General features: G+C 40.0%; 59 protein-coding genes and 1 tRNA gene (1 of these 60 running past the window's edge). 26 read left to right on the forward strand and 34 right to left on the reverse strand.

Going from position 1 to position 57,671, the window contains the following annotated elements; translation table 11 throughout:
- Positions 1-351 precede the first annotated feature (351 nt).
- A complete protein-coding gene (locus C9I86_RS09030; RefSeq protein ID WP_080157051.1) occupies positions 352-888 on the forward strand; it encodes a hypothetical protein in 537 nt (178 codons plus the stop codon).
- Positions 889-939: 51 nt separating this feature from the next.
- On the opposite strand, the gene C9I86_RS09035 is transcribed toward C9I86_RS09030, so the two are convergent.
- Both C9I86_RS09035 and gltX read right to left on the reverse strand, forming a co-directional pair.
- Positions 940-1,015 (reverse strand) — tRNA-Ala (locus C9I86_RS09035).
- A 136-nt stretch (positions 1,016-1,151) separates the two neighbouring features.
- A complete protein-coding gene (gene gltX / locus C9I86_RS09040; RefSeq protein WP_080157053.1) occupies positions 1,152-2,576 on the reverse strand; it encodes a glutamate--tRNA ligase in 1,425 nt (474 codons plus the stop codon).
- 403 nt (positions 2,577-2,979) lie between these two features.
- Here gltX and C9I86_RS20160 point away from each other — a divergent pair, with 403 nt between their 5' ends.
- Positions 2,980-3,126, forward strand: a complete 147-nt coding sequence (locus C9I86_RS20160; RefSeq protein ID WP_199190767.1) for a hypothetical protein — start codon at positions 2,980-2,982, stop codon at positions 3,124-3,126.
- 58 nt (positions 3,127-3,184) lie between these two features.
- Here the strand turns inward: C9I86_RS20160 and C9I86_RS09050 are convergent, their stop codons facing one another.
- From C9I86_RS09050 to zipA, 4 genes are all read right to left on the reverse strand, one after another.
- Positions 3,185-3,832: a DUF2057 domain-containing protein gene (locus tag C9I86_RS09050; RefSeq protein ID WP_107276188.1), complete on the reverse strand. Its 648-nt coding sequence runs from the start codon at positions 3,830-3,832 to the stop codon at positions 3,185-3,187.
- 80 nt (positions 3,833-3,912) lie between these two features.
- Positions 3,913-4,995, reverse strand: coding sequence for a porin (locus C9I86_RS09055; protein WP_107276189.1), 1,083 nt, complete (start codon positions 4,993-4,995; stop codon positions 3,913-3,915).
- A gap of 525 nt (positions 4,996-5,520) precedes the next feature.
- On the reverse strand, positions 5,521-7,539 hold the full coding sequence (gene ligA / locus C9I86_RS09060; protein WP_107276190.1) for an NAD-dependent DNA ligase LigA: 2,019 nt from the start codon (positions 7,537-7,539) through the stop codon (positions 5,521-5,523).
- Positions 7,540-7,679: 140 nt separating this feature from the next.
- Positions 7,680-9,059 carry a cell division protein ZipA gene (zipA, locus tag C9I86_RS09065; RefSeq protein ID WP_107276191.1) on the reverse strand — a complete coding sequence of 460 codons (1,380 nt, stop codon included), beginning with the start codon at positions 9,057-9,059 and terminating at the stop codon, positions 7,680-7,682.
- Between the two features lie 352 nt (positions 9,060-9,411).
- Between zipA and cysZ the strand changes: the two genes are divergently transcribed.
- The 5 genes from cysZ (at position 9,412) to crr (ending at position 14,333) form a co-directional block, all read left to right on the forward strand.
- Positions 9,412-10,173, forward strand: coding sequence for a sulfate transporter CysZ (gene cysZ / locus C9I86_RS09070; RefSeq protein ID WP_080157064.1), 762 nt, complete (start codon positions 9,412-9,414; stop codon positions 10,171-10,173).
- A 249-nt stretch (positions 10,174-10,422) separates the two neighbouring features.
- On the forward strand, positions 10,423-11,391 hold the full coding sequence (gene cysK / locus C9I86_RS09075; RefSeq protein ID WP_080157065.1) for a cysteine synthase A: 969 nt from the start codon (positions 10,423-10,425) through the stop codon (positions 11,389-11,391).
- A gap of 319 nt (positions 11,392-11,710) precedes the next feature.
- Positions 11,711-11,998 (forward strand): HPr family phosphocarrier protein, encoded by a 288-nt coding sequence (locus tag C9I86_RS09080; RefSeq protein WP_045037604.1) that lies wholly within the window; start codon positions 11,711-11,713, stop codon positions 11,996-11,998.
- 55 nt (positions 11,999-12,053) lie between these two features.
- Positions 12,054-13,778, forward strand: a complete 1,725-nt coding sequence (gene ptsI, locus C9I86_RS09085; protein WP_080157067.1) for a phosphoenolpyruvate-protein phosphotransferase PtsI — start codon at positions 12,054-12,056, stop codon at positions 13,776-13,778.
- Positions 13,779-13,823: 45 nt separating this feature from the next.
- A complete protein-coding gene (gene crr, locus C9I86_RS09090) occupies positions 13,824-14,333 on the forward strand; it encodes a PTS glucose transporter subunit IIA (RefSeq protein WP_080157069.1) in 510 nt (169 codons plus the stop codon).
- Positions 14,334-14,672: 339 nt separating this feature from the next.
- Here crr and C9I86_RS09095 read toward each other — a convergent pair whose 3' ends face one another.
- Entirely contained in the window at positions 14,673-15,089 is a 417-nt protein-coding gene (locus C9I86_RS09095; RefSeq protein WP_235865868.1) for a hypothetical protein, read from the reverse strand.
- 20 nt (positions 15,090-15,109) lie between these two features.
- On the reverse strand, positions 15,110-15,556 hold the full coding sequence (locus C9I86_RS09100; protein WP_107276192.1) for a DUF2919 domain-containing protein: 447 nt from the start codon (positions 15,554-15,556) through the stop codon (positions 15,110-15,112).
- Positions 15,557-16,008: 452 nt separating this feature from the next.
- On the opposite strand from C9I86_RS09100, the gene C9I86_RS09105 reads away from it, so the two are divergent.
- Positions 16,009-16,353 (forward strand): DUF2956 domain-containing protein, encoded by a 345-nt coding sequence (locus C9I86_RS09105; RefSeq protein ID WP_107276239.1) that lies wholly within the window; start codon positions 16,009-16,011, stop codon positions 16,351-16,353.
- Between the two features lie 11 nt (positions 16,354-16,364).
- Entirely contained in the window at positions 16,365-16,823 is a 459-nt protein-coding gene (locus C9I86_RS09110; RefSeq protein ID WP_107276193.1) for a DUF1499 domain-containing protein, read from the forward strand.
- Between the two features lie 107 nt (positions 16,824-16,930).
- On the opposite strand, the gene C9I86_RS09115 is transcribed toward C9I86_RS09110, so the two are convergent.
- From C9I86_RS09115 to napF, 6 genes are all read right to left on the reverse strand, one after another.
- Positions 16,931-17,068, reverse strand: coding sequence for a TIGR02808 family protein (locus C9I86_RS09115; RefSeq protein ID WP_080157073.1), 138 nt, complete (start codon positions 17,066-17,068; stop codon positions 16,931-16,933).
- Between the two features lie 15 nt (positions 17,069-17,083).
- Entirely contained in the window at positions 17,084-17,659 is a 576-nt protein-coding gene (locus tag C9I86_RS09120) for a NapC/NirT family cytochrome c (RefSeq protein ID WP_060999543.1), read from the reverse strand.
- A 29-nt stretch (positions 17,660-17,688) separates the two neighbouring features.
- Positions 17,689-18,216, reverse strand: a complete 528-nt coding sequence (locus C9I86_RS09125; RefSeq protein ID WP_080157075.1) for a nitrate reductase cytochrome c-type subunit — start codon at positions 18,214-18,216, stop codon at positions 17,689-17,691.
- 68 nt (positions 18,217-18,284) lie between these two features.
- Positions 18,285-20,771, reverse strand: coding sequence for a periplasmic nitrate reductase subunit alpha (napA, locus tag C9I86_RS09130; protein ID WP_080157077.1), 2,487 nt, complete (start codon positions 20,769-20,771; stop codon positions 18,285-18,287).
- A complete protein-coding gene (locus tag C9I86_RS09135) occupies positions 20,768-21,040 on the reverse strand; it encodes a chaperone NapD (RefSeq protein ID WP_080157079.1) in 273 nt (90 codons plus the stop codon). The genes napA and C9I86_RS09135 overlap by 4 nt, the downstream gene beginning before the upstream one ends.
- 25 nt (positions 21,041-21,065) lie before the next feature.
- The gene (napF, locus tag C9I86_RS09140) at positions 21,066-21,548 is read right to left on the reverse strand and encodes a ferredoxin-type protein NapF (protein ID WP_107276194.1); all 483 of its coding nucleotides are present in this window, start codon (positions 21,546-21,548) and stop codon (positions 21,066-21,068) included.
- 310 nt (positions 21,549-21,858) lie between these two features.
- Between napF and narQ the strand changes: the two genes are divergently transcribed.
- Together narQ and C9I86_RS09150 are read left to right on the forward strand one after the other, a co-directional pair.
- Positions 21,859-23,550: a nitrate/nitrite two-component system sensor histidine kinase NarQ gene (gene narQ / locus C9I86_RS09145; RefSeq protein WP_080157083.1), complete on the forward strand. Its 1,692-nt coding sequence runs from the start codon at positions 21,859-21,861 to the stop codon at positions 23,548-23,550.
- Between the two features lie 4 nt (positions 23,551-23,554).
- Positions 23,555-24,181 carry a response regulator gene (locus C9I86_RS09150; RefSeq protein ID WP_199190768.1) on the forward strand — a complete coding sequence of 209 codons (627 nt, stop codon included), beginning with the start codon at positions 23,555-23,557 and terminating at the stop codon, positions 24,179-24,181.
- A gap of 61 nt (positions 24,182-24,242) precedes the next feature.
- Here C9I86_RS09150 and C9I86_RS09155 read toward each other — a convergent pair whose 3' ends face one another.
- The gene (locus C9I86_RS09155) at positions 24,243-24,524 is read right to left on the reverse strand and encodes a helix-turn-helix domain-containing protein (RefSeq protein WP_036795756.1); all 282 of its coding nucleotides are present in this window, start codon (positions 24,522-24,524) and stop codon (positions 24,243-24,245) included.
- A 245-nt stretch (positions 24,525-24,769) separates the two neighbouring features.
- On the opposite strand from C9I86_RS09155, the gene C9I86_RS09160 reads away from it, so the two are divergent.
- From C9I86_RS09160 to C9I86_RS09175, 4 genes are all read left to right on the forward strand, one after another.
- Entirely contained in the window at positions 24,770-25,123 is a 354-nt protein-coding gene (locus C9I86_RS09160) for an ArsC family reductase (protein WP_080157084.1), read from the forward strand.
- Positions 25,124-25,136: 13 nt separating this feature from the next.
- The gene (dapE, locus tag C9I86_RS09165; protein WP_107276195.1) at positions 25,137-26,267 is read left to right on the forward strand and encodes a succinyl-diaminopimelate desuccinylase; all 1,131 of its coding nucleotides are present in this window, start codon (positions 25,137-25,139) and stop codon (positions 26,265-26,267) included.
- A gap of 220 nt (positions 26,268-26,487) precedes the next feature.
- The gene (locus C9I86_RS09170; RefSeq protein ID WP_107276196.1) at positions 26,488-26,700 is read left to right on the forward strand and encodes a DUF2897 family protein; all 213 of its coding nucleotides are present in this window, start codon (positions 26,488-26,490) and stop codon (positions 26,698-26,700) included.
- On the forward strand, positions 26,693-27,235 hold the full coding sequence (locus C9I86_RS09175) for an NUDIX hydrolase (RefSeq protein WP_107276197.1): 543 nt from the start codon (positions 26,693-26,695) through the stop codon (positions 27,233-27,235). The genes C9I86_RS09170 and C9I86_RS09175 overlap by 8 nt, the downstream gene beginning before the upstream one ends.
- 64 nt (positions 27,236-27,299) lie before the next feature.
- On the opposite strand, the gene C9I86_RS09180 is transcribed toward C9I86_RS09175, so the two are convergent.
- The 6 genes from C9I86_RS09180 to C9I86_RS09205 form a co-directional block, all read right to left on the reverse strand.
- Complete coding sequence (locus C9I86_RS09180) at positions 27,300-28,541, reverse strand: glutamate-5-semialdehyde dehydrogenase (RefSeq protein ID WP_199190771.1); 1,242 nt, start codon at positions 28,539-28,541, stop codon at positions 27,300-27,302.
- Positions 28,542-28,620: 79 nt separating this feature from the next.
- Entirely contained in the window at positions 28,621-29,775 is a 1,155-nt protein-coding gene (gene proB, locus C9I86_RS09185) for a glutamate 5-kinase (RefSeq protein WP_080157091.1), read from the reverse strand.
- Between the two features lie 245 nt (positions 29,776-30,020).
- Positions 30,021-30,431, reverse strand: coding sequence for a sigma factor-binding protein Crl (crl, locus tag C9I86_RS09190; RefSeq protein ID WP_080157093.1), 411 nt, complete (start codon positions 30,429-30,431; stop codon positions 30,021-30,023).
- A gap of 256 nt (positions 30,432-30,687) precedes the next feature.
- Positions 30,688-31,947 (reverse strand): esterase FrsA, encoded by a 1,260-nt coding sequence (gene frsA / locus C9I86_RS09195; protein ID WP_107276199.1) that lies wholly within the window; start codon positions 31,945-31,947, stop codon positions 30,688-30,690.
- A gap of 185 nt (positions 31,948-32,132) precedes the next feature.
- Positions 32,133-32,591, reverse strand: coding sequence for a xanthine phosphoribosyltransferase (gene gpt / locus C9I86_RS09200; RefSeq protein WP_080157097.1), 459 nt, complete (start codon positions 32,589-32,591; stop codon positions 32,133-32,135).
- Positions 32,592-32,659: 68 nt separating this feature from the next.
- Positions 32,660-33,949, reverse strand: a complete 1,290-nt coding sequence (locus tag C9I86_RS09205; protein WP_107276200.1) for an NCS2 family permease — start codon at positions 33,947-33,949, stop codon at positions 32,660-32,662.
- A 1,081-nt stretch (positions 33,950-35,030) separates the two neighbouring features.
- On the opposite strand from C9I86_RS09205, the gene C9I86_RS09210 reads away from it, so the two are divergent.
- Positions 35,031-36,491 (forward strand): aminoacyl-histidine dipeptidase, encoded by a 1,461-nt coding sequence (locus tag C9I86_RS09210; RefSeq protein ID WP_107276201.1) that lies wholly within the window; start codon positions 35,031-35,033, stop codon positions 36,489-36,491.
- A gap of 60 nt (positions 36,492-36,551) precedes the next feature.
- On the opposite strand, the gene dinB is transcribed toward C9I86_RS09210, so the two are convergent.
- From dinB to bolA, 10 genes are all read right to left on the reverse strand, one after another.
- Positions 36,552-37,640: a DNA polymerase IV gene (dinB, locus tag C9I86_RS09215; protein ID WP_107276202.1), complete on the reverse strand. Its 1,089-nt coding sequence runs from the start codon at positions 37,638-37,640 to the stop codon at positions 36,552-36,554.
- Between the two features lie 265 nt (positions 37,641-37,905).
- Positions 37,906-38,127 (reverse strand): (Na+)-NQR maturation NqrM, encoded by a 222-nt coding sequence (nqrM, locus tag C9I86_RS09220; protein WP_036795773.1) that lies wholly within the window; start codon positions 38,125-38,127, stop codon positions 37,906-37,908.
- A gap of 11 nt (positions 38,128-38,138) precedes the next feature.
- The gene (locus C9I86_RS09225; protein ID WP_107276203.1) at positions 38,139-39,164 is read right to left on the reverse strand and encodes an FAD:protein FMN transferase; all 1,026 of its coding nucleotides are present in this window, start codon (positions 39,162-39,164) and stop codon (positions 38,139-38,141) included.
- A 160-nt stretch (positions 39,165-39,324) separates the two neighbouring features.
- Entirely contained in the window at positions 39,325-40,548 is a 1,224-nt protein-coding gene (gene nqrF, locus C9I86_RS09230) for an NADH:ubiquinone reductase (Na(+)-transporting) subunit F (protein WP_080157106.1), read from the reverse strand.
- Positions 40,549-40,571: 23 nt separating this feature from the next.
- On the reverse strand, positions 40,572-41,168 hold the full coding sequence (gene nqrE / locus C9I86_RS09235; protein ID WP_060999503.1) for an NADH:ubiquinone reductase (Na(+)-transporting) subunit E: 597 nt from the start codon (positions 41,166-41,168) through the stop codon (positions 40,572-40,574).
- A gap of 7 nt (positions 41,169-41,175) precedes the next feature.
- Positions 41,176-41,808: an NADH:ubiquinone reductase (Na(+)-transporting) subunit D gene (locus C9I86_RS09240; RefSeq protein WP_065166531.1), complete on the reverse strand. Its 633-nt coding sequence runs from the start codon at positions 41,806-41,808 to the stop codon at positions 41,176-41,178.
- On the reverse strand, positions 41,801-42,592 hold the full coding sequence (locus tag C9I86_RS09245; protein ID WP_080157108.1) for a Na(+)-translocating NADH-quinone reductase subunit C: 792 nt from the start codon (positions 42,590-42,592) through the stop codon (positions 41,801-41,803). Before C9I86_RS09245 ends, C9I86_RS09240 begins: the two co-directional genes overlap by 8 nt.
- The gene (locus C9I86_RS20165) at positions 42,582-43,826 is read right to left on the reverse strand and encodes an NADH:ubiquinone reductase (Na(+)-transporting) subunit B (protein WP_199190769.1); all 1,245 of its coding nucleotides are present in this window, start codon (positions 43,824-43,826) and stop codon (positions 42,582-42,584) included. Before C9I86_RS20165 ends, C9I86_RS09245 begins: the two co-directional genes overlap by 11 nt.
- Before the next feature lie 3 nt (positions 43,827-43,829).
- Positions 43,830-45,170 (reverse strand): Na(+)-translocating NADH-quinone reductase subunit A, encoded by a 1,341-nt coding sequence (locus C9I86_RS20170; protein ID WP_199190770.1) that lies wholly within the window; start codon positions 45,168-45,170, stop codon positions 43,830-43,832.
- A 560-nt stretch (positions 45,171-45,730) separates the two neighbouring features.
- Complete coding sequence (gene bolA, locus C9I86_RS09255) at positions 45,731-46,045, reverse strand: transcriptional regulator BolA (RefSeq protein ID WP_080157111.1); 315 nt, start codon at positions 46,043-46,045, stop codon at positions 45,731-45,733.
- A gap of 153 nt (positions 46,046-46,198) precedes the next feature.
- Between bolA and C9I86_RS09260 the strand changes: the two genes are divergently transcribed.
- The 8 genes from C9I86_RS09260 (at position 46,199) to C9I86_RS09295 (ending at position 53,256) form a co-directional block, all read left to right on the forward strand.
- Positions 46,199-47,323 (forward strand): methyltransferase, encoded by a 1,125-nt coding sequence (locus C9I86_RS09260; protein ID WP_080157114.1) that lies wholly within the window; start codon positions 46,199-46,201, stop codon positions 47,321-47,323.
- 80 nt (positions 47,324-47,403) lie between these two features.
- Positions 47,404-47,979: a YajG family lipoprotein gene (locus tag C9I86_RS09265; protein ID WP_080157116.1), complete on the forward strand. Its 576-nt coding sequence runs from the start codon at positions 47,404-47,406 to the stop codon at positions 47,977-47,979.
- Entirely contained in the window at positions 47,979-48,530 is a 552-nt protein-coding gene (locus C9I86_RS09270; RefSeq protein ID WP_080157118.1) for a peptidylprolyl isomerase, read from the forward strand. The genes C9I86_RS09265 and C9I86_RS09270 overlap by 1 nt, the downstream gene beginning before the upstream one ends.
- A gap of 48 nt (positions 48,531-48,578) precedes the next feature.
- The gene (locus C9I86_RS09275) at positions 48,579-48,947 is read left to right on the forward strand and encodes a hypothetical protein (RefSeq protein WP_080157120.1); all 369 of its coding nucleotides are present in this window, start codon (positions 48,579-48,581) and stop codon (positions 48,945-48,947) included.
- A 178-nt stretch (positions 48,948-49,125) separates the two neighbouring features.
- On the forward strand, positions 49,126-50,514 hold the full coding sequence (locus C9I86_RS09280; RefSeq protein ID WP_107276204.1) for an MFS transporter: 1,389 nt from the start codon (positions 49,126-49,128) through the stop codon (positions 50,512-50,514).
- Between the two features lie 319 nt (positions 50,515-50,833).
- On the forward strand, positions 50,834-51,640 hold the full coding sequence (locus tag C9I86_RS09285) for an outer membrane protein OmpK (protein ID WP_107276205.1): 807 nt from the start codon (positions 50,834-50,836) through the stop codon (positions 51,638-51,640).
- A gap of 109 nt (positions 51,641-51,749) precedes the next feature.
- On the forward strand, positions 51,750-52,655 hold the full coding sequence (gene panE / locus C9I86_RS09290; RefSeq protein ID WP_107276206.1) for a 2-dehydropantoate 2-reductase: 906 nt from the start codon (positions 51,750-51,752) through the stop codon (positions 52,653-52,655).
- Entirely contained in the window at positions 52,648-53,256 is a 609-nt protein-coding gene (locus tag C9I86_RS09295) for a DJ-1 family glyoxalase III (protein WP_080157129.1), read from the forward strand. The genes panE and C9I86_RS09295 overlap by 8 nt, the downstream gene beginning before the upstream one ends.
- A gap of 96 nt (positions 53,257-53,352) precedes the next feature.
- Here the strand turns inward: C9I86_RS09295 and thiI are convergent, their stop codons facing one another.
- The 3 genes from thiI to pomA form a co-directional block, all read right to left on the reverse strand.
- A complete protein-coding gene (thiI, locus tag C9I86_RS09300; protein WP_080157132.1) occupies positions 53,353-54,804 on the reverse strand; it encodes a tRNA uracil 4-sulfurtransferase ThiI in 1,452 nt (483 codons plus the stop codon).
- A gap of 223 nt (positions 54,805-55,027) precedes the next feature.
- Positions 55,028-55,927: a flagellar motor protein MotB gene (locus C9I86_RS09305; RefSeq protein ID WP_369925322.1), complete on the reverse strand. Its 900-nt coding sequence runs from the start codon at positions 55,925-55,927 to the stop codon at positions 55,028-55,030.
- Between the two features lie 6 nt (positions 55,928-55,933).
- Complete coding sequence (gene pomA / locus C9I86_RS09310) at positions 55,934-56,695, reverse strand: flagellar motor protein PomA (protein WP_080157137.1); 762 nt, start codon at positions 56,693-56,695, stop codon at positions 55,934-55,936.
- A gap of 357 nt (positions 56,696-57,052) precedes the next feature.
- On the opposite strand from pomA, the gene xseB reads away from it, so the two are divergent.
- Together xseB and ispA are read left to right on the forward strand one after the other, a co-directional pair.
- Positions 57,053-57,298: an exodeoxyribonuclease VII small subunit gene (xseB, locus tag C9I86_RS09315; protein ID WP_045037567.1), complete on the forward strand. Its 246-nt coding sequence runs from the start codon at positions 57,053-57,055 to the stop codon at positions 57,296-57,298.
- A protein-coding gene (ispA, locus tag C9I86_RS09320) for a (2E,6E)-farnesyl diphosphate synthase (protein WP_107276208.1) crosses the window boundary here: on the forward strand, positions 57,288-57,671 show its 5' portion. The gene runs 519 nt beyond the window's last position; 384 of the gene's 903 nt are visible here — the first part of the coding sequence; the start codon lies at positions 57,288-57,290; its stop codon lies beyond the right edge, outside the window. Before xseB ends, ispA begins: the two co-directional genes overlap by 11 nt.

The following is a 57,671-nucleotide window of genomic DNA, read 5'->3' on the forward strand; positions in this document are numbered from 1 at the left end:
AAATTTAAGGACTAAACCTACGCACACAAATAATTAGTTAAATGTCTGGAATGTCAGTTATTTGCGCAGTGAATGCATTAACGACAATTATTAACTATAATTAAATACGACATAAAAGAAATAAATATATATTTAATAAAAAACACTTATACAACATCAAATAAAACTCATTATTTAATAAAACTTTTACTTATATCATCTAATAAATTAAAAAAACCTATAATTTAAATAACGAATTTTGCTAATTTCAAAAGCTTATTTTCATTTGTTTTTTGGACTTTACTATATATGTCTTATTATATTTGATATAAGATTTTCTAAATATCAGTCATCTATATTTAGGGTATTCATATGAAAATAACTTCTGTAATGATCGCTTTAACAACCGCTATTTTATCACCAATAGCAATGGCTAACACACCCGTACAACTTTCTGTACCTGGTGTAAATTTACCTGCTGGTAATGTCTCTGGAGCGCGTTTAAACATACTTTACGGCCAAACAAACCAAGTAAAAGGTGTTAACTTTTCATTGCTAGGCTTATCGACTATCAATGATTTTACCGGACTTAACTTTGGTTTAGCCTTTGGTGTTAACCATACTACATCCAGTATGAAAGGTTTAGAATTTGGTTTAGCTAACTGGAACGAAGGCAAAGCTACAGGTGCTGACTTTGGTTTAGTAAACTACACAGCCAATAATTTTACTGGCGCTCAATTTGGTACCTTCAACTACGCTGGATCACTTAATGGACTTCAGTTCGGTTTAGTTAATGCGACAGACCACATTAATAAAGGAGTGCAGATAGGTTTAATTAACTATGATAAATCAGGCACTTTTGTAAGTAAAAACCTTCCAATTTTCCCAATTATTAATGCGCGTTTTTAAATATAACTAAACGCAAAAAACCTCGTCAGATAACTGACGAGGTTTTAAATTTGGTGGAGCTAAACGGGATCGAACCGATGACCTCTTCGCTGCCAGCGAAGCGCTCTCCCAGCTGAGCTATAGCCCCAATATGATGCTTATAGTATTGATGTTTTTAATAAATGTCACGACGATAAAACAAAAAATGTGATCTACTTTACGCTAGTTATAAAAAAAGCGGAAACATCAGCGATGCTTCCGCTTGTCTTTATAAAAACAAATACTTAAGCGTTAGCTTCACGCTCTGCGATATAATCTAATGCCATCTTAATACGTGTAATGACACGCTCTTTACCAATCAATTGCATTACCGCATCAACTGATGGCGATTGGCCTTGACCAGTTACTGCAACACGCAGAGGCATACCTACTTTACCCATGCCTAACTCAAGCTCTTCACAAACTTGTGTTGTTACCGCATGTAGATTTTCAGTTGTCCATTCATCTAATGCTTCAACTTTAGCAAGTGCTAGTGCCAATGCATCTTTAGCAACTGGACGTAAGTGCTTCTTAGCTGCACCCGCTTCAAACTCACTGAAGTCTTGGTAGAAGTAGCGTGATTGCTCTGCTAGTTCGATCAGTGTATGACAACGCTCACCCACTAACGTGATAACGTCAGTAATAGCAGGACCATTTTCAATGGAAATTTGTTTTTGGTCTAAATGCCATTGTAGGTATTTAGCAACATATTCAGGTGCTGCTGTTTTAATGTAATGGTTGTTTAACCATAACAATTTATCAGTATTGAATGCTGATGCTGACTTGCTTACAGACTCAAGCGTAAAGCAATCAATCATCTCTTGTAGTGAGAAGATTTCTTGGTCACCATGCGACCAACCTAAACGAACTAAGTAGTTTAGTAGAGCATGCGGTAGGAAACCGTCATCACGGTATTGCATTACACCAACAGCGCCATGACGCTTAGATAATTTAGCGCCATCATCACCTAAGATCATTGCACAGTGTGCAAACTCAGGCACTGGTGCACCTAATGCTTCATAGATGTTGATTTGACGTGGAGTGTTGTTGATGTGATCTTCACCACGAACAACTTGCGTAATACCCATATCCCAGTCATCAATAACAACACAGAAGTTGTATGTTGGGCTACCGTCTGTACGACGAATAATTAAATCATCTAGCTCGCTGTTAGCAATCTCAATATGGCCACGGATCTTATCATCAAAGATCACTGTGCCTTCTTTTGGATTACGGAAACGAATACAGAAAGGAGAATCAGCTGTTGCTGCTGCATTTGCTGCAACAATTTTTGGGTGATTAGCATCATAGCGCGGTTTTACACCGTCAGCCATTTGCTGCTCACGAATTTCATCAAGCAATTCTTTTGGGCAGTAACATTTATATGCTTTATCTTCTGCAAGTAGTTGATCAACCACTTCGTTATAACGATCAAAACGCTTAGTCTGGTAGTAAGGACCTTCATCCCAATTTAATTCTAACCACTCCATGCCTTCCATGATCGCATCAATCGCTTCTTGCGTTGAACGCTCAAGATCTGTGTCTTCGATACGTAATACGAATTCACCGCCCATGTGCTTAGCAAATAGCCATGAATACAATGCTGTACGCGCACCACCAACGTGCAAAAAGCCTGTTGGGCTTGGTGCAAAGCGAGTTTTAACCGTCATTGAGATTACCTTATGAATGATGGATGACACAGTAAAAGCTACTGTGCTGAATCTATTGGTAGGTATTTTAGCACTGTAACCAAGATCTACAATCTTTGATCTGTTTCACAAGACAAAATTCAATTTGATAATTATGACGTTATTACTACTGAACTCTGCAAATTTAAAAAGTAAGACAGCTAAAAATAAAAAAGCATGATCATTGCAACGATGAAGTACTTATTGACGTCATTACGAATGAAAACATGACTAATACTTTATTCAATATAAAAATTAATTACTTTAACTTGCGAAATTACAATACCTAAACCAGACTGGAAGTGTAAATTTGCTAGCAACCTCTCAAAAAAAGGAACTAAATATGAAAAAACTTTTAGGACTTTGCGCTGGAGCACTTTTGATTATGCCATTTACTTTGCAGGCAGAAGGTTACTCAAACAGTGGGAATAGTGCGACAGGACCAAGTGTTGAATGCCACTTACCTGATGGGACTAAAGATTATATGCCCGTTGTATTCTGTCAGCATAATAATGGCACATATCACCTTTGATATGATTGAGGTAAAGCGTCAAATTATACTCAAAGACGCTTTATCTCATTAATATAAATTATAAATGTTTTAATCCCCAAGACATGAACTGTTGCTTCTCTTCAGGGCTTAAAGATGTAAAGGCATTTTTCAAAAATACCATTTTCGCTTCTGGTGATGGTTTCACATCTGAAGGCGTGAACACTGCTTTAGTCTGCAACTGCGGTTCAGGTGACACTTGAGTTAACGCAGCAATACCACCTAATTTATTATAATTAGCAACTTCTCTTTCATAGTCACGGAAGTTCTGTAATCCATTATTATCTAATTGCTTTAATTCAAACGCGACATCCTCACCATTACTATTTTTTAATTTTATCTGTGGTGATTTATCAAATGATTTAGCTTGATCTAATGTTCTAATATTAGGGTAACTTAGCGTAAGAACTGAATCTTGACTTTCAAATTTAATTAATAGTGGTATTGAGTTAAATTTTTTCTTAGCGGCATCTTCTAAAACAATTTTACCCATCTGGAATAAAATCTGATTTTCACCGTTTGGTAAAATAATATTATTAGTACCTTGAATAAAAGACCAACCTTCCGCTTTCCCATTAACAACAACGGCATTCATTTCTTTCGCCGATTGTAATTTAACATCAGCATAAATATTGCTAGAAAACATCGATACTAGCGGTAACAAGCAACAAATTATCTTTTTTTTCATACAAAGTACCCTGCTTATATTTAAATAAAAGAACGAGCATTTGCTCGTTCTTTATAAGACTAATAATTAATAATTGATTATTAGAAGTAGTATTCAACACCTACAGAGTATTCCATGAACTCTGGATTTGCATTATCTACACGATTACTTTCGCCGTCACCACGTTCAACGTGACGAACACGAGTGTAAACAACTGCTGATGGATCAATGAAGTACATTACTTGACCAGAAATTACAGAGTCATCAGTATGTGCGATTTTTTGACCGCCATCTTCTAACTTATCATTCGCTGCGTAACCGATTTTGAATTGGTAATCAGATACATTGTACATAACACCAACGGTGTATGAATTTTGGCTTTGATCATCAACACCAGCGACTTGAGCTTCAGCTTCCATCATCTTATATTGAGCAAAGAAACCAAGACCGTTCTCAAAGTTACCTTGAGCACCCACTAAGTAAGTGTCGTTTTTCCAGTCGCCAGTATTATTATGCTCGTAAGCACCTTGTAAAGTAAGGCCACCAAAAGTGTAATGTGCTGCAGCGCCAGCCCAGTTACTATCTGATGCTGCAACATTATCACCACGGCCGAATGCTAAATCAACGCTAAAACCACCCCAAGTAGGAGAATCCCAACGAACTGTATCAGATTGACGATCTTGGTATGGTGCACCAGCGATACCGTAACCCCAGTCGTAAACATCACCTAGGCCAGGGTTTGATCCAGGCCAGTCAATGATTTCATAAATTGGTGTTAGTACACGACCTACGCGGATTTTACCCCAAGAATCGCCTTCAAAACCAACGAAAGTATCACGAACACCTAATTTACCATCTGCGCCAGGTGCAGCACTGCTACCACCAACATAACCAGATTCAATCTGCCAAATAAATGTTGGTCCTTTAGCTAAATCTTTACTACCACGGAAACCAATACGTGATTCGTTATTTAATTTCCAGTTGCTATCTTCCTGCCAAAGCTTTTTACCCGCTTCATTGTAATCACGAGTTAAGACTTGCATCGCAATAACACCGTATACTTCATACGAAAATGATTCTTTTAATTTTTCGATAGATACAGCATCAGCATCTGCAGCAAAAGCAGAACCAGACATAACTAATGATGATACTGCTAGTGCAAGTAAAGATTTTTTAATTTCCATGGAATAACTCCTAAAAGATATTAGCTGTTTACTTGCCCCTGAAAGGTTGGCCGCCGAAGGTGGCAAGTAAATCTCCTATATGTCAGCCGAATCAATTCGACCAATGCATATTATTTCGTTTTAAATTGAACTTTTAACTTACTTCGGCATTAAGACTACTTTCGCGGCGCAAAACATCAATAAGAACTTACTTTTTAATATTGAAAATATGATTGAGTGCAAACTTTTGACGCTATCGTGATCAATGTCATATGTTTGATACGTCACTTCACACCAAATAAATAATTAAATAAAAACAAAAACTTAATACGATAACGAGATATTATTGTGAACAGCGTCGTATTTTATAAATGCAATGATTAACAAGGGGTATATTTACAAAATTACCGCCATCAAGTTAATGTCGAGTGTCTCACCACCATTAAATAAACGCTAAAAATTAAGTCTTTCATCAATAATAATTACTGATTTTTACCCAAAAAAAAGCCCCACAAGGTGGGGCTTCAGTCTCAAATATTGGTCTTTTTAGGCGTTATTGATTAAATCGACGAGCTGTTGTTCATCCCAAATTTCAATATTTAACTCTTGAGCTTTGGTTAATTTAGAACCAGCGGCTTCACCTGCAACTAATAAATCAGTCTTTTTAGAAACACTGCCCGTCACTTTCGCCCCTAATGCTTGTAATGCCGCTTTAGCATCACCACGGGTTAATTGTGACAATGATCCTGTTAGCACAACAACTTTGCCATCTAGCGGTAATTCAACTCCTGCTTGCGGCTTTTCAATCACAGGCCAATGAATACCTTGTGCCAATAAATCATCAATAACGGCTGTATTGTGAGGTTCACGGAAGAAATTGAACAAATGAGCGGCAACCACTTCACCGACATCAGGTACTTTTATTAACTGATCTTTAGAGGCCAGACTGATCGCCTCTAATGTTTCAAAATAATTAGCAACATTAGCAGCGGTCGCTTCACCCACCTCACGAATCCCTAATGAATAAATAAACCGTGCAAGGGTTGTTTGCTTCGACGCAGATAAAGCATCAACTAATTTTTGCGCAGATTTAGGCCCCATGCGCTCAAGTACCGTTACTTCACCTGCACTGAACTTAAACAAGTCAGCAGGCGTCATCACCATCTCGCGATCAACCAATTGCTCAATCACTTTTTCACCACAGCCATCAACATCTAATGCTTTACGTGAAACAAAATGCTTTAGTGCTTCTTTACGTTGCGCTTGGCAAAATAAGCCACCAGAACAACGCGCTACAGCCTCTCCTTCAACACGTTCAACTTTAGATTGGCACACAGGGCATTGTGTTGGAAAGACTATCGCAACAGCATCAGCAGGGCGACGAGATTCAACCACCGCAGCAATTTGAGGAATAACATCACCAGCACGACGAATGATCACCGTATCACCAATCATGACCCCTAAACGTGACACTTCATCAGCATTATGCAACGTCGCATTACTGACGGTGACTCCGCCAACAAATACTGGTTCAAGTTTTGCTACTGGTGTTATTGCACCTGTGCGGCCAACTTGAAATTCAACATTGTTTAAAATGGTCATTTCTTCTTGGGCTGGAAACTTATAAGCAATCGCCCAACGAGGTGCACGCGCAACAAAACCTAATTGTAACTGTAGATCTAACTGATCAACCTTGATCACAACCCCATCAATTTCATACCCTAATGATTGGCGTTTATCACCGATCATTTGATGATATTCAATCACCGCCTCAATGCTATCAACCATTCTAATTTCTGGGCACATGGGTAGACCCCATGCTTTAAGCTGGCATAGACGTTGATATTGCGTGTCCTCTAATTCTCGCCCTTCTACAACACCTACCGCATAAGCATAAAAACTAAGTGGACGCGTTGCGGTAATTTTAGGATCAAGCTGCCGTAAACTTCCGGCTGCAGCATTACGTGGGTTAGCAAAAGTTTTAAGGCCTTTTTTAAGTGCTTTGGCATTTAGCTCGTCAAAGCCTTTCTTTGGCATAAAGACTTCACCACGCACTTCCAAACGCTGCGGCCAATCATCACCGCGTAAACGTAGTGGGATTGCACCAATCGTACGTACGTTATGAGTGATATTTTCACCCGTTGTACCATCACCTCGTGTTGCTGCTTGCACCAGAATGCCATTCTCATACAATAAACTTACCGCTAAGCCATCTAACTTAGGTTCGCAGCAGTAATGAATACTGCTGTTATCTCGTAATCGATCTTGAAGACGTTTTTGAAAATCACGTAAATCATCATCATTAAATGCATTACCTAATGATAACATTGGAATTTCATGGGTTACTTGAGTGAAACCGTCTAGGGCACTGCCACCAACACGTTGGCTTGGTGAGTCAGGTGTTACCCATTGTGGATATTCAGCTTCTATCGCCAATAACTGTTGCATCAGACGATCATATTCAGCATCCGGTATCTCAGGGTTATCTTCAACGTAATAACGATGGCCATGATAATCTAATTGTTGTTTTAAGCTGGCAAGTTGTTGCTGAAGGTCGGTGCTCATTTCAATTCCTACCTGAAGAAAATGTCGATTAATGACTCTGATTACAAAACAGTAAATCATTATAGTTATATCAGTAGATACAATAAAATTCAGGCCCCCGAAGGAGCCTGAATTTTTATCAATAATAATAGTTTATCAACTTAGCATTGATTATATTTTACTGATTTTTCTCGATATGCTGCAATACGATTTGGCGTGATCATGACACGATCTTGATCCATCACATCCGCATTAAGTTGATCAGCAATTTGCTGCGCTGTTTGCAACATCATATTGAAGTTACTTGATGCTTTACCATGACATGGCAACATTAAGAAAAAGCCAATACCAGGGGTTTCAAAATGCTGGTAGTTTGTTTCTGGAAATGTGCCCGGGTTAAGCAAATTAGTCACAGAGAAAATAACAGGCTCAGTACCCGCTAAATCAGCATGACGGTGAAAAACTGAATTTTCGCCAAAAATTAATCCATTACGCTCTAAACAAGCAAATAATGATGGCCCACGCAGCACCTTCCCCTTACGAGCATGTACACAAACAGATAAATAACTTGGCGGTAGAGGTTCTGGCTCTGGTAATACTTCAGGTTCGATGATCATTTCTGGCTCAGAAATAACCTCAGGCTCAGGTGTCACTACTGCAACAGCCTCCGCTTTGATCTCTTCTTCAACTGCTGGTGTAAAAATAGGAGTTGGAGCAGTCGTTACATCTTCTGCAATTGCTGGCTTAACATCCGCAACGCTTGGTTGAGGCGCAACAGTAGGCTGAGGCGCAACACTTGGTTGAGGCGCAACACTTGGTTGAGGCGCAACACTTGGCTGAGGCGCAACACTTGGCTGAGGCGCAACACTTGGTTGAGGCGCAACACTTGGCTGAGGCGCAACACTTGGTTGAGGTGCAACACTTGGTTGAGGCGCAACACTTGGTTGAGGCGCAACACTTGGTTGGGGCGCAACACTTGGTTGGGGCGCAACACTTGGTTGAGGCGCAACACTTGGTTGGGGCGCAACAGTAGGCTGAGGCGCAACACTTGGTTGAGGTGCAACACTTGGTTGAACTGCAACAGTGGGCTGAGGCGCAACACTTGGTTGAACTGCAACAGTAGGCTTAAGTGTTGAGCCAATGTGCATTTGTGGTTCAATACGCTCATTTGCAACCACTTTTACAGGAGCGGTTGTACTTTGAGGCGCAGTTTCACCGAGTAATGGGTCATGTTGGGGACGTTCACCAAAACTAAAACCAGGCTCTTTACGTTTTGACACTGGTTTTGTTGTCGTTGTAATAGTGTCTGCTTGGTTTGACTTAGTCTCAGTTACTTCCGGCGCAGTATTCACAACACGGACGTCACTAACACTCTCTTGGGCAATATCTTGACTCTCAAGATTTGCTTCATCTATTTTACTTAGTGGCTTCTCACCAAATTTAGCTGGTTTTTCTTTTCTACTTGTCCATAGACCATGAAAAAGAAGCGCTGCAATTGCTAACGCACCAACAATAATAAGAACCAGACGCAATTCCTGCATATGAATACTCTAAATTAACTCGTTGTCCCTTTACGGGGTTAATAATAGAAAAAAATCTACTAGGAAACTTAATATCTAGTTAGAATTTCTCACCGAATGACTTACTGTACCAAAACTCACTTGGCAATGAGAAGATGAATATCGAGATTCCATCAAGGATAGTGCCAGCTTGACGTTTTTTGTACAAATTTACATCATTTTTGTATTATGACTCATCCTTTTTATTTTGTTGTTAAAGTAGTGACAACAATTTTGTGGTTTAATTCCATCCTACCGCTACCGTTAACATTGATAAAGAAACCTAAACAAATGAACAGTAAAACACTAAAAAATGCTTGTTCAGGAGAAAGAAATGCCACAACAGCATAATGTACAACCAACAACCAGCGGTGCTGGTTATTTTTTTCAAGGCCTAAAACTCGCATCACAACCAGGAACGCGACGTTTTGTTCTTATTCCTTTATTGATCAATATTGTATTACTTGGTAGTGCTTTTGCCACCTTATTAGATCATCTTGGTGGTTGGATTAACCATTGGCTAAGCTACTTACCAAGTTGGCTTGATTGGCTGTCTTATATTTTATGGCCATTACTGGCAATTGCCGCTCTGGTGTCCTTCTCATACTTCTTTAGTACGATAGCTAACTGGATTGCTGCACCATTTAATGGATTGCTAGCTGAATACCTTGAGGCCAAACTCACAGGAAAAACACCGCCTGATGATAGTTTAAAAGCATTAATAAAAGATCTTCCTCGTACCATGGGTCGAGAATGGACCAAGCTTAAGTATTATCTACCTAAAGCGATTGGATTACTCATTTTAATGTGGATTCCAGCCATAGGCCAAACAGTAGCGCCAGTATTATGGTTCTTATTCAATGCTTGGATGATGACCATTCAATATGTAGATTACCCATTTGATAACCATAAAGTATCCTTCCCTGAAATGCGCGATGCTCTTAAACAAAAAAGAGGCCAAGCATTAAGTTTTGGCGCCGTTGTGATGTTATTAACCATGGTACCTATTATTAATTTATTTGTAATGCCAATTGCCGTGTGTGGCGCGACGGCAATGTGGGTTGATCATTACCGAAATCAATTCAAACGCTATTAATCTAAATTTATTACTCAAATAAGGTCAATCACGATTACTGTATTGACCTTTTTTGCTTTTATTTCTAATAAAAAAAATGCCACTTAAACAACAAAACACCACCAGATCTTACAACCTAAACACCCTTAATAGTATTAACTGTCACATAATAACAATAAGATATAACCATTAATTACTTTGCAAATATTGAGACAGGTATATGCTTAATCTATTCAACATTGAGTCTAATTTGTCACGAAGGAACGAAGTATGAGCAAAATATACGAAGATAACTCTCTCACTATTGGTAACACTCCGCTGGTACGTCTTAATCGTGTCAGTAACGGTAAGGTGCTCGCAAAAATCGAAGCACGTAACCCAAGCTTTAGTGTTAAATGCCGCATTGGTGCCAATATGGTATGGGAAGCAGAGAAAAATGGCTTATTAAAAGAAGGTGTTGAACTTGTAGAACCGACCAGTGGTAATACAGGCATCGCGCTGGCTTTTGTGGCTGCAGCTCGTGGCTATAAACTTACTCTCACCATGCCAGAAAGCATGAGTCTTGAGCGCCGCAAATTATTAAAAGCACTTGGTGCAACATTGATTCTCACTGAAGCGGCTAAAGGTATGAAAGGCGCAATTGATAAAGCAGAAGAAATTGTCAATTCAAATCCAAGTAAATATCTATTGCTACAACAATTTAATAACCCGGCTAACCCCGCTATTCATGAAAAAACCACAGGGCCTGAGATCTGGGATGCTACCGATGGCGAAATTGATGTCTTTGTCTCAGGTGTCGGTACAGGCGGCACAATTACAGGTGTAAGTCGCTATATTAAACAACAGCAAGGCAAAGCTATTACAGTGGTTGCAGTAGAACCATCAGAATCCCCAGTGATGACTCAAACCGTTAATGGTGAAACCGTTCAACCAGCACCGCATAAGATTCAAGGTATTGGTGCCGGCTTTATTCCTGGCAATCTTGATTTAGCACTGATCGATGAAATTGAGCAAGTTAGCTCGGAAGATGCGATTGATATGGCGCGTCGATTAATGGATGAAGAAGGTATATTGGCGGGAATTTCATCAGGAGCCGCCGTTGTTGCTGCAAATAATATTGCTGCTCGACCAGAATTTGCTGATAAAAACATTGTTGTTATTTTACCCAGTTCTGGCGAACGCTACTTATCTACAGCACTTTTTGCGGGTATCTTTACAGAAAAAGAAACCCAACAGTGATCACACTTTGTGATGTTATCTAGGTATATCTACCCTCAAAAAGGCCCTTTGCGGGCTTTTTTGTTGCATTTTATTCTTAGCTTTACTATAAAGCTGATGCGCTTTATTTTTAGCATCAAAATAAAAGGACAATTATTAGTCAATTTTGATTAATACTAAAAAAAGTTTTTCATAAAACTTTGACTTGGATTAAAGCTAAGACAGTATGTTATTAGGTAGTTTATACTGCTTACACAACATGCTGAGACTATAATCACAGCGGTTATAGCTTGTAAGGCAAACTATTAATATAACAAATATATCTAAATCGGGGTGAAATATGTATCAGAAGCAAGTTGAAATTACTGCACCAAACGGCCTACACACTCGTCCAGCGGCACAGTTCGTTAAAGATGCAAAATCATTTGAAGCTGACATCACAGTAACTTCAAACGGTAAAAGCGCAAGCGCTAAGAGCTTATTTAAGCTTCAAACTCTTGGCCTAGTTAAAGGTGCAGTAATTACTATTGCAGCTGAAGGTGCACAAGCTCAAGAAGCAGTAGATAAGCTAGTAACTCTTACAGAGCTACACGACGGCGCTGAAATCGCAATGTTCCGCGAAATCTAAGCTAAGTTTGTATACAAACGAGTTTCCAGTTTTTAGTTAATTTAAAGGTAAGGCTATGATTTCAGGTATCCTGGCGTCTCCTGGTATTGCTTTCGGTAAAGCATTGCTATTGCAAGAAGAAGAGATTGTTCTAAACAAAACTCCAATCGCTGCAGACCAGATCGATAACGAAATTCAACGTTTCTTCGACGCTCGAAAAAAATCTTCTGAGCAACTTGAAGTTATCAAAGAAAAAGCACGTGTCACCTTTGGTGAAGAGAAAGAAGCCATCTTTGAAGGTCACATCATGTTGCTTGAAGATGAGGAGCTAGAAGAAGAGATCATAGCCCTTATTAAAGATAAGCATTCAGCGGATTACGCGATTTATTCTATCATTGAAGAACAAGCGCAAACCCTTGAATCACTTGATGACGAGTATTTAAAAGAACGTGCAAGTGATATCCGTGATATCGGTAGCCGTTTTATTAAAAACGCATTAGGTATTAATGTTATTAATTTAAGTGCTATTGATGAGCAAGTGATTTTGGTTGCTAACGACCTAACACCATCAGAAACAGCACAAATTAATCTAGAGTTCGTTCTTGGCTTTATTACTGATATCGGTGGTCGTACTTCACACACCTCTATCATGGCTCGTTCACTAGAAATTCCTGCAATTGTAGGTACAAATAACATTACATCTTTAGTTAAGAACGGCGATATGTTAGTTCTTGATGCAATCAATAATCAGGTTGTTATCAATCCAACTGATGATGAATTAAACAAATTTAAAGCTATCCGTGATGCTAATAAAGCAGAGCAAGAAGAACTAGCTAAGCTAAAAGATCTTCCTGCAATTACACTTGATGGCAAGCAAGTTGAAGTATGCGGCAACATTGGTACAGTTAAAGACTGTGCTGGCGTTAATCGTAATGGCGGTGAAGGCGTTGGTCTATACCGTACTGAATTCTTGTTCATGGACCGTGATTCTCTACCTACAGAAGAAGAACAGTACCAAGCATACAAAGAAGTTGCAGAAGCAATGCATGGCGAGCCAGTGATTATCCGTACTATGGATATCGGTGGTGATAAAGATCTACCTTATTTAGATCTTCCTAAGGAAATGAACCCATTCTTGGGTTGGCGTGCAATTCGTATCAGCCTAGATCGTCGTGAAATCCTTCGTGACCAATTCCGTGCTATTCTGCGTGCGTCAGCACACGGTAAAGTACGTATCATGTTCCCGATGATTATTTCGGTTGAAGAAGTACGTACACTAAAAGCTGCTATTGAAGAATTTAAGGTTGAATTAACCGCTGAAGGTTTAGCGTTTGACACTAACATCGAGATCGGTGTTATGGTTGAAACACCAGCAGCCGCAGCGATTGCACACCACTTAGCGAAAGAAGTTTCTTTCTTTAGTATTGGTACCAACGATTTAACCCAGTATACTCTAGCAGTTGACCGTGGTAATGAGCTTATCTCTCATCTCTACAATCCACTATCGCCTGCTGTACTTACTGTGATCAAGCAAGTTATTGATGCTTCTCACGTTGAAGGTAAGTGGACAGGTATGTGTGGTGAACTTGCTGGCGACGAACGTGCAACCCTACTTCTATTAGGTATGGGTCTGGACGAGTTCAGCATGAGTGCTATTTCTATCCCTCGCGTTAAGAAAGTTATCCGTAATGCTAACTTTGCTGACGTTAAAGCAATGGCAGAGTATGCTTTAACTCTTCCAACAGCGGCTGAGATTGAAGAGCACGTAGAAAAATTCATCGCAGAAAAGACCATCTGCTAATAAAATATAGCTGCAGATAAAATAACAACGCTTAGGAGCAACGATATGGGCCTGTTTGACAAATTAAAGAAAATGGTTTCTGACGACAGCAGTGAAGCTAGTGTAATTGAAATTATCGCACCACTTTCTGGCGAAATCGTTAACATCGAAGATGTGCCTGATGTAGTATTTGCTGAAAAAATTGTTGGTGATGGTATTGCTATCAAACCAACTGGCAACAAAATGGTTGCACCAGTAAACGGTACTATCGGTAAGATTTTTGAAACTAACCACGCTTTCTCTATTGAGTCTGACGATGGCATCGAGCTTTTTGTTCACTTCGGTATTGATACTGTTGAACTTAAAGGCGAAGGTTTTACTCGCATCGCTGAAGAAGGCCAATCTGTTAAAGTTGGCGACACTATCATCGAATTCGATCTTGCACTTCTAGAAGAGAAAGCTAAGTCAACATTGACGCCAGTAGTTATCTCTAACATGGACGAGATCAAAGAGCTAATCAAGCTATCTGGTGCTGTAAACGTTGGTGAAACACCAGTACTACGCATCAAGAAATAAGATAGTTACTATCTTAATAAAAAACGCAGCTTTCTAGCTGCGTTTTTTTATGTCTATTATAAATCCATCTTTGCTTATAAAAACACACTAAATCGCCTCTGTGCCACTTTCTCTATTCATCTTGATATATTACATCTCAATTTATTAAACCGCTCATAGGTAATACTAGCCCCATTAATTAAGTGATTATCCTTTAAAAACATTAGGTCAAAAACTTATTGTGAACGGCATAATACTATAGACATTATTACTGACTATTTATGAGCAGCCATAAAAAAACGCCACTATAAAATAGTCGCGCTTCTTATATATCATCATAATTCATATTTAATTGATGGCTTATGCTGTCATCACCTCAACTTGTAATTTAACATGTTCACAATTGGGTTCGCCAGATTCAAACAGCATTGGCATATTTAATCCTGTCGATAATGTTTGTGCCAAAATAGTTCGCCAGCCACCATCATCTAGTCGTTCTTGTACTTGTAACGCAATGCTAACACTTTCAGCTGAAACATCGAGTAATTGCGCACTGCCTACCACTTCACGGTATGAATGATGATTATTTTCACTTAAGCCTTCAAAAAAAATGGTTTCTTCGCCTGGCAATAAAGACAATGACGTATTAACCATTTGTCGTAATCGACAAGCACTGTGTATTTCAAAACTGACATCCAACAGCCAATCAGCCATCGCCAGTGGGCTCAATAATGAACTAAGAAATAATTGCCCTTTACCCATTGTTAACTTTTCCATTGCGATTACCTCTCTACAAGCTAATACGCAAACACATCTTTGACTCGTGAGCTTCGAACTAGATATAACCCTAGCCAAACCGTTAATAACAAGGTTAATGCACCAACCCAAGAGAATGCACCTTCACGCAACACGAGATGATATATTTGCAAAGCAAAATCGATACTGTAAGCAGCTATTAATAATTTTTTTCCATGCTGCCACAGATAATGTACAACTTTATTATTGCTATTACGCTGACCCGATAACCACATTAATAATAAGGCAGGACTTCCCAATACCATGCCTATATAAAGTGTCTCTCGAAGAGGATAAATCAACTCAAGCAATTGTTCGCCTTGGGTTCGACTCACCCCTGCCATGATAAAAATCACCAATGCTTTCGCATTAAAAATCAGCGCTAGCCATAGCATCTTATTTAGTTTTAACTGCCCATGATCATCATAAGCATTGATAGGATAAAGCAAACAACTTCCCTCTTACCTGTTTAACTCAATACGCATCAATTAAGATAACATCAATACACTATGGCTTAATTTCGACTCTAATCGATCACTGCATATTAAGTACTATTTAAGCGCTATTTTTGTGGAATACCGCACTTTTCATTTATGCATATTGCCGTATAAGTCACGTTTTTTGATCTAAAACCAACAAAAACAGGTTATTTCTCAACCAACACCTATGGCCCAAATAGGTTGGTTAATTCTTTTTAATCATAAAGTTACAATATGAATATAGTATTAACACTATGTTCATCTAAAACTGGAATTTTCATACAAAAAACCGTAAATATATAAATTTCAACATATATACCAACAACCATACATACAGCAACACTGCTGCTAAAATAAAGTAATCAGATATAATCACTCTTAATAACCATTTATCAATAAGGTCACTAGTGCGTATGACGACCATGAAAAAAAATACAGTACCTTCTGCAGAAACACAGATAGAAGCATTACGTGTTGCTAAAGCCACGCAAAAAGAAGGTCAAACAAAAGAGCAAACAAAACTTATCGCACAAGGAATTCAAAAAGGGATTGAACAATATAAAAAACAACAGAAAGCCAAAGCCAGAGAACGTGATAAATTAAAGAAGAAAACTCAGCAAGTCAAAAATACTCAACTTGAAACCACCGCTAATACGTCATCATCAGCCCCACAAATTATCTATAAGCAACATTGGCTACCGTGGGGACTTATTATTGTTTCTTGGGTTGGCTTTGGGGCTTATTTAGCCTATACCAGTGCACTATGATGAGAGCAAATATGAAAATTATTGGTTTTATAACAGCGATTGGTGGCTTAATCAGTGGTTGTGCCGATCCTCAAGCGACACCATGGCAACGTCAAATAGACATGCCTTGTGATAATAAATCCCATTGTGTATCAACACTTGAACAACGTGAAAAGTTTAAGCTTGCTCCCTTCAGGCTAACCGCCAAAGGTATTCAACGTTGGTCTGATATTATTGCTGTCGCCCAAACGTTACCAGGAGCAAAGCTAATCGAACATGATGATACTTACTTTCATATTGAAGTCACCAGTGCTGTATTTGGCTTTGTGGATGACTTTGAAGTCAAACAACACGCACAACAACTGCATGTAAGATCTATCTCTCGCAGTGGTTATTCTGATTTTGGCGTCAACCGTAAACGAGCACACCAATTTAGAACCCAATTAGTCGAACAACAATTAATTCATGACACATCGACCACCAGCGATTAATACGATACCGCAAATTCACACATCGTAACTCGACTCAAAAAAAAACCATGATAATCCAAATGTTTATTTGAATTGTCATGGCTTCATTATGGTGTTGTTAACGCTATTTAATTTACTTTTTTATCTTTACCTAGCGACAATAGCCACACACTCACAGCTGCGACGGCCACAAAACCAGATAAAATAATCACAGGCATTGCTGCATAACCCAACACATGCCAAATTACTGATTCTAGCGTACTCATCATTTCTCCTTTGGTTTATTGCCACCCAGCCACATCTTTCATGTCTGGTAACTTATGGGCAATCCCCTTATGGCAATCAACACAGGTTTTATCGCCAGATGCTAATGCGGTCGAATGCTGTTTTGCACTACGTGGCGCTTGCTCAGAAAAGTCCATATAATTGAACTGATGACAATTACGGCATTCTTGAGAATCGTTATTTTTCATACGTTGCCATTCTCGTTCAGCTAAATGACCACGACGAGCATTAAACTTTTCAGGGGTATCAATTGTACCCATCATATGAGCAACAATTTCTTTTGAAGCCTGTACCTTACGCACAATTTTATCCGTCCAATTATGAGGTACATGACAATCAGAACAAATTGCCCTTACCCCTGATCGGTTAGAAAAGTGTATCGTTTCTTGAATCTCTTTTACGATTGGCGCATGACAACCAGCACAGAATTCTTCTGAGTTAGTTTTTTCCATTACGGTATTAAACCCGCCCCAGAATAATAGTCCGCCCATAAATCCCATAAAGAGAACAAGCCCGACAGCGACTTTGCTGGGTGTTTTTAGTCGTAACCAAAATGTTTTTAACAACTTCATAGATCAACCTTTTTACTATTCAGTCACGATTAACGTAATGCACTTACACGTTTAAAGTCATTTTCAACTAATGGCTTAGCGTCTGCTTGAGGCACATGGCACTGCAAACAAAAATAACGGCTTGGTGATACATCAGACAACACTTGGCCTTGCTGTGGTGACACATAATGGGTCACACTGATCTTGGTTGCCCCCATCTCTTTGGCATTTTTCCAACTATGACAAGCAAGACACTTATTGGCATTAAGTGACACTTCGTAGTGACGAATGGTATGTGGGATCAGCGGTGGCTGATAAATATAATCACTGTCTATTACCCCTTGATCCTTTGGGTAATGCTTCATTAGATCCGCTGGGCGTGTTGCTTCAATTTCAGCCAAACCACGTAATGACTCAAGTCCACCAATGCCACCGGGATTATCTAATTTAGCTGCAGCGGCAATATTTGCCGTTGTCTTCGCGGTTTCAGTTGCTGTCGTAACATTGTTATCATCACTATGTGCAATGCCGGTGAGCATCAGTCCTGCAACTAATACTGCAAAAATTAATTTCTTCATGCTGTTCTCCGTTTCTGTACATATTCTAGTTACAGCGAACGACAACCCTCGTCCGCTGAATTAATTGATTAGATCTTGGTGATCTTGATAGGACATTTCTTAAAATCTGTCTGTTTCGACAATGGATCAGTTGCATCCAAGATCAATTTATTAACTAAAATATTGGCATCAAAGAACGGTACAAAGACCAATCCAACCGGTGGACGATTACGACCACGCGTTTCCACTCGACAGCGTACTTCACCACGGCGCGATGACAATAACACTTCATCACCACGACGAAGGTTACGGGCTTTTGCATCTTGTGGATTGATGTAGCACGATGCATCTGGCACCGCTTTATATAGTTCTGGTACACGACGCGTCATGGTACCTGTGTGCCAATGCTCTAACACACGTCCAGTACACAACCACATATCATAATCTTGATCAGGCACTTCCGGTGGCGCTTCATAGGGTGCTGAAATGATTAACGCCTTACCATCAGGTTTGCCATAAAAGTCCCAGCCAGTGCCTTTTTTAGCGTAGGGATCAGTGCCTTCTTTAAAGCGCCATTGGGTTTCTTTACCATCCACAACAGGCCAACGTAAACCACGAACTTTATGGTAAGTATCATAAGGTGCTAAATCATGCCCATGACCACGACCAAAACTTGCGTACTCTTCAAAGAGCCCTTTTTGAACGTAATAACCTTGCGCTTGAGCATCATCATTCAATGGTTGCGCTTCGGTTAATGGGAATTTATCAACGTGACCATTAAGGAATAAAATATCGTACATCGTTTTACCGCGGTACTGAGGCATCTTATTAAGTAATGCTTCATCCCACACTTCTTCAACCTTAAACCGCTTTGAAAACTCCATGATCTGCCATAAATCAGACTTAGCATCACCAGGCGCTTTAACTTGTTGATACCAAGCTTGAGTACGACGCTCAGCATTACCATAAGCGCCTTCTTTTTCAACCCACATAGCCGTTGGTAGAATCAGATCAGACGCTTGAGCGGTAACCGTTGGGTAAGGGTCAGAACAGACAATAAAGTTATCTGGATTACGGTAACCCGGTAAACGCTCTTCATTAATATTAGGACCCGCTTGCATGTTGTTATTACACATCACCCAATACGCGTTTAATTTACCGTCATTCAGCATTCGATCTTGCTGCACGGCGTGGTAACCCGGTTTAGGTGGAATCGTACCTTCAGGCAACTTCCAAATATTTTCAGCAATAGCACGGTGCTTAGGATTAGCAACCAGTAAATCAGCCGGTAAACGGTGAGCAAACGTACCTACTTCACGTGCAGTACCACATGCTGAAGGCTGACCGGTTAATGAAAATGGACTATTACCCGGCGTTGAAATTTTACCGGTTAATAAATGCAAGTTATAAACCAAACTTTGCATCCATACACCACGAGTATGTTGGTTCATTCCCATGGTCCATAAAGACATTACTTTGAGTTTAGGATCGGCATAATATTTAGCTAACTCAACCAGTTTTTCAGGTTCAACACCTGACATTTGTGATGCTTTTTCAAGGGTATATTCCGCAACTGACGCTTTATATTCGTCAAATGTCATTGGGAATAGTTCGCCTGAATTAGGGTTTTCAGCTTGCTTTTGTAATGGATTATCATCACGTAAACCGTAGCCAATATCCGTTTGAGCACGTTTGAAATGAGTATGTTTATTAACAAAATCCCAATTCACAGCATCGTTTTCAATGATGTAATTAGCGATATAGTTAGCAATAGCTAAATCAGTTTGCGGATGGAAAATCATGCCATTATCAGCTAATTCAAACGAACGGTGCTCATAAGTCGACAACACATTTACTTTTACATGGGGATGACTTAAACGACGATCAGTCATTCGTGTCCATAATACAGGGTGCATTTCAGCCATGTTTGAACCCCAAAGTACAAACACATCTGCATGCTCTAAATCATCATAACACCCCATCGGCTCATCAATACCAAAGGTACGAATAAAGCCAACTACCGCAGACGCCATACAGTGACGGGCATTGGGATCGATATTGTTTGAACGAAAGCCTGCTTTCATCATTTTAGAAGCCGCATAGCCTTCCATGACAGTCCATTGGCCTGAGCCAAACATACCAACACCTGTAGGGCCTTGCTTTTTCAATGCTGCTTTCCATTTCTCAGCCATCACATCAAACGCGTGATCCCATGAAATAGGCGTGAACTCGCCTTCTTTATGGTACTCACCATCTTTCATGCGTAATAATGGCGTTTGTAAACGATCTTTACCGTACATTATTTTCGATAAAAAATAGCCTTTAATACAGTTAAGGCCTTTGTTTACAGGTGCTTTGGGATCACCTTGCGTCGCAACCACTCGTCCATTTTGAGTCCCGACTAACACTGAACAACCCGTACCACAAAAACGACAAGGCGCTTTATCCCATTTAATCTTCGTTTCATCAGAACTCACAATTAAATTCGTCGCTGATGCTGGTAACGAAATACCCGCTACCGCAGCAGCTGATGCTGCAGCATTTGCTTTCACAAATGCTCTTCTTGTCATTTTCATAGCTTACCCTCAGCTTGTGTATCGTAGTGCTCAATATGGTGATAGACCAAAAAAGTAATTAATACATGATCTAAATTATTAATTTTATCAATTGCATCTGTTACGTAGCCTTGGTTCTCTGTCTCAAGTACTACGATAATTTTCCCTTCTTCACTTGTCGCAGGAATTTCGGTGTTCGGTATTGCTAAAATCTGTTGGCTAATCGTTGCTAAATATTGTGGCTTAACGTGAACGATAAGGCTTGAGGTATGCACTTCATTTAATGTCATGTTTACTCTCTATAATTCTTTAAATTTAAGGCGTTATCATTTCAATCGCAGCCACAGGGCAACCGCTTATACATGCACCACATCCACTGCAATCAGCCTGATTGATAACAGGTTGAGCAACCTTTGCCACTTGTAAAGAAAAAGTGATTGCTTGTGTTTCACATTGGTCGCCACAACTACGGCATTCAATGTTATTGAGTGCGAGACACGATGAATTAATCGTAGCCACTTGTGTCCATGGAGGTTGGGATTGGAGCTCAAATAAAGGTTCAGGGCACACATCTGCACATTGATAGCAAAAACTACATTCACCTTCCCCATGATGAAAATCCACCACTGGAAAACCACCATCACCTTTTATAATCACCTTTGTTTGGCAAGCATCAATACAAGCATTACAACGTAGACAATGATCAGTGAAGGTATTTTCGTCCTTTATCCAAGGCAAGCGTGGCTGTGGAGATAGCTGCTTACGAGTAAAAAAACCTCGACGAGAACGATTAATCACAGCGCTCTCCTTTATATATGTAAACATTATATGATGACCAATTAATCTCTCTTGCTGTCATTCACTTTCTATTAATGTTCTTTTACGTTATTTTTAAATATCGTCATAACTGCGAACATACCCCCTAAGGGGTAATTGACCCTATACTTTGATCTAGATCAATAAAACATAGTGGATAATATCTAATATTTGCAAATTTATCGTTTAATCAGTCAGTGCAAAATTAGCAGACTCAATATAATCCTAATAAATAATACCTAGCATCCCTTTCCATTAACAATCATTCATATTTATAGGTTGGCGGCAATTCATGCAACAGCAAAAAGTTAATTCCGTTACCACCACAATTGGTCGTTCAATGGTAACTATTCTATTTTTAGTTGCGACAACGACGAGCTTAGCGCTATGTATGTTAGTTTCGAGTCTTAACGATGCGGCAGCAATCAACACAGCAGGCTCACTAAGAATGCAAAGTTATCGCTTGGCATTTGATATCGAAACTCAATCTCCATTGCTTAACTCCCATACTATTGAGTTTGATCAATCACTGACATCGCCAACAATGCAGGAATTACATCGTTGGTACACTCCACAAACAATACAGCACCATTACACAGAATTACTCTTAACATGGCAGGCTGTACGTTCAGAATTAGATCAAATAGATAAGGATGGCTATTTAATTCAAGTCGCCCCTTTTGTAGAGCGCATCGATCAATTTGTCTTTGAATTACAACAATCATCCGAAAACAAGTTACATCTTTTAGCACTTATTAGTGCGGTAGGTTTATTACTCATTTTGATGGTGGTGTTATTTACAATCCAATTTACACAGCGCCAAATTGTAGCCCCGCTCAATCAATTAATGGCGGGATGTAAACAAATTAAGCAACATCAATTTTCATTAACCATCAATAATAAGAGTAAAAACGAATTAGGAATTTTAGCGCGCACATTTACCCAAATGGCTGCAGATTTAAATAATTTTTATTACGATTTAGAACAAAGCGTCAATGAAAAAACTCACCGTCTGCGCCATGCTAATGAATCGTTGAAAGTGTTATATAACTGCTCGCAACAACTATCAGTTAGCCGTTTAACTCATCACCATTTTCAACAGATGTTGGAAACATTAATTGCGATTGATGGTTTAACTGCAGCTAAGTTAATTATTGAAGAATCAAATGGCACCACCACTGAAATTACCGTCGGTGAAGAACAATCAACCACTTGGCACCGACAGCAATTATTAATTGATGGTGAAACAATGGGGCAACTATGGTGGCAATATCAATTGCCTTGTCCTGATCTGGCATTGATTGAAAATATCGCTAATATTTTAAGCCGTGGAATTTATTACAACCGAACTCAAAAACAGACCGAGCAGTTATTATTAATGGAAGAGCGAGCGACAATTGCTCGTGAGCTGCATGACTCATTAGCACAGTCATTATCGTATCTTAAAATTCAATTAACACTATTAAAACGACAACTTACTAATACCGACAATCGCCAGCAACAAACCATACAAACTATTGATGAAGAGCTATCAAATGCTTACACCCAATTACGCGAGTTATTGAGTACCTTTAGATTAACCATCAAAGAAGCCAATTTCAGTGAAGCATTAACACAATTATTAATACCATTACGGGAACAAACGCCAGCGCAATTTAACATTGAAAATCACTTACCATCAATGGCATTAATTGCACATAATCAGGTCCATTTATTACAGATTATTCGTGAAGCAGTATTAAATGCAATCAAGCATGCTGATGCCAAGCAAATCAAAATTTCATGTCATCAACAACACGGCATTATTAATGTTGAAATTGCTGATGATGGGGTTGGGTTTGATCCCTCAAACTCAAAACTTAATCACTATGGCTTAAACATCATGCAAGAGCGTGCTTCTCGCTTAAAGGGCGAATTAACCCTTTACTCTCAAATCGGCGTTGGCAGTCAAGTTAAGTTGCAATTCGCATTATCAGAAGGATAAAAAGATGACACCTTGGAAAGTAATGATCGTCGATGATCATCCATTAATGCGTAGAGGTATTGGCCAGTTATTGAGTTTCGATACTAAATTTGATGTTATTGGTGAAGCCAGTAATGGTAATGAAGCCATTGCCCTCGCCCATAAACTGCCCGTAGATCTAATTTTGTTAGATCTAAACATGAAAGGTATTTCAGGTTTAGATACTCTGATTACGCTTCGTAATGAAGGCATAGATGCTTGTATTGTGATCCTTACAGTGTCGGATAACCATGCTGATATTAAAACACTTATCGATGCAGGTGCTGATGGCTATTTACTCAAAGATACCGAGCCTGATGAATTAGTCGCTTTACTAAAAACCGCACTAACGGGGGGTAAAGCATACAGTGAAGTTGTAACGGCATTTCTTAATAACAATGGCACTGAAAATACATTATTTTCAAGCTTAACGGAAAGAGAAAATCAAATATTACAAGAAGTAGCCAAAGGCCATAGTAATAAGGTTATTGCAAATTCACTGTTTATTTCAGAAGCCACTGTAAAAGTGCATATGAAAAGTTTATTACGCAAACTGCAAGTCAAATCTCGTACGGCAGCAACAGTACTTTATCTACAAACCTTAGGTTATTAGATACATAAAAAACCGCAGTGATAAACACACTGCGGTCATTAATCATTATGATAGTACTAGCTTACAACGCTAAAGAGGTAATTAAATCCTGTTCTCGCGATTCAACCCATTGCAGGTCAAAAGGTCCCCAGTCACTTAATTTATAATACCCATCATTATGACGTCGCCCATCCTGAATAAAAGTCAATTCAATACCAAGCCCAGGTAAGGCTTTTAATACATCTTGAATCGTCCGTCGGGGCCAACCTGTTTGTTCAATTAAACGAGGAACATTAGGACGTTCCGTGTGTTCAACAAGTAAAGCCAGATAAAGTCTACGGGCAAAAACCGGATTCAGTTCCATTGGGGCCTCCATAATATACTGTATCTATTATTGCCCGTTCTCAAACAAGGATGTTGCGTTTGATCAACGAGACATTCGGTTTCATCATTATGGATACAAATAAAGGTGAACTTGCTCGCATTATTCTGATTATCATCATTCAAGTAAGTTACCGTAAATACTCCCAATAAAAGTACAACGGTTGCGATAACCTAATAATCTCGCTATAAAAGATAATCTACTTATTATAAAAAAGTCAGTCAAATATGAACACTATCGCTTATGGCATTAAAAACTGCGACACCATCAAAAAAATGAAGCAATGGTTTACTGCTGAAAATATCGCTTATCAATTTCATGACTACCGTACTGATGGGCTTGATCTTGCACAACTTGAAATCTTTGAAGCAGCACTTGGCTGGGAAGCCATGGTCAATAAACGCGGTACAACTTTCCGTCAATTAACCGCAGAACAAAAAGCCAACCTTGATCGAGAGACAGCATTACAATTAATGCTAGAACAACCCGCCATGATTAAGCGCCCGTTATTACAGCATAATAATCATTACTACTTAGGTTTTAAACCTGACCAATATAACGCTATTTTTCTTACTAAATAACAAGGATACAAGGATGTCTGACAGTCCCGTTATTACACTAGCAAAAGATTTAATGTCTCGTCCTTCAGTCACACCTGAAGACGCAGGTTGCCAACAAGTTATGATCGCGCGCTTACAAACATTAGGGTTTAATATTGAAACCATGGTATTTGAAGATACGGTAAATTTATGGGCTCGTCGTGGCACTCAAGCACCACTGTTTGTGTTTGCAGGTCATACCGATGTTGTGCCTTCAGGACCTATAGAACAATGGCATACACCACCTTTTGAACCCACGATTATTGATGGCTACTTACATGGACGTGGTGCCGCAGATATGAAAGGTTCGCTGGCGTGTATGGTTGTTGCGATTGAACGTTTTATTGCCCAAAATCCCAATCATAATGGTTCAATTGCACTTCTGATCACTTCTGATGAAGAAGGCCCATTTATTAATGGTACCACTCGCGTAATTGACACCCTTGAAGCACGTAATGAAAAAATAGACATGTGCATTGTAGGTGAGCCATCAAGTACTGATACTGTTGGTGATATTGTCAAAAATGGTCGTCGTGGTTCTATTACCGGTGATCTGCTCGTTAAGGGTATTCAAGGCCATGTTGCCTACCCACATTTGGCCAATAATCCGATTCATAAAGCCCTACCCGCATTAGCTGAATTAGCCGCAACCCATTGGGACAATGGTAATGACTTCTTTCCGCCAACCAGCTTTCAGATCCCCAATATTGCCGCTGGCACTGGCGCATCAAATGTTATTCCCGGCCAATGTGATATACAGTTTAATTTCCGTTTCAGCACAGAATTAACCGATGTTGATATTAAACGTCGTGTACATTCAATCCTTGACGCACATGGCTTAGACTACGATTTAAAATGGACCTTAAGTGGTCATCCCTTCTTAACTGACAGTGGTACATTAGTTGATGCCGTTGTTGCTGCCATCACAGGCATTAACCATACTCCGCCACAGTTGCTGACAACAGGCGGTACTTCAGATGGCCGTTTTATTGCACGCACAGGTGCACAAGTGGTGGAACTAGGACCCGTTAATACCACTATTCATAAAGTGAATGAATGCGTTAAAGTCACCGATCTTGAACGGCTAACTGACATGTACCAACAGATTCTAAACAATATTTTATAATTCCCCCCCACCGACGTTCCTCATCATTAATGCTGTTCAGATAACACTATTGAACAGCTAATAATGCGATATTTGATAGATAATTATGCATTGTTATTATCATGAAACCATCGAAGCTAACCGGCATTCTTGATACTCTATAACAATGATTTAGACTCATGATCAATCACGCATATAAGATGCAGTGAATTGATATAGACATTATCGTTGTGAGGTGAATATGGAATGGTTTTTTAATCCTTGGGTTATCTGTGTGATTATTATTGCGGTGATCGCCAGCAATATTGCCGCTTTAAAATACACCGCTTATATGCGTACAGGACTCAAAAAAAGACACCCGCCGCAAACACCATTTGACGACTCTCAGTCATCACACTCCACAAATACTCATAACACTCACGACAACAACCATTCACAGGATAAAAATGACTGATATAAAAACATTAGATAGCCGTATTGTGTACCAAAATAAATGGATGACAGTACGCGAAGATAAAATCCAGCGTCAAAGCGGTGCCGAAGGCATTTATGGTGTGGTTGAAAAGCCCGATTGTGCCGCTATTTTAGCGATTGATAATGGCCGCATTCATCTAGTACAGCAATTTCGCTATAGTATTCAACAACGGTGTTGGGAAATTCCACAAGGGGCATGGGAAGCAAACCCGGATGCGGATCATCTTGATCTTGCAAAAGGTGAACTGCAAGAAGAAACTGGATTAATTGCAGATAACATGGTCTACCTTGGCAGCCAATTTATTGCTTATGGTTTTTTAAATCAAACCTGTCACATTTATCTCGCGACCCAACTCCACTCAGCACCAGAGCAACACCGAGATGCTGAAGAAGAAGATCTCATCAGCCAATCTTTTTCTATTACTGAATTTGAAACAATGATCATTAACGGTGAATTAAAAGATAGCGTCACCATTGCCGCATATGGGCTTGCGAAGCTTAAACAAGCAATTTAACACCAATAAAAAAGCTGCCATTTTATCGGCAGCTTTTTTGATATGTATTATATTATGTTATTAGTTACGGACGACTCAGGTAATCAGCAATACCAACCCATTTATAACTGGTCAATTCTTCTAAGCCCATCGGACCTCGTGCATGCAGTTTTTGTGTAGATACCGCAACTTCTGCACCTAAACCAAATTGCGCACCATCAGTAAAACGGGTTGATGCATTCACATATACCGCCGCAGAACCTGCTGCATTAACAAACCGCTCAGCCGCTTGAATGTTATTGGTCAAGATTGAATCTGAATGGCTAGCATTATGTTTACGCATATGCGCAATAGCTTCATCAACATCAGCAACAACCTTAACGCCTAACGTATAACTTAACCATTCAGTATCAAAGTCACCCGCTTCTGCTTTACGCAGTAAGCTTGCTTTACCTTCAAGTAGATTAAACGCAGCATCATCAGCCACTAAGGTTACTTGGGCTTTATTCATGCGCTCAACTAAACGAGGTAAAAAGGTCGCCGCAATCTGTTCGTTAACTAATAACGTATCCAATGAGTTACATGCAGAAGGCCGTTGTACTTTCGCATTTTCAACCACATCTAATGAGCGGGATAAATCTGCACTGTCATCAACATACATATGGCTAATACCAAAGCCGCCAATGATAACGGGAATAGTGCTATTTTCTTTACACATCTTATGTAAACCAGCACCACCACGAGGAATGATCATATCAACATATTGATCAAGCTTAAGTAATTGCGAAACATATTCACGATCAGGCTGTTCGATATATTGCACAGACGCTGCAGGTAAACCCGCTTTAGCTAATGCAGATTGAATGACTTTTACCAATGCCATATTCGAATGGAACGTCTCACGGCCACCACGCAAAATACTCGCATTACCCGTTTTAAGGCACAGAGCTGCAATATCAATGGTTACATTAGGACGTGCTTCATAAATAACACCAACAACACCTAACGGTACTCGACGGCGGCTTAAACGCATACCATTTTCAAGTACACGACTATCAAGTTCTGCACCAACAGGATCATTTAAGTTAATAACATTGCGCACATCGTTGGCAATAGCACAAATACGCTCATCGTTAAGTAATAAACGATCGATTAACGCATCAGACATACCACTCGCTATAGCAGCGTCCGTATCTTGCTTATTAGCCGCAAGAATAGCCGCTTGGTTTGCTTCTAATTCATCTGCAATAATCGCTAGTGCAGTATTTTTTATCGAGGTTGCAGTGGTCGCTAATTCAAACGCAGCCTGCTGCGCCGCTTGTCCCATTATTTCAAGATTCACAATAATTCCTTACTTAAATTCAAATTCAATGCCTGATAAGTTATCGGGTGAATTATCACGACGACTAAATAACGACCATATCATCACGGTGAATAGCAGCATGACCGTATTCATAACCTAAAACCTGATGAATATCATGGCTGTGCTTACCCGCAATTTTAGTCATATCATCACTTGAATAACGACTAATACCCCGTGCTAGTAAGACGTTTTTGCTATCAAAAATACGGACTACTTCACCACGTTCAAAGGTGCCTTTTACCTGAGTGATCCCTTTAGCAAGTAAACTACTGCCTTTTTGCTGCACTGCGGTTACAGCACCATCATCAATCACAATATCACCCGCTGGCGGTGGACCGGCAAGGATCCATTGTTTACGACCTTCAAGTGGTGATTCTAAAGGTAGAAAACGTGTTCCCACCGCTTTACCAGCGGCAAGATCAACGATCACATCAACGCGACGTCCCGCAGCAATAATAACTTCAATACCTGCACGGCAAGCCACTTCTGCGGCTTGTAACTTAGTCGCCATACCACCAGTGCCTAATCCACCAACAGTACCACCGGCTAATTTACGTAATTTATCATCAATGGTATGTACTTCATGGATCAATTCAGCATCAGGATTACTACGTGGATCGGCAGTAAATAAACCTGCTTGGTCTGTCATTAATAATAGTTTATCTGCACCGCCTAAAATGCCCACCAGCGCAGAGAGATTATCGTTATCGCCGACTTTGATCTCAGTGGTTGCAACAGCGTCATTTTCATTAACAACCGGTACAATGCCATTATCTAATAACGCCACCAACATATCGCGCGCATTTAAATAGCGTTCGCGATCATTTAAATCAGCGCGCGTTAGTAACATTTGACCAATATTGATCCCATAAATACCAAACAAGGTTTCCCACTCTTGAATTAAGCGGCCTTGTCCAACTGCGGCAAGTAATTGTTTACTCGCCATCGTTTTGGGTAGTTCGGGGTAACCTAAATGCTCACGACCAGCCGCGATCGCACCAGAAGTAACAATAATAATTTTATGGCCTTGACTACGTAACATCGCGCATTGACGCACTAACTCAACCATGTGGGCACGATCAAGTTTTAGTGTGCCACCTGTTAGCACGCTAGTTCCTAGTTTGACGACAATTGTATGTGTTGCGGCACCTGCGGCAACGTCTTGCTGTTGTGCTTGAGATTTTTTTGAATCAGCCATGAGATCAAATAGATTGAAATAATAAATGTTCTTTGTTGTATCAATCCCTACCGAAAAGCACAAGAAAAAAACAATGACAAAATCAATATTAATCGGCTTTAGAAGGATGTTTAAGCATAAACATCCTTAATGAATAACCCCTATACCACGTAGCGACAATATCAGTGCATCGTTATGAGAATTTCACAGCGGCAGTATTTCATGTCGCCAGTGGTCATTTGAGTCAACTTAAACCATCAATTAGCTTAGTTAGCTGATAACTCAATTAGCGGGGTTTGAGTTAATTTTGCAGCGGGAGACAATGTTAATTGACACTCATCAATAATAAAGGGCGTTAATTTTGAGTAAAAATCCGTTAATGTTTTTAATACAGCGTCTTTATGTTTTGCAGGTAATTTACCATCAACCCACTCACCTGCGGCATTAAAGCGACCAAAATCATACTCATATTCATAGCCAGTATCGGTTGCCGTCATCACTAACCACCAGCCCCAAAACTCACGTAGTTCAGGTTCTTTTTCAGCATTGACACAACTGGCTAAACAGTCAAAAAAGAACCGTTGAGGTTGTGATTTTTTCTCACGAAGATAAGGACCTATTGCTGTCAATTTAGACATCAAACGGCCATGCGGCGGAAAGCTTGTTGCTATTGTCATTGTTTTGTCCATCCATAGTCAGCGGTATTGAATTCGCAAGTAATACTTACTACCTTTGGTATTATCCCTAACGTATTAAAACATACGCTTAGCACAATAATAATTGATTATAGTATGGATAATATTTAACAAAATAACAAACCATAGCTATCAATTTTGCTAACAATATCATGACAATATATTTGGTTATAAAAAAACGGAATCGCACAATAGTACGATTCCGTTACTGTTAAATCTCATATTGTCGCTGTGATAATTATTTCATTTTATCATCAAGCCATTTAACCACTTCAGTCATTACGCGATGGTAACCATCATAAATAGGTTTTGCAGGTAAAGTGATCGCTTTACCACCATAGCTTGATAACGCAATCAATTGGTTATCCATCTCTGGGCAAACAGGATCGTTTTTTAAACCAATACCAAGCATAGGAATGTCAACGCGGCGACGACCAAGTATTCCTTGGTTTTTTAATGACCACGCAGGTAAATGAGATTTAATACTTGCTTCAGCTTGGCCATTCTTACCCATGCGTGATGCCAATACATCCAAATACATCCGTGGAATTTTATCTAATAACTTCGGCTGTGTAAGAAAGCTATTGATAGCTCCCCCGATGCTAACGCAGGTTTTTAGTCGTGTTGGCTCCATAAACCCAAGTCGAATTGCAGCATTACCGCCCATACGCAGCCCTAACATTGCTACATTGCGGTTATCGACCCAAGGCACATCACGGATTTGTTGCAGTAACGCTTGGTGCAAACGGCTGGTATCTTCGGTTAAATTCCAGCGATCACTGTGGCCCACAGATGGCATATCAAGCGTGACCATTGCATATCCAGCAGGGCCTAAATAATCTTCATATAAACGCCACAAATCACTTTGTAATGTTGCTAAACCACCACTGACAATAACTGTCGGTAATAATTTGTCAGTGCGCGGAAGATGAATGAATGCCTCAAAAGTCTTATTTTCATATTTAACATCAATCTTACGCATATCATGCGGCCGTAGTTCAATTGCCTCTCGGTAACTTTGATTGGCCTGTAACTCAGCTTGATCAGCCAGCTGATCACCTTTGATATAAGGATAAGCAGCAATGCTATAATGGGTACTGGCTTTAAATAATAGCTCTGATGCTGCTAGCTTCTCGCCATTATTAGCCGCCGTACGGGCTAATTGCTGATAATTTGAAGCTAACTGTGACCATTCGTAGATCCAGTTACCCGGACGATAACCAATAACGGTATCAAGTAAATGATCACTGGTACGAGGGGCATTAGAACCCGCTATACGCGCTAAAACAGCTTCTTGCTCAACAGGATCAACACCTTGCCATATCCATTGTGGGCGACGTAAGACACGATACCATTCAAGCTGACTTTCACCATCAAGAGCATTGTTTACATCCCCACTACGGACATGCGCAATCTTAACAATATTCGATGTCTCTTTGCTGGTTTGACGTGGAGCAAATAGCTTCTCTGATAAATTTTGTTTTGATGGTTCCGACACGGCATCCTCCAACGTATATATCACTTCTCTTAATAGACCTAGATAATATACCTAAACGGCTGCCAATAACTAAAATCCATAAAAAAAGACGTCAACAACGTGACGTCTTTGATAAAACTTAGTTTTCAAGCTCGATGATTACCGCAACACAACTTGATTGCTGAATCAGTGCTGAAATAAACGAATTACTTTTTCGCAATAGGATCGACGAAAGTAACCGCCATATCCCAAGGTTGTTCAATCCAAGTATCTTGTGGAATACTAACAACAAAATCATCAACTAAATGCTGACCCGCAGGCTTAGCACATACTGTTACAAACTTAGCGCGTGGGTACATTTCACGAATTTTTTCAGCAGTACCACCAGTATCAACCAAGTCATCAACCACGATAAAGCCTTCACCGTCACCATCAGCTTGCTTGATCACTTTCATATCTCGCTGGTGATCATGATCGTAGCTTGCGATACATACGGTATCAACATGACGAATGCCTAATTCGCGCGCCAAAATAGCAGCTGGCACTAAACCGCCACGACTAACTGCAATAATACCTGTCCACTGCTCTGCTGGTAGCAATTTTTCTGCTAGCTGGCGCGTGTACATTTGCATGTTATCCCAAGTGATGACGAATTTATTACTCATAGTAAAACAACCTCTGAAACAGCGATTTAAAACCGCATAAATTTATGTAAACGTATATAACATTACGCTTATAAGAAAATAATCTTCGCAAGAAATAGCGCTGAAATAACCCATACACTAATGTTTACTTCACGTCCCTTGCCACTCAATGCTTTTACGACCGCAAATGTGATAAAACCAAGACCAATACCTTCCGCAATTGAATAAGTTAAAGGCATTAGTAAACACACAACCACCACCGGCGCCGCTTCTGTTAAATCTCGCCAATCAATCGATACCAAACCTGACATCATTAAAATCGCGACATAAAACAGCGCACCCGCCGTTGCATAGGCTGGAACCATTCCAGCCAATGGGGCAAAAAATAAGGCTAATAAGAATAACACGCCAACTGTTACGGCTGTTAGACCTGTACGACCGCCAACTGCGACACCCGACACACTCTCAACAAAAGATGTGGTATTTGACGTCCCCAATAGTGCACCAATCGAGGTTGCAGTACTGTCGGCTAATAGTGCTCGGTTTAAACGCGGTAATTTGCCGTCTTCACCAATTAAGTTTGCTTTAGTTGCAACACCGACCAATGTGCCTGCGGTATCAAACAAATCAACAAACAAAAAGGCAAACACAATTGAAATTAACCCCACTTCCATCGCGCCTGAAAAATCAAGCTGCATAAAGGTTGGAGCAATGCTTGGTGGCATTGACATAATGCCGTTGTAATCCACTTCACCAACAATAATGCTGATTGCAGTTACAATTAAAATCGCAATTAATACCGCCGCTTTAAAACCACGTTGTACTAAAGAAATCGTCAGGAAAAAACCGAGTGCAGCCATTATTGCTGGAAAACTGGTTAAATCACCGGCGGTGACTAATGTTGCAGGACTCGCCACAACAATGCCTGATGTTTGCAAAGCAATGAACGCTAAAAACAGACCAATACCGGCTGAAATACCGATACGTAATGAATGAGGAATCGCGTTGATAATCCATTCACGGACGCGCATAACACTCAATGCAATAAAGCATAAGCCAGATAAAAATACTGCTGCTAATGCCACTTGCCATGTATGACCCATACCTAAAACAACGGTATAAGTAAAAAAGGCGTTAAGTCCCATGCCCGGTGCTTGTGCGACAGGATAGTTAGCATAAAAACCCATCACAAAGCAGCCAATCATTGCCGCTAAACAAGTAGCAACAAACACTGAACCTTGATCCATTCCTGTACTGGCTAGCATAGTGGGGTTTACAAAAATAATATAAGCCATTGTCAGGAAGGTAGTAACACCTGCCATAATTTCAGTGCGCACAGTTGTGCCATTTTCAGTGAGTTTAAATAACTTTTCTAGCATGCTTCTCGGTTCCTTAGAGATACGCAATAAAGTAACAAACAACGCCAAGAAATAGAAAACGATTGCGCAATCCATTTCGGGGCTGATTATAATCATGCGATCACGCAATTTCCAGATTTTATCGTTGAAAAGCGTAAAACAATAACTATCAGTCTTGATATAACTTAAGTAACGTCTATTTAAAGTATATTTATCAGTTAATTAAAAACAAAACATCCATGGCTATTTTTTGAACATTTACTTTTTAAATAACTAAACAAGTGTTAATAAAGGTCGATAACCAGAATAAAAATGAGGGTATAACATAAAAAGCAGCTAAAAAAACGCCACTTCAAAGGGAAGTGGCGGCAGAATGTTGCAGATAACTGGATAGTGTTATCGAGATATTCTTAATTTAAGGGGATGAACAAACTTGCATTTGTTTCGTTGAAAGCAACAAAACAATAAAATCTAATTAGTAACGGTACGGCGTTGGGTAATGGAAGTTACTTGTATATACAGTACGGTTATTCCAAAAATGTGTCATTGAAGAAAAAATTTTCATTTAAATCACCTTAGTCATAAGTACACCAACGTCATCGTTAGTGGCTTGCCATCGCGGCTCACTTATTCTCGGTTCCTTGGAGGCGATATCTCGGGTTCATCCTGAACATGTCGTGTTAATCATTGTGCCTATCAATTAGGCATGACTAAACTATAGTCAAAATGAAATAAATTTACAACGTTTTTTTTAAGTAGATCACACTTTCTGCTTTTTTAACTTGAGATATGGCTTTTCGTGTAAATTTATTACATTATTATTTGGTTATATTTCAATCCCTCTCTTTTTGGATGTTTTTCAGCACATTTGATCATATAAAAGACATAACCACAATTATGATTGAGGATAACGGCATCAGTGCCGTAATAATCGCAGAAATCAGTGCTATAAGATTTTATTATTTGCCCTATCTCCCCTAAAGGCAGAGTGATATGCTAAAACCAAAGCGATAAAAACACTCGCTACCTATTTTGTCATTTTACGGCTAAGACCCTACAAAATGACACTAGCCCAGTCTCGTATATTAAAAGGAAGGCTACCGTGTCTGAAATTACTCAACTATCACCAAAAGCTGTTTGGCATTTCTTTGATCAGATTTGTTCAATCCCTCACCCTTCTAAATATGAAGAGCAACTAGCACAATACATTGTGTCGTTCGCACAGGCGGAAGGATTAGATGTTCGTCGTGATAATGCCGGCAACGTTATTATTAAAAAACCAGCAACAGCTGGCATGGAAAACCGTAAAGGCGTTGTACTTCAAGCACACATTGATATGGTGCCACAAAAAAATGAAGACACTGTCCACGACTTTACTCAAGATCCAATTCTGCCATTTATTGATGGTGAATGGGTAACGGCGACAGGCACAACACTAGGTGCAGACAATGGCATGGGTATGGCTACCTGCCTTGCCATTCTAGCGGCTAAAGACATCGAACATGGTCCATTAGAAGTATTATTAACCATCGATGAAGAAACAGGCATGACAGGTGCTTTTGGTTTGGAAGCAGGCTGGCTTGAGGGTGATATTCTATTGAATACTGACTCTGAGCAAGAAGGCGAAGTTTACATGGGTTGCGCAGGCGGTGTTGATGTTGCGTTGACCGTTGATATTCAACGCGAAGCTGTTCCGGCTGAACATCAAGCAATTAAATTAGTTGTTAAAGGCCTAAAAGGCGGTCACTCAGGCTGTGATATTCATACTGGTCGTGGTAACGCGAATAAAATAATGGCGCGTTTCTTAGTGGGTCATGCTAATGAGCTTGATTTACGTATCAACAATTTCACTGGTGGTAGCTTACGTAATGCCCTACCACGTGAAGCAAGCGTTGTTGCAACATTACCAGCGGCAAATATCGATAAGCTTAATACGTTATTTGCTCATTACCAACAAATCGTTAGTGCTGAATTAGGCCATGTTGAAACTGACATTACCTTATTTACTGAAGCATGTGCACAACCTAGCGATGTTATGGTACTGGCTGACCAAACACGTTTAATGCATACGTTAAATGTTTGTCCTAACGGTGTTATTCGCATGAGCGATGATATTGAAGGCGTAGTAGAAACATCATTAAACATGGGTGTAATCACGACTGAAACAAACACAGTAACGATCCTATGTCTGATTCGTTCATTGATCGATTCTGGTCGTAGCTACGTTGAAGGTATGTTGCAATCATTAGCGGCACTTACTGGCGCACAGTGTGTTTCATCTGGCGCATACCCAGGTTGGAAACCTGATGCTGATTCTGAAATCATGCAAGTATTCCGTGATACCTATCAGCAGATGTATGGAAATAAACCTAACATCATGGTGATCCACGCTGGTCTTGAGTGTGGCCTATTTAAAGAACCATACCCAGAAATGGATATGCTATCTTTTGGCCCAACAATCAAATTCCCTCACTCTCCAGATGAGAAAGTGAAAATTGATACCGTACAAATGTTCTGGGATCAAATGCTAGCGATTCTGAAAAATATTCCTGTTAAAAAATAACTCGAATAATTGAAGTATGAATTCAAAACGGGCCTCGTGCCCGTTTTTTATTGGGGTGTATTAATCTTTATTATTATCAAAACTAAATGATAACTGCTGGGCTTTTAATCCTTGCTCTAAACCCACACTTAATCCAATAAGACGAATTTCTCGTCCTTGTTGACGTGTCAGTGCTTCTGTTAACAGTGGTATAAATTGCTGTTTATCCAATAACGGGTAACTATGCTCTACTGTTGTTTGCTGAAAATCGGCAAATTTTAATTTTACCCCTTGTTTAGCAATATTCAGTTGCGGCCGTACTTTTCGCAACCGCTGTTCAAGCTCTAAATGTAAGTGCTCAATTACCTGCCAACATTCGTCATAACTGGCTATATTTTTACTAAACGTACGTTCAACGCCAACAGATTTTCGCTGACGTTCCACAATCACTTCACGCTCATCGATACCATGGGCACGTAACCATAATGATTGTCCAAACTTACCGAACTGTTGCAGTAGCTGCTGTTGTGCATAATTTTGAACATCACGGCCGACATACAATCCCTGTTGATGTAGTTTTTGAATAGTGACTTTCCCAACCCCTGGAATTTTCTCCAGTTTTAGCTCTGCGACAAAGTCATCCACTTGTTCGGGGGTTACTACATATTGACCATTGGGCTTATTAAGATCAGATGCTACTTTTGCAATAAATTTAACCGGAGCAATGCCAGCAGATGCCGTTAGTTGCAACTCTTGTTCTATAGCTTGTCGAATATGTTGTGCAATCAAGGTTGCAGAGCCGTGCAACATCTCACAATCACTGACATCTAAATAAGCTTCATCTAATGATAACGGTTCAATTTTATCGGTGTAGCGAGCAAAGATAGCCCGTATTTGCTGAGAAACTTGACGATATATTTCCATTCGTCCATGCACTAACGTTAAATGCGGGCACAGTTTCATTGCTTGTGCAGTCGGCATTGCTGAATGCACCCCATATTTACGGGCGAGATAATTACATGTGCTCACCACCCCTCGTTGCTCAGAACGCCCACCAATAGCGATTGGAATATCACGTAAAGTCGGGTTATCACGCATTTCAACAGCTGCATAAAAGCAATCCATATCAACATGGATAATTTTACGTTGGATAGGCAATGGATTGGTCACAGCAAATACTCATTAATGAACACAGCAAATAACTGTTTTTATATACAGTCATTATACGACAATTTACTGAATCAGTGCCAATATAGCAATGACCATTTTTCCAAATGGGGCGATGGAGAATGTAACAGAAGCTACATCACAGCACTTTTTTATCAGCTTGGATTTCACTTAAATTACACACATAAAAAAACCCAGGCATGACAATTTCGTTGCCGTACCTAGGTTTCAGAGTAAGTAATAACTTACATTGTGTGATTAAAACTGATTATATAATCTGATTTTTCTTCCATTCAGCCTGACGTGCAGCACGAGCTTCCCGTTTTTTACGTGCATCACACGGTTCAGGACAATCACATTCTTTTGCGATACCAATGCCGTCTAAACCGCCACAACTACCACTAACAGACTTACGCTGAAAAATATACCCTACAGCCATTGCAATAATAACCAGTAGAAAAACAGCAAATGTTACTAAATAAATTGCCATGGAAGCCTCTATTATTTTTTATCTACGTATTGCTCAAAAGTATTTGATTTGTATTCAACAAAGCCATCTTTGGTTTTTACAATCAACATAACAGGAATATTTTCTTGGTTTGCTAGTGCAATTGATTCATCCTCACCCATTACAGAGAAGGTTGTCGCATAAGCATCTGCCGTCATGCATGATGGCGCAATAACAGTTACCGACACTACATGATTATCAATAGGACGGCCAGTTTTAGGGTTAATCAAGTGTGAATAACGTACGCCATTTTCATCAAAGTAATTACGATAATCACCTGATGTTGCAATCGCCATATCACCCGCCTGAAGAATTTCTTGTACCGCACGTTCATTCTCTACTGGTTTTTCAACAGCAATACGCCATAAAACATTGGCTTGATTTTTACCTTGCAAGCGAAGCTCACCACCGACATCAACCATGAAGTTTTTAACGTGTAAATCATCTTTTAGATAATCAGCAACCACATCAACACCATAGCCTTTAGCGATTGATGATAAATCGACATATAACTTAGCTTCATCTTTAATAAGTTTATTATCAGGTAAAACTTTCACATGCTGATAACCCACTTCAGATAAGCGAGTCGTCACTTCTTTATCGGTTGGAATTGATTCAGGGCGTGCTTCAGGGCCAAAGCTCCATAAATTAACCACAGGTCCAACAGTCACATCATAAGCACCATTACTAACCTTAGAGATACGTAACGCTTCAGTGATCACTTTCGCGGTTGCCGCAGAGACAGGAAAAGCTTTATTAGCTGGTGCTTGATTAAATAAACTTAATTCTGAATTTGGACGGTAAGTCGACATTTGATCGTTAACTAACTCTAAACGACGATCGATCTCTTTTTGAATTTCTTTTGCTGTTGGCAAACCATCTTGATTTATTATTTTAATTGAATAATAGGTTCCCATTGTCGAGCCATTAATAGTGATTTGCTGACGCTGATCACTACAGCCGGCAAGCGCTAACAATGCTGTAATCACAAATACAGCCCGAATAAGGAACATTTTCATTCAACTACTCCAATGAAATAAAGGTAATTTTTACTCTAGGGACCATAGTTAGTCATTACTAACTGATAATAACCACAATAAAAATAACATTATTATTCATTAATAATGAAAAAGGCTGACCTTAATAGGCCAGCCTTCTTTCAAGGCGAAGGGCTAGTAATTAGCCACCGAAATCATCCAATAGAATGTTTTCATCTTCAACACCAAGATCTTTCAGCATGCTGATAACAGCTGCGTTCATCATTGGTGGACCACACATGTAGTACTCACAATCTTCAGGTGCTTCATGATCACGTAAGTAGTTTTCATAAAGAACGTTGTGAATAAAGCCAGTGTAACCATCCCAATTATCTTCAGGCTGTGGATCTGATAGCGCACAATGCCATACAAAGTTAGGGTTCTCTGCAGCTAGTGCATCAAAATCCTCTTCATAGAACATTTCACGCTTAGAACGTGCACCGTACCAGTAAGACATCTTACGCTTAGAGTGTAGACGCTTAAGTTGGTCGAAGATATGTGAACGCATTGGCGCCATACCTGCACCACCACCTACGAATACCATTTCATTTTCAGTGTCTTTCGCGAAGAACTCACCGAAAGGACCAGAAATAGTACACTTGTCACCTTCTTTCAGTGACCAGATGAATGATGACATTTGACCAGGAGCTACATCAGGATTATTCGGCGGCGGCGTAGCAATACGTACGTTTAGCAAAATAATACCGAACTCTTCTGGGTAGTTAGCCATTGAGTAAGCACGGATGATATCTTCATCAACCTTAGACTCGTAGCGGAACAAGTTAAACTTATCCCAGTCGCCACGGTACTCTTCTGGTACATCAAAGTCTGAGTATTTAATGTGGTGAGCCGGTGCTTCAATCTGAATGTAACCACCAGCACGGAAAGGTACTGTTTCGCCATCAGGAATTTGAAGCTTAAGCTCTTTAATGAAGGTTGCTTTGTTATCGTTAGAAATAACAGAACATTCCCACTTCTTCACACCAAAAATTTCTTCAGGAAGCTCGATGTCCATGTCAGATTTAACGTTAACCTGACACGCTAGACGTTCGCCTTCACGTGCTTCACCTTTAGAAATGTGATCAAGTTCTGTTGGTAGAATATCACCACCACCAGATTTAACTTTTACACGACACTGACCACAAGAGCCACCGCCACCACATGCTGATGATACGAAAATACCGTTAGCAGAAAGTGCATTCAGTAGTTTACCGCCCGCACCTGTAGTGATCGCTTTTTCTGGATCGCCGTTTACTGAGATAGTAATGTCACCTGATGGTACTAGCTTAGATTTAGCGAATAAAATCACTAAAACTAGAGCCAGGATAATCAAGGTAAACATGCCTACGCCAAGAATAATATCCATTGACTATTCCTTCCTTATCCTGATTACAGCTGTACGCCAGAGAAAGACATAAAGCCTAACGCCATAAGACCAACAGTGATAAAGGTAATACCTAAACCACGAAGACCCGCAGGTACATCTGAGTATTTCATCTTCTCACGGATACCCGCAAGCGCAACAATTGCCAACATCCAACCAACACCAGAGCCGAAGCCGTAGACGATTGATTCTGTGAAGTTGTAATCACGTTGCACCATGAAAGATACACCACCGAAGATTGCACAGTTAACTGTGATCAACGGTAAGAAAATACCTAGCGCGTTGTATAGTGGCGGGAAGAAGCGATCAAGAACCATTTCAAGGATCTGAACCAATGCTGCGATCACACCAATGAACGTAATAAAGTTCAAGAAGCTAAGGTCAACACCTGGGAAAATTGCACCATCTTTAAGTACATAGTTGTACACAAGATTGTTTAACGGTACAGATAGTGTCAGTACTACGATTACCGCAACACCTAGACCAAAAGAGGTCTTAACTTTCTTAGACACAGCTAGGAAAGTACACATACCCAAGAAGAAAGATAATGCCATGTTCTCGATAAAGATCGAGCGAATCAATAGGCTAATATAATGTTCCATATTCCTCTTACTCCTTCGCTTCTACTTGTTCTGGACGGAAAGTACGAATAATCCAGATCATGAAACCAATTAGGAAGAACGCAGAAGGAGCCAACAGCATTAGGCCGTTCGGGTGATACCAACCGCCATCAGAAGCTAGAGGCAATACCTGCATACCAAATAACTTACCTGAGCCTAAAAGCTCACGGAAGAAAGCCACAGTAATAAGTACAAAACCGTAACCTAAACCGTTACCGATACCATCAATAAATGCAGGTACTGGTGCAGATTTCATTGCGTATGCTTCCGCACGGCCCATTACGATACAGTTAGTAATGATCAAACCAACGAATACAGATAGCTGCTTTGATACATCGTAAAGGTATGCACGTAATACTTCGTCAACCACGATTACCAATGATGCGATAATCGCCATTTGCGCAATAATACGCACGCTGTTTGGAATTTGATTACGAACTAATGATACGAAGAAGTTCGAAAATGCAGTTACCAATGTCACTGCAATTGTCATTACAAACGCAGTTTCTAACTTAGTAGTTACCGCTAACGCTGAACAAACACCAAGAATTTGTAATGCAATTGGGTTATTGCTGATAAAAGGTCCAAATAGGATCTTTTTCATTTCTTTAGTATCAGCCATTATTCAGATCTCCTGCACGTAACTTAGCAAGGTAAGGACCAAAGCCCTGTGCACCGAACCAGAAATCGAAGGTATGCTGTACGCCGTTACTTGTTAGCGTTGCACCAGAAAGACCATCAACTTGGTGATCAGTACCTACAGGTGCACCACCCTTAAGGATTTTAATTGCAGGTTTGAAGTTCATATCATACAACTTCTTACCAACAAACTGCTCACGCCATGTTGGGTTTTCAACTTCACCACCAAGTCCAGGAGTTTCCGCCTGATCGTAGTAAGTGATGCCGTCAATAGTATTACCATCGGTTGCAACCGCAACGAATGCATACATCATTGACCATAAACCGTTACCGTGAATAGGTAGGATCACTTTAGTTAACGTACCAGCTGCATCTTTAACAAGATAAACAGTCGCCACATTTGCACGACGAATGATCTTTGCTAAATCTTCGTTAGCTGGGAGTTTGATAGATTCTTTATCATTCTTCGCAGCGTCACGTTGATTATATTTAGCTGCATTTTCGCCAGCAACTTCCGCAACATAATTACCCGTATTAATGTTTACAAGCTTAGGCTCGATAAACTGGTTATATGTTTGCTTAATGTTAGTGTCTTTATTTAGCAGACCAGCAACAGCAAGAATGTTGCGTTGTACGTCAAGTACTGCATTTTCTTGCTGTTTTGGACGCAGAACAACTGCTGCTGTAGATACGATGATTGAACACACAAGGCTCAATACAACTACAAAAATCAGCGTTCTTGAGAAGCTATCCTTATTACTTGCCATGACGAGCCAGTCTCCGTTTGATGTTGCCTTGAACAACTAGGTTGTCAAATAGAGGTGCAAATAGGTTAGCAAATAGAATCGCTAGCATCATACCTTCTGGATATGCAGGGTTAACTACACGTACCATTACAGCCATTGCACCAATCAGTGCGCCATACCACCATTTTGCTTTATTGGTGAACGCAGCCGACACTGGGTCTGTCGCCATAAACATCATACCAAACGCAAAACCACCTAACACTAGGTGCCACTGCCAAGGCATGTTGAACATTGGGTTAGTATCAGAACCAATGATGTTAAATAGCGTTGCAGCAACGATCATACCGATCATTGTACCAGCGATAATACGCCATGAAGCAATGCCCATAACAACAATAAACAGGCCACCGATAAGGATAGCGAGTGTTGATACTTCACCAATTGAACCTGGAAGATGACCAACAAATGCGTCCATCCAAGTGATTGATTGACCAGTAATAGTGTTAACTACGTCTGCTTGACCACCTTGAGACCACTGACTTAGTGGTGTCGCGCCAGAGAAACCATCCGCCGCATTCCATACTAGGTCGCCAGAAATCTGACCTGGGTATGCGAAAAATAGGAAAGCACGACCAGCAAGTGCTGGGTTAAGGAAGTTACGACCAGTACCACCAAAAATTTCTTTTGCGACAACGACACCAAAAGTAATACCTAAAGCGGCTTGCCAAAGTGGTAGTGTTGGCGGAACGATCAATGCAAAAAGAATAGAAGTTACAAAGAAACCTTCGTTAACTTCATGCTTACGCACCATACAGAACAACACTTCCCAGAAACCACCTACCGCAAAAACAACTGCGTAGATAGGTAAGAAGTAAGTTGCACCAAGTAGCATCTTGCTACCCCAACCAGCAGTTGCTGATAGCGTGCCGCCTAGCATCTGGGTAAACCAGTAATGCCAGTCAGCAGCAATGACTGCTGTTAGTTTGTCTGCTGTGTATAAGTGGTTAAGACCAGCAATAGCTTGATCACCTACGTTATACATACCCCAGAACATTGCTGGGAATACCGCAAACCATACCATGATCATGATACGTTTTAGATCGATGCTGTCGCGAACGTGCGCAGATGAACGCGTCACTTGTCCTGGCGTATACATAAGAGTGGCAAACGCTTCATATAACGCAAACCAACGCTCATGCTTACCACCTGGTTCAAAGTGGTGCTCAATACTTTCGAGGAAATTCTTGAAACCCATGAATTACCCTTCCTTCTCAATTTTGTCCAAACACTCACGCATCATTGGACCAAACTCATATTTACCAGGACACACGAACGTACATAGTGCTAGATCTTCTTCATCTAGTTCTAGGAGGCCCAATTGTTGTGCACTGTCAATATCACCTGCACAGATATCACGCAGTAATAATGTTGGTTCAATATCAAGCGGCATTACTTTTTCGTAATTACCGATTGGCACCATGGCACGCTCACTACCATTTGTCGTTGTTGTCATGTTGAACAACTGACCTGGGAAGAACTGGCTCATGAAGGCACGAGTAACAGAAAACTTGTTTTTACCAGGAACAATCCAGCCTAAGAATTCTTTCTCATAGCCTTCACGTAAAGCAGAAACTTGTAAGTGGTAACGACCAAGGTATCCATGAACACCTTCAGCTTTAACACCGTTAAGTACTGAACCTGATAGCACGCGTAATTGACCTGGCATCATTTCTGAATCAGTTAAGTCAGAAATAGAAGCACCAATCTGAGTACGTACTAAACGAGGATTAGTCACTACAGGGCCAGCTAACGCAACAACACGATCAGTGAAAATTTCACCAGTCAGGAATAACTTACCAAACGCAATCACGTCTTGGTAATTGATATTCCATGCAATATTCTTCGCGTCTGCACCGAACAACATATGAATATGTGTTCCGGCTAGACCTGCTGGGTGTGGGCCGTTAAATACATGCTCTTCAACATTCGCTTCTGCTGAACGAGGTAGGCTTGCACCTGATTTACATACGTAAACTTTGCCGCTGGTTAAACGTGAAAGCACAGTTAAACCGGCAATGAACGCTTCATTTTGCTCATTGATGATAACTTCAGGGTTAGCCGCTAATGGATTGGTATCCATTGCAGTAACAAAAATCGCTTTCGACTCTGAACCAACAGCGGGTACTTTACTGAACGGGCGCGTACGAAGCGCTGTCCACATACCTGATTCAACTAATTGATCAACCACAACCGCACGACTTAACTGTGCTAATTGCGCTGCATCATATTTGTTAAATGTGATTTGCTCATCACCTTCTACACCAATAACAACTGATTGTAGAACGCGCTTAGCACCACGATTAACTTCTATTACCTTGCCGCTAGCTGGTGCAGTGAATTTAACGCCAGGGTTCTTTTTATCTTCAAAAAGAACCTGACCTTTTTTCACTACATCCCCTACGCGAGTATGCATTGTAGGACGCATACCAACATATTCTTCGCCAAGCAAGGCGACTTTAGAGATGGCATTACCATCATGTATCGCCTGGGCTGGAGTCCCTGAAATTGGGATATCCAAACCCTTTTTTATTGTAATCATACGCACTTGCACTACATTAAAGGGAAAAAAGAATTTTCATATTGCGTAATTAAGATACTACGTTCCTTGGCCTGATATCGATGAACAGGCAGTGGTAGAAACCACTGAACGACTCCGTATCGCAACATCCAGTTAACTATCGCGCCACAAACATTAATGCGCGAGTAATTTTTCAGCCCGCGATTCTACCATTAATTAACTCGTTTTTTCTATGGTAATCCACGCGATTCCGTGTGAAAACCAAGCAACAAATAAGACGCAATAGGTTTATTAACTAATAAACATGATCAACTGCACATTTACGGGAATTTTTCACATAAATATTAAATTTCAAATCCAATGATTTATTTAACATTATTGTAAAAAAACACCCCCAAAAACACATCATGTCAACATAAATACAAACTTATCAATAACCATGTGATAGTCAGTTGTATTTTAACCATAACATTAACAACTCACCAACAACACCGCTAACTAATAGCCAAAACAGTAACCACTTCAAAATGTCATAAAAAAAGCCGTTTTGTTAACGACTTTTATAATTATAGACACCCTTATCAATTATCTAATGTTGAACCACCATGACAGTGTGGTGATGCGGGTGCCTGTGATTGTTGCTGCCATTCTGATTCAGTATAAGTATGAATTGCAAGTGCATGAATATGATTTGCTAATTCATCGGCTAAACACTGATTTACCGCCCGATGACGGGAAATAAGACGTTGGCCTTCAAACTGAGCACTCACGACAACGACTTTAAAATGACTTTCAGCACCTTCCGGAACGTTGTGCATGTAACTTTCATTAATGACGTCAAGATGCACAGGCGTAAAACTGTGATTTAACTTTGCTTCGATTTGGGGTTGAATCATAATGTCCTCAACTAAAAAAGCAGCTTTTCAACACCAATAATAACAATTCCTCATTATTATGGTGTTAACTTGCTAGATTTCCTTTCAAGCTTTTCACTGTTCTGCGAAAATACTCTACTATTTCTTCGTCAACATACTCGAAAGTTATTCTTAATGAAACCAGAGCTAACCTTGCACCAACGTACATTAACGTTAACCCGTTTCCCTGTACGCAAAAATGAAACCCTGCAAGCATGGGATGCCGCAGATGAATATTTGATCAATCATTGTCATACGATGGATATTGATCCTCAACGACCAGTATTAATCCTCAATGATAATTTTGGTGCATTGAGTTGTTGGTTTGCAGATCAAGCACCAGTAACAACGGTGACAGATTCCTTTATTACTCAGCAAGCCATTACTAATAACCTAAGTGTCAATAATTTACCGGCAGTCACTATTATTGATTGTCTGGCAGACTTACCAGCAGAGCCACAGCTAGTTATTATTAAGCAACCGAAAAATAACCGCCTATTAAGCTGGCAGCTACAACAACTTTGCCATCTATTGCCACAAGATTGTATGGTTATTACCGCGGGTAAAGTAAAAGAAATTCACTCTTCAACGTTAAAGCTATTTGAAAAATATTTAGGTGAAACAAAGACATCATTAGCCGTTAAAAAAGCACGGTTAATTTTTACTTCCGTCAATAAATCATTAACAGCCCCAATGCCACAGCCAACAAGCTGGACAGTACCTGATCATAATTTAACGATGACTAATTATGCTAATGTCTTCTCAAGTGATAGCTTAGATATCGGTGGCCGATTCTTATTAGATTTCATTCCATCAAAGTCACAATATAACGATATTATTGACCTTGGATGCGGTAATGGTGTGATTGGTATTAAAGCGGCTCGATTAAACCCACATGCTAACATTACCTGTGTTGATGAAAGCTTTATGGCAGTAGCCTCTTGTCGTGAGAATGCGCAATTAAACCTGCCAACAACAGAAAAATTTAACGTAATGGCATCAAACTGCCTCGATAATTTTGACAATCAAAGTGCAGATCTGGTGTTATGTAATCCACCATTCCATCAGAATAATACCATTACAGATCATATTGCTTGGCAAATGTTTTGTGATGCTCAGCGAATATTACGTCAACATGGAGAGTTAATAATCATTGGTAATCGCCAACTTAAATACCATGAGAAATTAAGCCGTATTTTCGCGAAAGTAGACACCATTGGCAGTAATGATAAATTTGTCGTATTACGTGCAATAAAATAAACCTCATGTATTGTCGTCTAAATCAAGATTTAAACGACAGTAACAACTTTTATTAACAAAATAAGCAAAGGGAATGCTTTATGATCAAAAAATACGTTGTTCTAGTATCAACATTGGTATTAAGTGCATGTGCTACGACACCACCAGCGCCCGTTGCATTAATGCCCACAGCCGTCTTCACATCACAGCCATGGGCCAATAACAAAGCACTTAACCTAACTTGTGTTGATCAAGCGCCAAATAGTTATATCGCCGTTATTGATAATGGCAGCACTGAAAATGTGCAGGTCATTCAACCTCAACAGCCAATAGCATTAACATTACGTCAAGCATTAGCACAACAGCTAACAGGTCAAGGATTTAGCATCACTAATAATGCAACGTCCACCATGGCAATTAGCGTTGAAAAAGCATTAATTACTGTTGAACAAGGACTGGTGAAATATGACATGCGCAGTGAACTGCAATTACAGTTGGTGGTAAATACCCCTAGTGGTCAATTTACTAAACGTTATTCAGGTCGCTCAAGTCGTGAAGATGCACTAACCGCATCAAATAAAGAAATTGCAACAAGCATGAATAAACTCATGAATTCTGTACTTCATGAAATCGCTAATGATAGTGAATTAAATAAATACCTTAAGGAGAATGTATAATGTCGCGTTTTTTATTAGCTTTATGCTTATTGGTTGCACTACCCGTTAGTGCCGCAACTAAAGTATTGGTTACCACTAATATCGGTAGCTTTACCGTTGAATTAAATGAAGCAAAAGCACCAATCACAACTAAAAACTTCTTACGTTACGTCGATGATGGCAGTTACGTGGGCACTATTTTTCATCGTGTCATTCCTGGTTTTATGGCGCAAGGTGGTGGTTTTGATAAAGCATTAAAACAACGTCCAAGTTACCCGCCAATCAAAAATGAAGCGGATAACGGCTTACCTAATGATATTGCGACCATCGCCATGGCACGTACTCAAAATCCAAACTCAGCTACGCGCCAATTTTATATCAACCTCGCAAATAATGCGTTCTTAAATACTCAAGGCAACCGAACAGGCTATGCTGTATTTGGTAAGGTAATAAAAGGCTTCCCTGTTGTTGAAAAAATGGCAACGATACCGACAACCTCAAACCCACAAACGGGCATGAGTGATATTCCACAACAACCGATTATTATTGAAGCCATGAAAGTCATTAAATAATGTGATCATGTCACCTGTGCGTGATCACTCACGTAACAGGTGACATCTATGTTAACACTTGCTTATAATCGCACAGCTATTCCAACTCAAGAACGGTATTTACAACAATTTGTTGTTGATAATGCCCCCATCCTTGCGCTCAATGCCATTGCCGCTAGCCACGGACAAATTACTTATATCCAACTGCAAAATTTATTTAACCACCAATTAGCTCAATGGTGGACACTTCCTTATGATAACCCACAACCAGCTAACCAATATGAAGCCGGTTATTGGTCGTTAATTCAAACATTAAGCGGTATTAGTGATTATCAATTAATGGGGGATCGTTTTATCCAACATAAGGTTGCTACCCTCAGCTGTTACTTACTCAATATTGGTCCTTGCCCTAAAATCACGCTGATAAATCGTCCCTAATGGTATTAATTTGCGTAAATAACACTAAAAATAGAATTAAATTGTAAAATGTTTGTCTGAGAATCATCAAGTCAATGCGTAAAAATTTGAGAGCTGCTAAGCTTTCGTTTTACAATAAAATTTTAAATCTTCAGTACGCTAGCAACAAGTATTGTGACCTTGATTTTCAGAGGAATATATGGATAAAGCGACACCTCAAGAAAACACCCAAGGTTGGCGAGTTTACGCCAACCCTAAAGCCTTGATCATGTTAGCACTTGGATTTTCATCAGGATTACCAATCTTATTAGTGTTTGGTACTCTATCTTTTTGGCTACGTGAAGCCGACGTGAGTAAAACAAGCATTGGATTTTTCAGCTGGGTCGCCTTAGCTTATGGCTTTAAATGGGCATGGTCACCCCTGGTCGATCGTTTCCCATTACCCATTTTTTCATCTTTATTTGGTCGCCGTCGCGGGTGGATGCTATTTTCACAAATTGTGATTATTTTGTCATTGTGCGGCATGGCATTAAGTAATCCACAAACGGATCTGTTTCAATTTGCCCTTTTTGCGATCATGGTTGCTTTTGCTTCTGCAACCCAAGATATAGTTATCGATGCTTTTCGTATTGAACTTGCAACAGAGCGCATGCAAGCTGCATTATCAGCTACTTATTTAGCGGGTTACCGTTTAGCGATGATCATGGCAGGTGCTGGTGCTCTTGCTTTTGCCGCTTGGTTTGGGTCTGATTCTGGTTACGATCCTAGTGGTTGGAAAAGCGCCTATTTCATCATGGCAGCAATGATGCTTATCGGTGTAGTCACCACCCTTATCGTCAAAGAACCCACCATAGATAACAGCGCTATCAACACCATTGAGACCAACTACAAACAGCAACTTATTAATAACGGTTACAATAAGCACCACGCCAATTTAAGTGCTTGGTTCTACACTGCGGTGATCATGCCATTTCGAGATTTCTTTCAACGCTACGGTAAAAATGCGCTACTCATATTATTATTAATCAGCTGTTACCGTATTTCAGATATTGTGATGGGTGTAATGGCCAATGTATTTTATGTCGATATGGGCTTTACTAAAAGTGAAGTCGCATCAATATCAAAAGTATTTGGGGTCGCGATGACCATTGCCGGTGCCGGTTTAGGCGGTATTTTAGTCAGTAAGTTTGGCACCCTTAAAATACTGGCATTAGGTGCAATGTTATCGGCAATCACTAACTTATTATTTATTATGTTTAGCTATGTGGGTAATAACCTTGAAATGCTAACACTGGTTATTTCCGCCGATAATCTTGGTGCTGGTATTGCTACAGCTGCATTTATCACATTTATGTCAAGCCTAACCAATGTCGCATTCTCAGCAACTCAATATGCTTTATTCAGTTCGATAATGGTATTATTCCCTAAATTCCTTGCAGGCTTTTCTGGCGTCTATATCGATCACTTTGGTTATAACATATTTTTCTTAACCACGGCCTTAATGGGGGTGCCCGTATTAATACTGATCCGCATGTTAGCCAAGAATTCAGCACTTAATATTATCGCTGAGCCTACCCGCCCATCTTGATAAAAACATCAATTTAATTTATCTGATCTCGAAAGCTAGATCGATACAGCTAGCTTTCGATACTCTCCGCTAAAACCAACAATTTTTATTGCGTTGCCGTTAGTCTATCAAGACAGATTAAAGTTCATTCTTATTGATATTCAATGGATCAAGATCACATTTTTAGTTAATGTAATCGATTACACTAGATCGCGATCACAAATGGTAAAGGATTGCGCAAACGTTTCATTCCCAAACGTGTAATAAAGCACTAGAATCAGCGCCAACAAACGGGGCGGCCAAATCCCACCATCTAGATCAACATGAGCGAGATAACAAGATGCGCAAATCACTAGTAGCATTCAGCGTTTTAGCAGCAACAGCACTTCCTTCGTTAGCTAATGCAGCAGATTACTCTGACAACATCCACAAAAATGATTATAAGTGGATGCAGTTCAACCTAATGTACGCGTTAAAAGAATTACCTCGCCCTGCAGATGCACATTCAGGCCACGATTACTTAGAAATGGAATTTGGCGGTCGTTCAGGAATCTTTGATCTTTATGGTTATGTTGATGTATTTAACCTAACTAACTCTAATAGCAGTGATAAAGCATCTGCTGATGATAAAATGTTCATGAAATTTGCACCGCGCATTTCTCTTGACGCATTAACAGGTAAAGACCTATCTTTCGGCCCAGTAAAAGAACTTTATGTAGCAACACTATTTAACTGGGGCGGTAACAACGGCGGCGTAAACAATTACTTCGTTGGTCTAGGCTCTGATATTGAAGTGCCATGGTTAGGTAAAATGGGCTTTAACGTTTACTCACTATATGACATGAACGTTAAAGACTGGAACGGTTACCAAGTATCGACTAACTGGTTCAAGCCGGTTTACACCTTTGAAAACGGTACTTTCATCTCTTACCAAGGTTACATTGATTACCAATTTGGTATGAAGAAAGAATACACATCAGCAAGCAATGGCGGCGTGATGTACAACGGTATCGTATGGCACACTGATCGCTACGCAGTTGGTTACGGTCTAAAAGCTTACCACAATGTCTACGGTATTGATGACGGTACTTTCGGTCTTAAATCATCAGGTGTTTCACAATACTTCAGCCTATCTTACAAGTTCTAAGCTGACGGTATAACACCATAAAAAAAGGCGCTGATAGCGCCTTTTTTTGATCGCTGTAATTAGCCACGATGTTATGATGCGACAAATTAGGCTAATAACGGATTAAACTGTGAACATAACTCTGCTAGGTGCTGGTGCTATTGGTGCATTATGGGCCATAAAATTAACCCAACAACGACACAATGTGCAGTTATGGACCAGAAACGCTGAAACCAAAGCAACGCTGCACTTTAATGAATTAACAACACCAACAACAACGAATGACTATTCTTTTAGCTGTAATAGCCCAGATGATCTCGCCGCTTGTGAATTGTTAATTGTTACGGTCAAAGCCTTTCAAGTCACAACAGCACTTACACCATTATTGCCTTATTTAAACACCGATTGCGTAGTGGTTATTATGCATAATGGTATCGGTACTCAGTCGCAGATTCAGCAATTATTGCCCCATAACCCGATTATCTATGCCACGACCTCTCAAGCTGCCTTTAAACCCACCCCAACAACCATTCAGCATACTGGTTTAGGGCAAACATCACTGGGCGCTATCAATGATTATGCGCAATCTCTGTCCCATATTGCGGCACTATTTGGTGCCGCTTTAGCGCCAACCCAATGGCAAGCTAATATCTATCAGCCGCTATGGCAAAAACTGGCCATCAATTGTGCCATCAATCCACTGACAGCTATCCATCAATGCTGTAATGGCGATTTAGCCCGTCCTTGCTACCAATCACAACTCGATGGTATTTGTTTAGAAGTGGCACAAGTTATGACAGCGGAAGGCTTTACAACTACTCAACAACAGCTACGCCACCAAGTTGATAATGTTATTAAAGCAACAGCCAGTAACTATTCATCCATGAATCGTGACATTTTTCATCATCGACTCACTGAAATCGATTATATTAATGGATATTTAGTTCAACAAGCCCAACGCCATAACATTGATACTCCAATTAATTATCAATTATGGCAGGCTATTAAACACATGGAGTCACTAGACCATGCCTGAGTTATGTCCTCGCGTCGTTGTTTGTATTGCCCCTGGCAGTGAAGAAATGGAAGCAATTAATACCATTTCTATTTTAAAACGGGCTCAATTTGAGGTTATTGTTGCCAGTGCAGCAGAAGATGGCGCATTAATTGTTGAGGGTTCACGCGGCATTAAACTGGTTGCGGATACCGCACTAATTACAATAGCCGATGAACAATTTGATGCCGTGGTATTACCCGGAGGCGTTGCAGGAGCAGAGCATTTTCGTGATAGCCCGTTAGTGGTCGAATTTGTAAAACAACACCACTATGATGGTAAATTGATTGCCGCAATTTGTGCCACGCCAGCTATCATGTTTGCCGCCAATGATATGTTTCCTAAAGCACTAATGACTTGTCACCCTGCTTTTCATGATCAAATTCCAGCACCTCAATTACGCCCTAAACGTGTTGTGTATGATAAACATGCTCACTTATTAACCAGTCAAGGCCCCGGTACAGCACAAGAATTTGCACTTGATCTTGTTACTCAGTTAACCAATAAAGCCACAACTGCCGCTATCGCCGAATCAATGGTTGTGTGGCCAAATATGCATTACGATGTTATGCCTGAACGTTAACGGCACCACCAGCATAAAAAAGCCCTCAATGATCAGATCATTGAGGGCTTTTTTTATGTCATAAGCACGGCATAAGATCCGCGCACATGGCATTAATTATAATGGGCGATATACTTTTACGTTCTCAAAGCCATTCTCTTTCAAGTACAGCGCTTGTAAACGACTCATCACACCATGAGCACAGTAAAGTAAGTAAGTCTTCTCTTTTGGTAAATCACCAAATTGAGTCGCTAACTTGTAGAATGGAATATGTTTAACTTCCACACCATCAAGTTCTAGCGGGCTTTCGTCTTCTTCATCTGGGCTACGAATATCAAGTACAACAGCATCAGCTGAGATATGCTCGACTAATTCAATTTCAGGGGCTTGTTCTTGGCTCTGTTTTTCGATTTCACGAATATCCATCACTCGTGCCTCATCTATAACGCGATCAAGAATAGTAAAATCAAATTTCGCTTCTTCAATCTCAAGCTTTGATTTTACCGCTTTGACTGTTGGGCTCTTTGAAATCACACCACAGAATTCAGGCATGGTTGCAGCAAAGTCTTCGGTACCAATCTGACGAGAGACATCGATAATATCTTCTTTGTCCCAGTTGATCAGCGGACGCAGAATCAAAGTATCAGTCACATTATCAATATGACGTAAATTCGTTAACGTTTGGCTAGATACTTGGCCTAATGCTTCACCCGTCACTAATGCTTGAATACCAAACTTCTCAGCAACACGACCCGCAGCACGCATAAACATACGCTTAAGGATCACGCCCATTTGACCATCATCGACTTTTTCTAAGATCTCACCAACAACAGGATCAAAATCAACAGCGATAAATTTAACTTTGGCAGATGAACCGTATTTTTTCCATAAGAAGTGTGCAACTTGCTTAACACCAATCTCATGGACAGGACCACCAAGATTAAAGAAACAGTAATGGACTTTACTGCCACGTTTAATATGAAGGTAACTTGAAACACCGGAGTCAAAACCACCAGAAATAAGACTTAATACGTCTTCTTGCGTACCTAGTGGAAAGCCACCTAGACCTTTATGACGGAATAATACTTGGTTAAGTAAGTTATTCTCAATTTCAATGTTAACAGTAACATCAGGTTTTTTCAGTCTAACTTTTGCAGATTCAATCGCTTGGTTAAGACCACCACCAACATAACGTTCAGCTTCAATCGAGGTAAAATCATGTTTACCTACACGTTTTGCGCGAACACAGAATGTTTTACCGTCAAGACTGTCACCAACAAGTTGTAGTGTTTGCTCAAAGATATTATGAAGATCAGTAAATTCCGTCTGTTGAACTTCAAGTGAATGGTGAATACCAGGTGTTTGCGTTAGAGCGGCAAGCACCATCTCACGTTTAGTTTCATCAGGTTCGTTCACTTCTAATGAAAAGCGACGATTATAAACACTAACAGACTCAGACTGACGCTTTAAAATAATGCGCAGGTTAGACTCAAGAATTTTGATAAAACGCTTACGTACTGAGTCACTTTTAACAAAAATCTCTGGATGTGGTTTAACTATAAATTTCATAACACACTTCGCTTTACTGGGTCTAAAGTACCAAACAGAATAAAGTACCAAACGGAATTAAAGGCGCGAATTATACAGCAAGGTGTCTGCCACTGGAACAAGGATATACGAACAGCACAACTTATCTTACTCAGTCACGCACTTATTATTGGTGTTTATGCTGTTTTTACCTTAGTCACAATCACACCAACCAGCAAATACCATCACGAAAAAGACCACTCACTTATTTTACTTCAGCGCTCACTTCTTTAGAATAATGAGGCCGTCCTTGTACAATTGAAATTTCAACCCGTCGATTACGACTTCGCCCTTGAGCAGTTTTATTATTCGCAATGGGCGAGGTATCGGCCATACCCACAACGCGCATTCGCTTACGATCAAACCCTGTTACTTGTTCCATAATCTGAGCGACGGATACTGCTCGTTGTGATGAAATATCCCAATTGGAACGATACAATTCAGAATCTAGCGGCAAATTATCAGTATGACCACTAATTCGAATAATACCTGGAACATCTTTTACCAACTCAGTAACCTGCTGAATAAGAGGAATAAATTTAGGCTGTAAAAAGGCAGAGCCTTCAGGAAATGCGCCTTTTTCTTTAATACGAATCACCAATTGTTGCCCAAACGATTCAATCTCCACCGTATTATCAGTGATCTCTCGCGCTAAGGCTTGGGTTAAGACTTGAGCCATTTGCGACTGCGCTTGCATTTGTGCTTGTTGTTTAGAATGGTCACTGGGGCCATTATTTGACGTTGTATCTTCTTTACGCCTTCCACCATCACGTTCATTGACGCCATCATGAAAATCTAATGAACGCTTAGTAATATCAATGGTCTGCTGCATAATCACTTCAATCGGCGTTGGCTCTGGCCGTCCTGGACGAAACTCTTGCGCAATAACACTGGTACCTTTGGGAATATCATTCACGTTTAATACATTTTGAACCCCAAAAGCATTTTTCATCGAGCCAGCAATTTGCTGAAATTTAAGTACATCCATTTCAGAAAACGATAACAATAATACGAAAAAGCACATCAACAAGGTCGCAAGATCAGCAAAAGTAGCCATCCATGCTGGTGCACCTTTTTTCTGTTGTGGTGGTAAAGAATCCATCATCCACCCTTACTCATCAAAATTGATCCGACGTTTTTTCTCATGCAGATAATTTTTCAAATAACTATCAATCACACGTGGATTTTGACCTTCTTGAATCGCTAACACACCATCAAGAATCAACAACCGATTCAAGCGCTCTTCATTTTTACGCAGCATTAATTTATCCGCGATGGGTAATGCCACCATATTAGCCAAAATAGAACCGTATAATGTGGTTAACAATGCCACTGCCATTGCTGGCCCAATTGACTTAGGATCATCCATATTCGATAGCATCGCCACCAAACCTATGAGTGTTCCTATCATTCCCATTGCAGGTGCAACATCCCCTAACGCAGAAAAAATACTTGCCCCTTGTTCATGGCGCTCATTGGTCAATGCAATGTCTTTTCTTAATATCATCCTTACTGTGTCAGCATCATGACCATCAACCAGCAAATCAATACCTTTACGCAAAAACGGGTTTTCTACTTCCATCTCTTCCAATGCAAGAAAACCGCCTTTACGAGCAGAATCGGCCATAGTGACAATTTGCGCAATAAGGTCATCCGGTTTATCGGTTTTAAATATAAACGCTTTAGCCGCAATTTTAGCAGCGCCAAAAAACTGACTGATATTGTATTTCATCAGCACGATAAACAAACTGCCGCCAAAAACGATCAATACCGAGGAGGTATCGGCAAACATCACCAAATCGCCCCCCACCAACATTGCCATTAAAATAAAAGCGAATGACCCAACCAATCCGATAAGTGTTGCCAAATCCACGCAAGAACTCCTTCGCTGCCGTTTTTAATTTTTAATTTAACGATCTGACAGCCAATTAACATAGGACAAGAATTTATAAGGATAATGTTCAGCGTTCATTAAACCGCAGCACCATATCGCTCCATAAAATAAAACATTGCGATCATAGAATAAAACGTCAACAGTACTATCTATCGCAAGCTAACTCTTTATCGACCATAATGACGTTTCATTTAGGGTTTTATTTCCATCATTGAGTGATATTTATTGCTCCCAACGATGAAAATTACTGTCTGTGGCACAGATTACTGTGACATAATTTGACCTTAGATAGTCACTACGTTATTTTTCTTGCACTTAGATAAGAGTGAAAATGATATGGCAGCAAAAAAACCTGAAAATATGGCATTCGAAGCCGCACTTGATGAGCTAGATGCCATTGTCAATGAACTAGAATCGGGTGATATCCCACTGGAAGATGCGCTGAAGAAATTTGAGCGTGGTATTTCATTGGCTCGCAACAGTCAGCTAAAGTTAACTCAAGCAGAACAGCGCGTAGAAATTTTATTACATGCTGATGATAATGCACCATTAACCGACTTTGAGCCAAGCCATGACGAATAGTGTACCGCTATCGCAGACGCTTAAAACGCTGCAACAACGTAACAACCAATGCCTAATCGATTGGTTAAATAAACAACCTTTTTCAGACCAAACCCTGCTAAAGGCCATGAAGCATGGTACCCTATTGGGCGGAAAACGTGCTCGTCCTTACCTGACATACGTAACCGGTGAAATGTTGGGTGTCGATTATGATGATCTGGATACTGCCGCTGCGGCTGTTGAATGTATTCATGCATATTCGTTAATTCATGATGATTTGCCCGCAATGGATAACGATGCATTGCGTCGCGGTCAACCCACTTGCCATATCGCTTTTAATGAAGCGATCGCTATTTTAGCTGGTGATGGATTACAAACGTTAGCCTTTGAAATT

The organism is Photobacterium sp. NCIMB 13483 (genome assembly GCF_003025475.1).
Classification (GTDB): Bacteria; Pseudomonadota; Gammaproteobacteria; order Enterobacterales; family Vibrionaceae; genus Photobacterium; species Photobacterium piscicola.

Coding starts and splice junctions, on each gene's coding strand:
- C9I86_RS09030 (WP_080157051.1), top strand. CDS start 352: ATGAAAATAACTTCTGTAATGATCGCTTTAACAACCGCTATTTTATCA.
- gltX (WP_080157053.1), bottom strand. CDS start 2,576: ATGACGGTTAAAACTCGCTTTGCACCAAGCCCAACAGGCTTTTTGCAC.
- C9I86_RS20160 (WP_199190767.1), top strand. CDS start 2,980: ATGCCATTTACTTTGCAGGCAGAAGGTTACTCAAACAGTGGGAATAGT.
- C9I86_RS09050 (WP_107276188.1), bottom strand. CDS start 3,832: ATGAAAAAAAAGATAATTTGTTGCTTGTTACCGCTAGTATCGATGTTT.
- C9I86_RS09055 (WP_107276189.1), bottom strand. CDS start 4,995: ATGGAAATTAAAAAATCTTTACTTGCACTAGCAGTATCATCATTAGTT.
- ligA (WP_107276190.1), bottom strand. CDS start 7,539: ATGAGCACCGACCTTCAGCAACAACTTGCCAGCTTAAAACAACAATTA.
- zipA (WP_107276191.1), bottom strand. CDS start 9,059: ATGCAGGAATTGCGTCTGGTTCTTATTATTGTTGGTGCGTTAGCAATT.
- cysZ (WP_080157064.1), top strand. CDS start 9,412: ATGCCACAACAGCATAATGTACAACCAACAACCAGCGGTGCTGGTTAT.
- cysK (WP_080157065.1), top strand. CDS start 10,423: ATGAGCAAAATATACGAAGATAACTCTCTCACTATTGGTAACACTCCG.
- C9I86_RS09080 (WP_045037604.1), top strand. CDS start 11,711: ATGTATCAGAAGCAAGTTGAAATTACTGCACCAAACGGCCTACACACT.
- ptsI (WP_080157067.1), top strand. CDS start 12,054: ATGATTTCAGGTATCCTGGCGTCTCCTGGTATTGCTTTCGGTAAAGCA.
- crr (WP_080157069.1), top strand. CDS start 13,824: ATGGGCCTGTTTGACAAATTAAAGAAAATGGTTTCTGACGACAGCAGT.
- C9I86_RS09095 (WP_235865868.1), bottom strand. CDS start 15,089: ATGGAAAAGTTAACAATGGGTAAAGGGCAATTATTTCTTAGTTCATTA.
- C9I86_RS09105 (WP_107276239.1), top strand. CDS start 16,009: ATGAAAAAAAATACAGTACCTTCTGCAGAAACACAGATAGAAGCATTA.
- C9I86_RS09110 (WP_107276193.1), top strand. CDS start 16,365: ATGAAAATTATTGGTTTTATAACAGCGATTGGTGGCTTAATCAGTGGT.
- C9I86_RS09115 (WP_080157073.1), bottom strand. CDS start 17,068: ATGAGTACGCTAGAATCAGTAATTTGGCATGTGTTGGGTTATGCAGCA.
- C9I86_RS09120 (WP_060999543.1), bottom strand. CDS start 17,659: ATGAAGTTGTTAAAAACATTTTGGTTACGACTAAAAACACCCAGCAAA.
- C9I86_RS09125 (WP_080157075.1), bottom strand. CDS start 18,216: ATGAAGAAATTAATTTTTGCAGTATTAGTTGCAGGACTGATGCTCACC.
- napA (WP_080157077.1), bottom strand. CDS start 20,771: ATGAAAATGACAAGAAGAGCATTTGTGAAAGCAAATGCTGCAGCATCA.
- C9I86_RS09135 (WP_080157079.1), bottom strand. CDS start 21,040: ATGACATTAAATGAAGTGCATACCTCAAGCCTTATCGTTCACGTTAAG.
- narQ (WP_080157083.1), top strand. CDS start 21,859: ATGCAACAGCAAAAAGTTAATTCCGTTACCACCACAATTGGTCGTTCA.
- C9I86_RS09150 (WP_199190768.1), top strand. CDS start 23,555: ATGACACCTTGGAAAGTAATGATCGTCGATGATCATCCATTAATGCGT.
- C9I86_RS09155 (WP_036795756.1), bottom strand. CDS start 24,524: ATGGAACTGAATCCGGTTTTTGCCCGTAGACTTTATCTGGCTTTACTT.
- C9I86_RS09160 (WP_080157084.1), top strand. CDS start 24,770: ATGAACACTATCGCTTATGGCATTAAAAACTGCGACACCATCAAAAAA.
- dapE (WP_107276195.1), top strand. CDS start 25,137: ATGTCTGACAGTCCCGTTATTACACTAGCAAAAGATTTAATGTCTCGT.
- C9I86_RS09170 (WP_107276196.1), top strand. CDS start 26,488: ATGGAATGGTTTTTTAATCCTTGGGTTATCTGTGTGATTATTATTGCG.
- C9I86_RS09175 (WP_107276197.1), top strand. CDS start 26,693: ATGACTGATATAAAAACATTAGATAGCCGTATTGTGTACCAAAATAAA.
- C9I86_RS09180 (WP_199190771.1), bottom strand. CDS start 28,541: ATGGGACAAGCGGCGCAGCAGGCTGCGTTTGAATTAGCGACCACTGCA.
- proB (WP_080157091.1), bottom strand. CDS start 29,775: ATGGCTGATTCAAAAAAATCTCAAGCACAACAGCAAGACGTTGCCGCA.
- crl (WP_080157093.1), bottom strand. CDS start 30,431: ATGACAATAGCAACAAGCTTTCCGCCGCATGGCCGTTTGATGTCTAAA.
- gpt (WP_080157097.1), bottom strand. CDS start 32,591: ATGAGTAATAAATTCGTCATCACTTGGGATAACATGCAAATGTACACG.
- C9I86_RS09205 (WP_107276200.1), bottom strand. CDS start 33,949: ATGCTAGAAAAGTTATTTAAACTCACTGAAAATGGCACAACTGTGCGC.
- nqrM (WP_036795773.1), bottom strand. CDS start 38,127: ATGGCAATTTATTTAGTAACATTTGCTGTTTTTCTACTGGTTATTATT.
- C9I86_RS09225 (WP_107276203.1), bottom strand. CDS start 39,164: ATGAAAATGTTCCTTATTCGGGCTGTATTTGTGATTACAGCATTGTTA.
- nqrF (WP_080157106.1), bottom strand. CDS start 40,548: ATGGATATTATTCTTGGCGTAGGCATGTTTACCTTGATTATCCTGGCT.
- nqrE (WP_060999503.1), bottom strand. CDS start 41,168: ATGGAACATTATATTAGCCTATTGATTCGCTCGATCTTTATCGAGAAC.
- C9I86_RS09240 (WP_065166531.1), bottom strand. CDS start 41,808: ATGGCTGATACTAAAGAAATGAAAAAGATCCTATTTGGACCTTTTATC.
- C9I86_RS09245 (WP_080157108.1), bottom strand. CDS start 42,592: ATGGCAAGTAATAAGGATAGCTTCTCAAGAACGCTGATTTTTGTAGTT.
- C9I86_RS20165 (WP_199190769.1), bottom strand. CDS start 43,826: ATGGGTTTCAAGAATTTCCTCGAAAGTATTGAGCACCACTTTGAACCA.
- C9I86_RS20170 (WP_199190770.1), bottom strand. CDS start 45,170: ATGATTACAATAAAAAAGGGTTTGGATATCCCAATTTCAGGGACTCCA.
- bolA (WP_080157111.1), bottom strand. CDS start 46,045: ATGATTCAACCCCAAATCGAAGCAAAGTTAAATCACAGTTTTACGCCT.
- C9I86_RS09260 (WP_080157114.1), top strand. CDS start 46,199: ATGAAACCAGAGCTAACCTTGCACCAACGTACATTAACGTTAACCCGT.
- C9I86_RS09265 (WP_080157116.1), top strand. CDS start 47,404: ATGATCAAAAAATACGTTGTTCTAGTATCAACATTGGTATTAAGTGCA.
- C9I86_RS09270 (WP_080157118.1), top strand. CDS start 47,979: ATGTCGCGTTTTTTATTAGCTTTATGCTTATTGGTTGCACTACCCGTT.
- C9I86_RS09275 (WP_080157120.1), top strand. CDS start 48,579: ATGTTAACACTTGCTTATAATCGCACAGCTATTCCAACTCAAGAACGG.
- C9I86_RS09280 (WP_107276204.1), top strand. CDS start 49,126: ATGGATAAAGCGACACCTCAAGAAAACACCCAAGGTTGGCGAGTTTAC.
- C9I86_RS09285 (WP_107276205.1), top strand. CDS start 50,834: ATGCGCAAATCACTAGTAGCATTCAGCGTTTTAGCAGCAACAGCACTT.
- C9I86_RS09295 (WP_080157129.1), top strand. CDS start 52,648: ATGCCTGAGTTATGTCCTCGCGTCGTTGTTTGTATTGCCCCTGGCAGT.
- thiI (WP_080157132.1), bottom strand. CDS start 54,804: ATGAAATTTATAGTTAAACCACATCCAGAGATTTTTGTTAAAAGTGAC.
- C9I86_RS09305 (WP_369925322.1), bottom strand. CDS start 55,927: ATGATGGATTCTTTACCACCACAACAGAAAAAAGGTGCACCAGCATGG.
- xseB (WP_045037567.1), top strand. CDS start 57,053: ATGGCAGCAAAAAAACCTGAAAATATGGCATTCGAAGCCGCACTTGAT.